Origin of the sequence: Paracoccus fontiphilus (genome assembly GCF_017356265.1) — a bacterium.
GTDB lineage: Bacteria > Pseudomonadota > Alphaproteobacteria > Rhodobacterales > Rhodobacteraceae > Paracoccus > Paracoccus fontiphilus.
The window spans coordinates 12,501-67,980 of the sequence record NZ_JAFNAW010000009.1 but is presented as its reverse complement, the minus strand read 5'-3'; the positions used below and the strand labels follow the sequence as shown (position 1 = coordinate 67,980).

The window sequence follows — 55,480 nt, the reverse complement described above, 5'->3', positions numbered from 1 at the left end:
GGGGCCGGGAAGGCAGGGGGCTTTCAGCCCCCTCGGCCGCCGGCGTGGCCTTCACCCCCGAGGGTATTTGGACAACGAAGAAGTCACAAGAGTCCCTGGCTGCGGAAGGACAGCTCGCGCGACTTGCCGATGATCAGGTGGTCGTGGATGGTGATTCCCATGCTGTCGGCCGCCTGGGCGATGCGGGCCGTCATGGCGATGTCGGCATCCGACGGCGTGGGATCGCCCGACGGATGGTTGTGGACCAGGATCAGCGCCGAGGCGTTCAGTTCCAGGGCGCGGCGGATGATCTCTCGCGGGTAGACCGGGACGTGGTCGACGGTGCCGCGGGCCTGTTCCTCATCGGCGACCAGGACGTTCTTGCGGTCGAGATAGAGGACGCGGAACTGCTCGATCTCGCGATGCGCCATGGCGGTGTGGCAGTAATCCAGAAGCGCGTCCCAGCCGGACAGGACCGGGCGGTGCATGATGCGGGCCCGCGCCATGCGCTGCGCGGCGGCCTCGACGATCTTCAGTTCGGTGACGACGGCGGGGCCCACGCCATCGACCTGTTCCAGCCGTGTCGCGGGGGCGGTCAGGACGCGGTTGAAGTCGCCGAAGGTCTCGATCAGGCGGCGGGCCAGGGGCTTGACGTCCTGGCGCGGAATGGCGCGGAACAGGACCAGTTCCAGCATCTCGTAGTCCGGCATGGCCCCCGCGCCGCCGGTCATGAAGCGGTCGCGCAGCCGGGCGCGATGATCGGCCAGATAGGACGGCGCCTTGCCCCGGGCCAGGGGCGCGGGAAGCGCCTCGTCAAGGGCGGGCTGGAACAGCGGCAGGGGCATTTCGCCAAAGGTGCGATTCGGGTCCATGGCATCAGCATGGATCCGTGCCCGTGAAGAAACGGTTAACGCGCTGCCCTAGCGGGTCATTCCGTCCCAGAAGCTTTTCACCTTGTTGAAGAAGCTGTCGGACTGCGGGCTGTTGTCGGCCTGCTCGGCCTCGAATTCCCGCAGCAGCTCGCGCTGGCGGGCGGTCAGGTTCACGGGGGTTTCGACCGACAGTTCGATCAGCATGTCGCCCGGTTCCCCGGCAGCGCCCGGGCCGTGGCGCAGGGGTGGCATCCCCTTGCCGCGCAGGCGCATCTGCCGGCCGGATTGGCTGCCTGCCGGAACCTTCACGCGGGCGCGGCCGCCGTCGATCGTCGGCACCTCGACCTCTCCGCCCAGGGCGGCGGTGGCCATGCTGACCGGCACCTGACAGGCCAGAATCTTGCCATCCCGCAGGAAGATCGCGTGGTCCTGGACCTCGATGAAGATATACAGGTCGCCCGCCGGACCCCCGCGCAATCCGGCCTCGCCTTCTCCGGCAAGGCGGATGCGGGTGCCGGTCTCGACGCCTGCCGGGATGTTCACGGACAGGGTGCGTTCGCGTTCGATGCGGCCCGCGCCGTGGCAGGCCTTGCAGGGATTCTTGACGATCTGGCCCTGGCCGCCGCAGGTGGGGCAGGTGCGTTCGACGGTGAAGAAGCCCTGTTGCGCGCGGACCTTGCCCATGCCCGCACAGGTGGGGCAGGCGGCAGGCTGGGTCGCGCCCTCGGCCCCCGTGCCCTCGCATTCGCCGCAGGCGACCGATCCGGGAACGGTAATGGATTTTTTCAGCCCCGCATAGGCTTCCTCGAGGCTGACGCGCAGGTTGTAGCGCAGATCCTGGCCACGCTGGGCGCGGGACCGGCCGCCCCCGCCGCCGCGACGGCCCATCATGTCGCCGAACAGATCCTCGAACACATCGGCGAAAGCGGTGCCGAAATCGCCCGGATGCGCGCCGCGACCATTGAACCCGCCCATGCCGCCATCGAAGGCCGCATGGCCGAAACGGTCATAGGCCGCCTTCTTCTGGTCGTCCTTGAGGCAGTCATAGGCCTCGTTGGCTTCCTTGAAATGGGCTTCCGCCTGGGGATTGTCCTTGTTGCGGTCGGGATGAAGTTCCTTCGCCTTCTGGCGATAGGCCTTCTTGATTTCCTCGGCCGAGGCCCCGCGCGTCACGCCCAGAACCTCGTAATAGCAACGCTTGGCCATGTGTCGTCCTGTCTGGTTCCCCAACGAAACGGCCGGCCCGCGTCAGGTCGCGGACCGGCCCCGAAAGGGTGCGGCCCGGATCAGCCGCGCTTCTTGTCTTCGCCGAGATCCTCGAAATCGGCATCCACGATGTCGTCGTCGACGTTGCGCGGCTGGTCGCCATCGTCGCTGCCCGCGTCAGCCGACGCCTGCTGGGACTTGTAGATGGCCTCGCCCAGCTTCATCGACGCATCCATCACGTTCTGGATGCCGCCGCGGATCTTGCCCGCATCGTCCGATTTCAGCGATTCCTCCAGCGCGCCGATGGCCAGCTCGATCGCCTCGACCGTGGACCCGTCGACCTTGTCGCCATGGTCTTCCAGCGACTTCTTGGTCGAGTGGATCAGGCTTTCGGCCTGGTTCTTGGCTTCCACCAGTTCGCGGCGCTGCTTGTCGGCGTCGGCATTGGCCTCGGCGTCTTTCACCATCCGCTCGATATCCTCGTCGGTCAGGCCGCCCGAGGCCTGGATGGTGATGTTCTGCGTCTTGCCGGTGCCCTTGTCCTTGGCGCTGACCGACACGATGCCGTTGGCGTCGATGTCGAAGGTCACCTCGATCTGCGGCAACCCGCGCGGTGCGGGCGGGATGTCCTCGAGGTTGAACTGGCCCAAGAGCTTGTTGTCGGCCGCCATCTCGCGCTCGCCCTGGAACACCCGGATCGTCACGGCGTTCTGGTTGTCCTCGGCGGTCGAGAAGATCTGCGACTTCTTGGTCGGGATCGTGGTGTTGCGGTCGATCAGGCGGGTGAACACGCCGCCCAGCGTCTCGATGCCCAGCGACAAGGGCGTCACGTCCAGCAGGACCACGTCCTTGACATCGCCCTGCAGCACGCCGGCCTGGATGGCCGCGCCCAAGGCCACGACCTCGTCGGGGTTGACGCCCTTGTGGGGTTCCTTGCCGAAGAACTCGCTGACGGCCTCGATCACCTTGGGCATCCGGGTCATGCCGCCGACCAGAACGACCTCGTCGATGTCGGACTTGGACACGCCCGCGTCCTTGATGGCGTCGGCCACCGGCTTCATGGTGCGCTTGATCAGGTCCGCGACCAGCGATTCAAGCTTGGCGCGGGTCAGCTTGATGACCAGGTGCAGCGGGGTGCCGCTGTTCTTGTCCATGCTGATGAAGGGCTGGTTGATCTCGGTCTGCGAGGACGAGGACAGTTCGATCTTGGCCTTTTCGGCGGCTTCCTTCAGGCGCTGAAGGGCCATCTTGTCCTTGGTCAGATCGACGCCGTGTTCCTTCTTGAACTCGTCCGCCAGGTAGTTGACGATCCGCATGTCGAAGTCTTCGCCGCCCAGGAACGTGTCGCCGTTCGTGGACTTCACCTCGAACAGGCCGTCGTCGATTTCCAGGATGGTGATGTCGAAGGTGCCGCCGCCGAGGTCATAGACCGCGATGGTCTTGCTGTCCTTCTTGTCCAGGCCATAGGCCAGCGCGGCCGCGGTCGGTTCGTTGATGATGCGCAGGACTTCCAGGCCCGCGATCTTGCCCGCGTCCTTGGTCGCCTGACGCTGCGCGTCGTTGAAATAGGCAGGCACCGTGATGACGGCCTGCGTCACAGTCTCGCCCAGATAGCTTTCGGCGGTTTCCTTCATCTTCTGAAGGATCATCGCGCTGACCTGCGCGGGGGAATACTTCTCGCCCTTCACCTCGACCCAGGCGTCGCCGTTGCCGCCGTCCACGATGTTGTAGGGGACGAGCTTGCGGTCCTTCTCGACGGCATCATCGCCGATGCGGCGGCCGATCAGGCGTTTCACGGCGAAGACGGTGTTGGTGGGGTTCGTGACCGCCTGGCGCTTGGCCGGCTGGCCGACAAGGCGCTCGCCATCCGTGAAGCCCACGATCGAGGGCGTGGTGCGGGCGCCTTCGCTGTTTTCGATGACCTTGGGCTGGCTGCCGTCCATGATCGCGACGCAGCTGTTCGTGGTGCCGAGGTCGATGCCGATGACTTTTGACATACTGGTTTCCTTCTTGCGGCGATTGTCTGGACTTCGGGTCCGTTGCGGCCCCCGAGGCCCGATCCCAAAAACACGTTCCAGGTCCGGCTGCCCGGACGCTTCGGGGTGTATATAGGCATGGTTTCAACCCCCGCAAGCGCCCGATGCGGGCAATTTGCAGGGGCTCAGTCGGCCGCGCCCCAGCTGAGCGATTCGTATTTGCGGGTGGTGAAGTTGATCAGCAGCCCGATCATCATGGCGGCCAGCGAAAACCACAGGGCGTACATCGGGTCGGTCTTCAAGGGCGTGTAGTTGATGAACAAAAAGCCGCGCTGCTGGTCGATGATGTGGAACAAGGGATTCCAGATGAACCAGGGCAGCAGCATGTTGGGCAGCACGTTGGCCACGAACATCTTGCCCGAGGCGAACATGTTGACGCGCTGGAAGATCGTGGTGATCAGCTTCGACGCGCGCGGCGACCAGGGCCGGATGCCCAAAAAGACCAGCCCGATGCAGCCGCCCGAGAACCAGGACAGCAGGTACATCGCCAGGCAGCCCGGCCAGAAGTCGAAATGGACCGGCGCGATCACGACATGGTACAGCCACAGGATCGCGATGCAGCTGACCGTCTGGCGATACAGCACCGCCAGGGCGGCCGCGGCGATCAGGATCGCCGGGCTCAGCGGCTCGTGCTTGATCAGGCCGTTCGAGACCGAGTGGCTGCCGGACACCGCGCCCGAGGCCTGGACATGGACCATGAACATGAAGATGCCCGACAACAGGTACAGCGTGAAGTCGCCGCGGATCGGGGAATTGCGCACCCCCAGGATCAGGTAGATGATCAGGAACGCCATCAGGAAGATCGCCGACTGCAGGATGGTCAGCAGCAGCCCCACGATGGCGTTCCGGTGGTCGTTGCGCAGGTTGTAGACGGTCTGGTGATAGATCAGGCCCAGCGTCGTTCCCGCAGCCTGAATGATGGTGCTGTTCTTTCGCTGGTTGAACAAAGCCGCGCCGCCTCCTGCCTGCCGGCCTGCGGGCGCTTGCCCAAGCCGTCCGCCGCGATCATAAGGAGGTCCGGTGCCCGTCACAATCGGCGGGGCTGCGCCGAACCGGCCGATGCGGAAGGAAACTGGATGCAATTTGAACGACTGACCATCGAAATGCGGCGCCTGGCGTTGCAGGCCGGAGCGCGCATCATGGAAATCTACGAGGCAGAGGATTTCGACGTCCGTGCCAAGTCCGACGAATCGCCCGTCACCGCTGCGGACGAGGCGGCCGATGCCCTGATCTCGGCCGGGCTGCGGGCGGCGTTTCCCGACATCCCCCTGATCACCGAGGAGCAGGCGGCCAGCCACGCCCAGGCCGCGCGGACATTCCTGATCGTCGATCCGCTGGACGGGACCAAGGAATTCGTGCAGCGGCGCGGCGATTTCACCGTCAACATCGCCTATGTGGAAAACGGCGTGCCCCTGCGCGGCGTGGTCTATGCCCCCGCCAAGGGGCGGCTGTTCTATACCACCGCCGACGGCCGCTCGGTCGAGGAGCAGGGGCCCTTCGGCGACATGCCCGGCCAGACCCACCCCATCGGCGTCAACCCGATCCCCGACAACCGCGGGCTGATGGTCGTGGCCTCGAAGTCGCACCGGGACGCGGCGACCGACGACTACATCGCCCAGTATGCCGTGCGCGACATGACCAGCGCGGGATCGTCGCTGAAGTTCTGCCTTGTCGCGACCGGAGAGGCGGATCTGTATCCGCGCCTAGGCCGCACGATGGAGTGGGACACGGCGGCGGGAGACGCGGTTCTGCGCGGCGCCGGCGGAGAGGTCGTGCGCTTCGACGACCATGCGCCCCTGGAATACGGCAAGCCGGGCTACGAGAACCCCTTCTTCATCGCCTTCGCGCCCGGTGTCCTGCTGGTGAAGGCCTGAGGCATGTCGGTCCTGATCGTCATTCCCGCCCGCCATGCCTCGACCCGCTATCCGGGCAAGCCGCTGGTGGATCTGCGCGGCGCATCGGGCCAGCCGCGCAGCCTGATCCGGCGCAGCTGGGATGCGGCCATGGCGGTCGGCGGGGTGGACCGGGTGGTGATCGCGACCGACGACGACCGCATCCGCGACCATGCGCAGGGCTTCGGGGCCGAGGTGGTGATGACCGCCACGACCTGCCGCAACGGGACCGAACGCTGCGCCGAGGCGGTCGCCAGGCTGGGCCTGCCCCCCGATATCGTGGTGAACCTGCAGGGCGACGCGCCCCTGACCCCCGCCTGGTTCGTCGAGGATCTGGTCGCCGCCCTTCGCGCCGATCCGGGGTCGGATGTGGCGACGCCTGTCCTGCGCTGCACCGGGCGGATGCGGGCCGACCTGATCGCCGACCGCCATGCGGGCCGGGTCGGCGGCACCACCGCGGTCTTCGGCCATGACCGGCAGGCGCTCTATTTCTCCAAGGAGGTCATCCCCTTCGCGGCGGATGCGTTCGGGGAGGACGATCCAAGCCCGGTCTTCCATCATGTCGGGGTCTATGCCTATCGCCCGGCGGCGCTTGCGGAATACGCATCCTGGCCCGAGGGTCGGCTGGAAAGGCTGGAGGGACTGGAGCAGCTTCGCTTCCTGGAGCGGGGCCGCCGCATCCGGTGCGTCGAGGTCGAATCGCATGGCCGCCAGTTCTGGGAATTGAACAATCCCGAGGATGTTTCCAGGCTGGAAGCCATGATGCGGGCGATGAATCTGGACTGAAGGCACACGTCCCGATTGCCGCAGGGTCAGGATTGCCGAAAATCAGCCGGGATCTTCATGATTGCATTGGCGTCAATCCGCTCAGACCGATAATATCCTGCTTGCAGGGTGCAGCTTTTGCGGCTGATTTGCGTTGTGCCGTAGGCGGCCCCGTCTACGGCAAGGATCAGAAAAGGTGTCAATGCAATGACTCGTAAGGTAACTAAGGCCATCTTTCCCGTGGCGGGTCTGGGCACGCGGTTTCTTCCCGCCACGAAAAGTATTCCGAAAGAGATCATGACCTTGGTTGACCGTCCGTTGATCCAGTACGCGATCGACGAGGCGCGTGCCGCGGGCATCACCGAATTCATCTTCGTCACCTCGCGCGGCAAGGGCGCGCTGGAGGATTATTTCGACCACGCGCACGAGCTGGAAAGCAGCCTCAAGAAGTCCGGCAAGAACGACCTTCTGGAAATCCTGCGCACCACCAACATGGAATCGGGCGCCATCGCCTATATCCGCCAGCACAAGGCGCTGGGCCTGGGCCACGCGGTCTGGTGCGCCCGCCGCCTGTTGGCCGATGACGAGCCCTTCGCGGTCGTTCTGACCGACGACGTCATCATGGGCGAGCCTCCTTGCCTGCAGCAGATGATCGAAGCCTATGGCGAGACCGGCGGCAGCATGGTCGCCACCATGGAAGTGGCGCCCGAGAAGGCGCAGGCCTATGGCGTCCTCGACGTGGCCGAGGACATGGGCGCCATCGTCAAGGCGCGCGGCATGGTCGAAAAGCCGAAGCTGGGCACCGCGCCGTCGAACCTGGCGGTGATCGGCCGCTATATCCTGGCGCCGACGGTGATGCAGAACCTGAACAAGCTGAAGGCCGGTTCGGGCGGGGAAATCCAGCTGACCGATGCCATCGCCGACGAGATCGAGGCCGGGCGCGGCGTTTACGGCCTGCGCTTCCGGGGCCAGCGGTTCGACTGCGGGTCCAAGGCGGGCTTCCTGCAGGCGACGGTGGCCTTCGGCCTGGAACGCGACGAGTTGAAGGAGGAATTCGCCGAATACCTCCACGACGTGATGTCGATGCGCCGGGCGGCCGAATAGGCTCATGTCGAAAACAGTTCTGGTGACGGGCGGCGCGGGCTATATCGGCTCGCACGCCTGCAAGGCCCTGGCTGCGGCCGGCTATGTGCCGGTCACGCTGGACAACCTGTCCACGGGCTGGCGCGATGCCGTGAAGTTCGGGCCCTTCGTGCAGGCCGACCTGCTGGACCGCGCCGCCCTGGATGCCGCCTTCGCCGAGCACAAGCCGCTTGCCGTGCTGCATTTCGCGGCGCTGAGCCAGGTGGGCGAGGCGATGGCCGAGCCGGGCAAATACTGGCGCAACAATGTCAGCGGATCGCTGAACCTGATCGAGGCCGCCATCGACGCGGGCTGCCTCGACTTCGTGTTCAGTTCGACCTGCGCGACCTATGGCGACCGCGATGGCGAGGTTCTGGACGAGGACACGCCCCAGGCGCCGCTGAACGCCTATGGCGCCTCCAAGCGCGCGATCGAGGACATGCTGACCGACTTCGGCGCATCCCACGGGCTGCGGTCGGTGATCTTCCGCTACTTCAACGTCGCGGGCGCCGACCCCGACGGCGAGGTGGGCGAGCATCACCGCCCCGAGACGCACCTGATCCCGCTGATCCTGGATGCCGTCGATGGCAAGCGCGCGGCCCTGACCGTGCATGGCAACGACTATCCGACCCCGGACGGCACCTGCATCCGCGATTATGTCCATGTCATGGACCTGGTGGACGCGCATGTGCAAGGCTTGGAATGGTTGCGGGCGGGTCGTGGCAGCCGGATCTTCTGCCTGGGCACGGGAACGGGCTTTTCGGTGCGAGAGGTCGTGGATGCCACGGGCCATGTCACCAACCGCCCGGTGCCGATGGTCGATGGTCCGCGCCGGGGCGGCGATGCCGTCAAGCTGGTCTGCGGCAGCACCCGCGCCAAGGCGGAGCTTGGCTGGCAGCCTTATCGCTCCACGATGAGGCAGATGATCGCGGATGCCTGGCGCTGGCACCAGAACGGTTCCTACCAGGCGTGAGCAAGGGCCGGCCAAGCGCCATGCGGCGGGCCTGGTCGGCCTATCGTCAGCGATGGAAGCGCCGCAAGCTGCTGTGGCGCTGCATGAAGGCCAGCCGTGCGCTGTCGCCTTTGGTGGACCGCACGGGGGCGATCCGGCCCGGCGACATTCTCTGCTTCGCGACCGTCCGCAACGAGATGCTGCGCCTGCCGCAGTTTCTGGACCATTATCGCAAGCTGGGCGTCACGGCCTTCCTGATCGTGGACAATGCCAGCACCGATGGGACCGACCGCTTCCTGCGCGACCGGGCGGACGTTTCGCTGTGGCGGGCGGCGGGGGGATACCGGGCTTCCCGCTTCGGAATGGACTGGCTGGGCGCCTTGCTGTTGCGGCATGGCCATGGGCATTGGTGCCTGACCGTCGATGCGGACGAGTTGCTGATCTATCCCCATTGGGACAGCCGCCCCTTGCCCGACCTTGTGGCGCATCTTGATGCCGCCCGCCGTCCCGCCATGGGCGCCATGATGCTGGATCTTTATCCCCAGGGACCGCTGGACCGGGCCGAGGCACCGGCCGATGCGCCCTTGACGGAACAGCTGCCCTGGTTCGATGCCGCCCCATACCGCTGCGAACTCGTCCACCCTAAGCGTAACCGCATCCTGAGGGGCGGTGTGCGGGAACGGGTGTTCTTTCCCGATGATCCACGGCGCGGGCCGACCCTGAACAAGCTGCCGCTGGTCCGCTGGGACCGGCGGTATGTTTACGTCAATTCGACCCATTCGCTGCTGCCGCCCCGGCTGAACGACGAATACGACGGCCCCGGAGACCCGCGCCTGTCGGGCATCCTGCTGCATGGCAAGTTCCTGCCCGACAGCGCCGCCCGCGCCGCCGAGGAGCTTCGGCGCGCCCAGCATTTCATCGACCCCCCGGCCTATCGCGACTATCACGCCTCGGTCGCGCGGGCGCCGGTGCTGTGGCACGAGGGCTCGGTCCGGTATCGCGACTGGGGGCAGTTGCAGGAGCTTGGCTTGATGGGCAGGGGGGATTGGTTTACGACCGCTAGTTGACGCGGACCGAACGCCTTTGCCAAATGCGTGTATGCGCAGCAATCCGGGCATCATGGCAGACGGACGATATGGGGTCGATGGGCGGGGACGGCGATGTCGGGGCTAGACGTGCATCAGGCCAGGGTTCGCCTGCGCCGACGCCTGGAGCGGCAGCGCCTGATCGCACGGGGCATCCGCCGCAGGCGCGCCCTGCGCCCGGTGGCGGACCGCACGCGGCAGATCGCCCCGGACGACATCCTGTGCCTTGTCACGCTGCGCAACGAACGTGCCCGGCTGCCCTATTTCCTGAACTACTATCGCGCCCTTGGCGTGCGCCACTTCCTGATGGTCGACAATGCCAGCACGGATGGCAGCGCCGACTGGCTGCGCGGCCAGCCTGACGTGTCCCTGTGGTGGACCGACCACAGCTACAAGGGCTCGCGCTTCGGGATGGACTGGATCAACTGGCTGCTTCTGCGCCATGGCCGGGGCCATTGGTGCCTGACGGTCGATCCCGACGAATTCCTGGTCTATCCGCACATGGACCAGCGGCCCCTGGCCGCGCTGACCGCCTGGCTTGACGACACGGGGCGCCGGTCCTTCCCGGCCATGCTGCTGGACATGTATCCCAAGGGCCCGGTCGAGGATGCGATCTGCACCGAGGGCGAGGATCCCTTCGCCGTCGCGCGCTGGTTCGATCCGGCCAACTACTCGATCCAGAAGAACGAGTATTTCGGCAACCTGTGGATTCAGGGCGGGCCGCGGACGCGGGCGTTCTTCACGGATGATCCCCTGTCCGGCCCGGCACTGAACAAGATCCCGCTGGTCAAGTGGCACCTGCGCTATGCCTATGCCAGTTCCACCCACATGCTGCTACCGCGCGGGCTGAACCTCGTCTATGACGAGGACGGCGGCGAGCAGGTGTCGGGCTGCCTGCTTCATGCCAAGTTCCTGTCCTCGTTCACCTCCAAGTCGGCCGAGGAACTGGACCGCCGCCAGCATTACGGCAACAGCCAGGAATACCGTGCGTATCACGCCGGGCTGCATCGCGGCGTGCAACTGTGGTGCAGCGAATCGCGCGAATACCGCGACTGGCGGCAACTGGAGGATCTGGGCCTGATTTCGCGCGGGAACTGGGCATGACGGCGGACGTGCGTCTTGGGGTGGTGCTGCTGTGCCACGCGGACCTGGGCCTGGCGGCCCGGCTGGCCCGGATCTGGGTCGATGACGGCGCAAGGGTGGCAATCCATGTGGACGCCAAGGTGTCGGCGGCCCCGCTTGCGCGGCTGAAGCACACGCTGAAGGACTGCGACCGCATCCTCTTTACCCGCCGCCACCGCTGTTCCTGGGGCCGCTTCAGCCTGGTCCGCGCCACCCAAGACGCGGCCGAGGAGTTGCTGCAGCGGTTCCCCGACACGACCCATGTCTATCTGGCCTCGGGTGCCTGCCTGCCCTTGCGGCCGGTATCGGACCTGATCGCCTATCTGGGCGCCGATCCCGACCGGGACCATATCGAAAGCGTCAGCACCCATGATGTCGGCTGGACCGTGGGCGGGCTGAACGAGGAACGCTTCACGCTGTTCTTCCCCTTCGACTGGAAGCGGCACCGCTGGCTGTTCGACCGCTTCGTGGACTGGCAGCGGCGCCGGGGCATCCGGCGAAAGATGCCCGGCGGCCTTGCGCCGCATCTGGGATCGCAATGGTGGTGCCTGACGGCGCGCACCCTGCGCGCGATCCTGACCGACCCGCAGCGGGCGGAATTCGACCGCTTCTTCCGCCTGACCTGGATTCCGGACGAAAGCTACTTTCAGACCCTGGTGCGGCGCCATTCGACGCGGATCGAAAGCTGGTCGCTGACCATGGCCAAGTTCGACCACATGGGCCGCCCCTATTCGCTTTATGACGACCATATCGAGATCCTGGCCGAATCGCGCTGCTTCGTGGCCCGCAAGATCTGGCCCGGCGCCTCGCGCCTTCTGGCGCATTTCCCGCCGCCGGACGACGGCCACCCGCAGGTCGACCCGCCCCAGCCGGCGCGGATTTCGCGGATCATCAACCAGACCGTCCGCCGCCGCGTGCTGGGCAGGCCGGGGCTTTACATGCAAAGCCGCTTTCCCCGGAAAGACGCGGAAAACGGCAAGACATCCGCCCCCTATGCGGTGATCCAAGGGCTAAGCGACATCTTCCCGGAATTCGAGGACTGGTTGCGCCAGCATCTGTCCTGCGATGTCCACGGCCATCTGCTGGACCCGTCGCTGGTGGAATTCGCAGGACGGCATCGCACGGGGCCGGGCGCGATTTCGTCCAATCCGCAGGTGCGCGACCGCGATCCGCACGGGTTCCTGACCTCGCTGATCCGCATCACGGAGCGGATGCAGGTGTTCCAGTTCAGCCCGCGCGACAACCAGGCGCTCAACTGGTTCATGGCGACCGATCCCCATGCGAACATGCTGGTCGTGACCGGGGCGTGGAAGCTGCCGCTGCTGCATTCCGGCATGCCCTTCGACGACGTGCGCCGCGTCTTTGCCCAGTTGCAGCGGATCGAGCTTGAGCATCTGGACGTGCTGAACTCGGTCTGGGTGCGCGCCCGGCTTGTCCAGCATGACCTGGGCGAGTTCCTGATGAACCCCAAGGGCATCCTCCAGGACTTCATGCTGCAGATCGACCCGCATTCGGCGCCCGTGACCACGCTGCCCGCCATGCGCGACCTGACCGGGCTGGACCAGATGCTGCGCCGGCTTCGCAATTCGGGCCTGCGCCCGCGCCTGACGGGCGAGGATTTGCCCCCGGTCGAACTGCTGACGAATGAAAGGGCCGCCGCCGAATGAGCCAGGGGTTTCGAAGCTTCGTGATCTTTGCCGAGATGCGCACAGGGTCCAACCTGCTGGAAGCGACGCTGAACGCCGTCAAGGGCATCACCTGCTTTGGCGAGGCCTTCAATCCTTACATGATGGGCTGGCCCGACAAGGACGAGATGCTGGGAATCACGCGCGCGGAACGCGAGGCCGATCCCTTGCCCCTGCTGGCCAGGCTGGCCGACAAGCCGGGCCACATGGCGGGGTTTCGCTATTTCCACGACCACGATCCCCGCGTCCTGGACCCGATCATCCGGGACCGGCGCTGCGCCAAGATCATCCTGACCCGCAATCCGCTGGACAGCTATGTCTCGACCCGGCTGGCCTGGGAAACGAACCAGTGGAAGCTGAACGAGTCGGAAACCCCGATCCCCGCCCGCATCGCCTATGACGGGGCCGAGTTCCGCCGGATGCTGGCCGCGGCCGAGGATTTCCGGCTGGATCTGGTCAACCGGCTGCAGGCGGCAGGGCAGGCGGCGTTCTGGGTCGGCTATGACGACCTGCGCGATGCGGAGGTGATGACCGGCCTTCTGCACTGGCTGGGCCGCCCTGATCTGGAACGGGTGGAGCCTGCCCGCGACCAGGTGCCCCAGAACCCGCAGGAACTGGCGCGCAAGGTCGCCAATTTCGACGCGATGCAGGCTGACCTGCGCGATCTGGACCCTTTCGGGCTGCACCGCCTGCCCCATTTCGAATCCCGCCGCGGCCCCGCGGTGCCCAGCTTCCTGGCCGCGGATGCGGGCCGGGGATTGCTGTCGATGCCTGTCAAGGGCGGGCCAGAGCGGGCGATCCGCGACTGGCTTGCGGCGCTGGGGCCGGTCGAGGGCGGCTTTACCCAATCGACGCTGCGCCAGTGGAAGCGCGCCCATCCCGGCCATCGCAGCTTCGCGGTCCTGCGCCATCCCCTTTTGCGCGCCTGGGACGCGTTCGACCATCTGCTGGCGCGCGGCAATCCCGAACAGCGCGACCTGCTGCGCGGCATGCACCGCGTGGCCCTGCCGCCCGAGGACGCCCTGGCCGACCTGACCGGCACCGCGCGGGTCGCGGTGTTCGCCGATTTCCTGGGCTTTTTGCGCCGGAACCTGAACGGCCAGACATCCCTGCCGACCCATCCCCTCTGGGCCAGCCAGACCGAGGTGCTGTCAGGCTTTGCCCGCTTCGCCTCGCCGGACATGCTGGTGCGAGAGGACCGGCTGGCCGAGGAACTGGATCATCTGGCCCGCATGGCGGGGATAGGGGACGCCAGGCTGGACGGGCTGGCCCCTGCCGCCGTGCCCGACATCCTCCGCGATCCCCGGCTGGCCGAGGCCGCGCAGGCTGCATACCTGCGCGACTACGTCACCTTCGGGTTCGAGCTGATGCCCTAGCCCTGAAGCAGCGCGGCCAGTTCCGCCTGCTTTTCACGCACCAGCGCCGCGTCGCCATCGGATTCGAGGTTCAGCCGCACCACGGGTTCCGTGTTCGACTTGCGCAGGTTGAAGCGCCAGTTCCCGAAATCCAGCGACACGCCGTCCAGGTCGTCGCGTGAATCCGCTTGGGATTCATACTTCTCGATCAGGCGGGCGATGGCCGCGTCGGGGTCGTCGATGTGATAGTTCGTCTCGCCCGAGGACGGATAAAGCCGCATCCGTTCTTCCAGCAGTTCGGCCAGCGTCTGTCCCTTGCGCGACAGCAGTTCGATCATCAAGAGCCAGGGGATCATGCCACTGTCGCAATAGTAGAAGTCGCGAAAATAGTGGTGCGCCGACATCTCTCCGCCATAGATGGCGCCCACGTCGCGCATCTTGCGCTTGATGAAAGCGTGGCCGGTCTTGCTGACCACCGGCTCTCCGCCCGCCTCCTGGATCATGGCGCGGGTGTTCATGATGACGCGGGGATCGTGGACGACCTTCTCGCCGGGGCTTTTCTCCAGGAAGGCCGCGCCCAGCAGGCCCACGATGTACTCGCCGGGGATGAAGCGGCCGTTCTCGTCGAAGAAGAAGCAGCGGTCGAAATCGCCGTCCCAGGCGACGCCCAGGTCCGCGTCCTCGGCCTTGACCTTCTCGACGGTGGGGGGCTGGTTCTCGTCCAGCAGCGGGTTCGGGATGCCGTTCGGGAAGCTGCTGTCCACATCGTGGTGCATCCGCACGAAGGTCAGCGGCGCGCCGCGCTTTTCCAGTTCCGCCGCGATGGCGTCGAAGGTCGGGCCCGCCGTGCCGTTGCCGGCGTTCACCACGATCTTCATCGGCTTCAGCACCGACACGTCCACGAAATCCGCCATGGCACGCGCATAGTCCGCGCGCGCGTGGCTGAAATCCGTGACGCTGCCCTTGGTCGCGGGCGCGAAGCTGCCGCCAGTCGCCAGTTCCACGATGGGCGGCAGTTCGGTCGCCGGGTCCAGCGGCGCCGATCCGCGCCCCACGATCTTCATGCCGTTGTAGTTGATCGGGTTGTGGGACGCCGTGACCTCGATGCCCCCGTCGGTGTCGTGAAAGCCGGTGTGGAAATACACCTCCTCGGTGCCCGCCAGGCCCAGGTCCAGCACGTCGGCGCCGCCATCCGTCAGCCCCTCGATCAGCGCGGCCGCCAGTTCGGGCGAGGTTTCGCGGCTGTCGCGGCCCACCACGACGCGCTTGGCCCCGCGCGCCTGGGCAAAGGCGCGGCCGATGCGATAGGCGACATCGGCGTCCAGGTTCTTGCCCAACTCGCCGCGCACGTCGTAGGCTTTGAAACAGGTGATCTCACGATGGCCAAGGTTGGATTTGTCGGTCATGGGGCGCGAATCCTTCTTGCGCTATGGATGGGTTCAAGCGCTAGCAGCTTGGCCCGGATATTCAAGGGTTTGGTCCCTTCGGACCAAGTGACGCGGCACGCGCCTTGCGCTAGATGACGGCAAACGCACAAGAGGGGCAAATGGACACGAAATCTCTGATCGCCGCCTACTACGATGCCTTCAACGCGGGCCGGACCGACGCGATGCTGGACCTGCTGCACGACGAGGTCGAGCATCACGTGAACGAAGGCCAGATCCGCCGCGGCATGGCGCTGTTCGCGCAGTTCAACGCCCACATGACGGAAAGCTACAAGGAAAACCTGACCGACATGGTGATCTTCGCCAACGAGGCGGGCGACCGCGCGGCGGCGGAATTCGTGGTCAATGGCACCTACCTGAAGACCGACGAGGGCCTGCCCGAGGCCAGGGGCCAGACCTATCGCCTGCCCGCCGGGTCGTTCTTCACCATCCGCGACGGCAAGATCGCGCGCGTGACGACCTATTACAACCTGGCCGACTGGATGCGGCAGGTCAGCCAATGACCGTCACGACGCGCGTCCTGACCGGAGAGGCCCTGGCCGCCGCGCTGGAAGACGTCGCGCGTCTGCGCATCCGCGTGTTCCGCGACTTTCCCTATCTTTACGACGGGGACGCAGATTACGAACGCGACTACCTGCGCGCCTACCAATCGCCCGGCGCGGTGGTCGTGGCGGCGATGGACGGCGATAAGGTCGTGGGCGCCGCGACCGGCGCGCCCATGGCCGACCATGCCGCCGATTTCGCGGCGGCCTTCGCCGATCGCCCCGAGCCTCTGGACCGGATCTTCTATTGCGCCGAATCCGTGCTGCTGCCGGAATACCGCGGGCAGGGCATCGGCCATGCCTTCTTCGACGCGCGCGAAGCCCATGCCCGCGACCTTGGCCTGGACTACAGCGCCTTTTGCAGCGTGATCCGTCCCGCCGATCACCCGGCGCGGCCCGCAGACTATCGCCCCCTGGACGATTTCTGGCGCAAGCGGGGCTATCAGCCGCTGCCGGGCGTCATCGCGTATTTTTCCTGGAAGGATCTGGGCGAAGCCGCCGAGACCGAGAAACCCCTGCAATTCTGGATGCGCCGCCTGTGAGGATCGCCGCTAGCGCCTATCCGATCGACTGGTTCGACAGCTTCGCCGACTACGAGGCCAAGCTGACCGCCTGGGTCGCCGATGCGGCAGGCGCCGACCTGCTGGTCTTTCCGGAATACGGCGCGATGGAGCTTGCCTCGCTGGGCGGGCACGACGTTGCAGGCGACCTGGAGGCGTCCCTGCACGAGGTCGCGCGGCACTGGCCGCAGGTCCGGGCGCTGCACGAACGGCTGGCGGCGGCGCATGGCTGCCATATCCTTGGCGCGTCCGGCCCGGTCTTCGAAGGGCCGCGCCCGGTCAACCGCGCGGTCCTGTATGGTCCTGGAGGCGTCATAGGCCACCAGGACAAGCAGATCATGACCCGCTTCGAACGCGAGGACTGGGACGTGACAGGCGCGCCGGGCCTGCGTCTTTTCGACACCGCCCTGGGGCGGATCGGCATCCTGATCTGCTATGACAGCGAATTTCCGCTGCTGGGGCGGGTGCTGGCGCAGGCTGGGGCCGAACTGCTGCTGGTGCCAAGCTGCACCGACACGGTCGCGGGCTTCAACCGGGTGCGCATCGGCGCCATGGCGCGCGCGCTGGAAGGCCAGTGCGTCGTCGTCCAGTCGCCCACGGTGGGCGCCTGCGACTGGATGCCCGCACTGGATGAAAACCGCGGGCGCGCCGCGATCTATGGCCCGCCGGACGGCTTCTGGCCGGAAACCGGCATCATCGCCGAGGGCGGCATGGACCGGCCGGGTTGGGTCATGTCCGATGTCGATCTGTCGCGGGTCGCGGAAAGCCGCCGCAACGGCGCCGTCCTGCCGTTCGCCCACTGGCCCGAAAGCCACAAGATCGGCCTCATGGCCTGACGGGCGCGCAACCCTTTCTTAACCATTTGCGTTTTATCAATGGCGACGCTTTTCATGGTGCCTGTCCGCGCCATATGTCTTGGCTATGCTGCATATCACTGACACCATCGCAATCGAGGAGTGGGAGCTGACCGAACAGTTCACCAGATCCCAGGGGCCGGGCGGCCAGAACGTCAACAAGGTCGAAACCGCGGTCGAATTGCGGTTCGAGGCCGCGCGTTCCCCGAACCTGGCCGACCCGGTCAAACGCCGCCTTGAACGGCTGGCGGGGCGGCGGTGGACGCGCGACGGCGCGGTGGTGATCCTGTCCCAGGAAACCCGCAGCCAGGCCCGCAACCGCGACATCGCCCGCGAACGGCTGGCCGACCTGATCCGGCAGGCGGCCGAACCCGTCAAGCGTCGGGTCGCGACCAAGCCCACCTGGGGCAGCCAGCAGCGGCGCCTCAAGGCCAAGAACACGAGGGGAGAGGTCAAGGCCCTGCGCGGCAGGGTGGAGGAGGGAGAGTGAAGCAGTGGCGCCAATCCCTGCGCCTGCTGATGGGATGGCGTCCCGCCGCCATGCAGGTCGGTGCGGTCTGCCGGTCCAGGACAACCGGCGAGGTGCTGCTGGTCACCAGCCGGGGCACGGGCCGCTGGGTCATTCCCAAGGGATGGCCGATGGCAGGCAAGACCCTGCCCGGCGCCGCCGCCACCGAGGCTTGGGAGGAGGCGGGCGTCCGGGGACATATCCACGAGGCCGAGATCGGCCGCTATCGCTATGACAAGGAACAGGACCAGGGATACTCGGTCCCGGTCGAGGTCCGCGTCTTCCTGATGGAGGCGGACGATCTCCAGTCCGATTTCCCCGAGGCCAAGGAGCGGAAGCGCCGCTGGTTTTCGCCCGAGGAAGCGGCGCGACGCGTGGTCGAACCGGGTTTGAAGCAGATCCTGCTTGCATTGCCTCCGACGCCCGGCTGACATGCGGGGATGACCCGACCTGATCGCGAATACCGCACGCTCGACAAGGATCTGGGGCGGATCACGGTTGCCGAATCCGCCCAGTTCTATGCCGTTCGCCCTGTGCTGCGGCTGGGCGCGGGCATCCTTCTGGCGGTGTCGCTGATCTTCCTTGCCCTGGGCCTGACCGGCCAGCAGCCCGGCCTGATCGTGACGGGGGCGGGCTTTGTCGTGGCCGGCTGGCTGGGCCTGTCCATCGGGGCGAACGACATCTCGAACTCCTTGGGGCCCGCGGTCGGGGCGGGGGCCATCGCCATCGGTCCGGGCCTCGTGCTTGTGGGACTGGCCGAGATCGCGGGCGCGACACTGGCGGGCCATGCCGTGACGCACCGGCTGGCCGAAGGGATCGTGGACACCGCCGTGCTGGAGGGCGGCGCGGGCGGGCAGATCGTCATGCTGGCCGCGCTGATCGCGGCGGCGGGCTGGATCACGGTCGCGACCGGGGCCAACCTGCCGGTGTCCACCTCTCATTCCATCGTGGGCGCCATCGCGGGGGCGGGGCTGGCGGCGGCGGGGTCGCAGGCGGTGTCCTGGGACGGGATCGCCGTCATGGCGCTCGCCTGGATTCTGACGCCTGTCGCCGCGGCCATCTTGGCCGGTGCGCTGCTTGCGCTGCTGCGCGTCCGGGTGGCCGAGGCCGAGGACCGGGGCCGAGGGGCCCGCACCTGGCTGCCGCCGATGGTGGGCGCCATGGTCGGGCTGTTCACGGCCTATATCGCGACCCTGTTTCCGGCCGTTTCGCTTGGCCTGATCCTTCCGTTGTTGCTGGGCCTGGCCGCAGGGCTTGCGACCATGCTTCTGATGCGCCGCCGTGTGGATCAGGTTCTGGCCGAATCGGGCAGCGACAAGCCGGGCATGAAGCGTATCCTGCGCCAACCGCTGCTGTTCGCCGCCGTGATGATGGCCTTTGCCCACGGCGCGGGCGACGCCGGCAACGTCGCGGCCCCGCTGCTGGTGATCCTGACGTCCGCCCAGCCGGGCGAGTTGCAGGCGCCCTTGCTGCTGCTGGCGGTCGCGGGAACGATCATCGCGCTGGGGGCTGCGCTGTTCGGGCGTCGTCTTGTCGGCATGGTGGGCGAGGGGATCACCCGACTCAACCCCGCCCGTGCATTTTGCATCACCCTGGCCACCGCCATGATCGTCCTGTTCGCCTCGGGCCTGGGCTTGCCGGTGTCGTCGACCCATGTGGCCGTGGGCGGGGTGTTCGGCGTCGGTTTCGTGCGCGAGATGCTGGACCGCCGCAGCGCCCCCATGCGCGCCGACCTTCCGGTCGAGGAACGCAGGCGCCGCCAGCTGATCCGCCGCAGCCATGTCGTCACGATCACCGCCGCCTGGATGGTGACGGTCCCGATCACCGCCCTGCTGGGCGCCTTGTGCTGCCTTGCGATGCTGTCGCTTGCGGGGATCTGAGGCCCGTCAGACCACCACGTCCAGCCGCGCCTGCTGGCCCGCGCCGAAGACCCGGCGATAGCGCGCGATCTCCTCGGCCGGGCCGGTGGCCTTGGCGGGATTGTCCGACAGCTTGACGGTGGGGCGGCCATTGGCCGAAACCGCCTTGCACACAAGGCTGAAGGGGGCCAGCCCGTCGCCCGCGACCAGGCCCCGGAAGTCGTTGGTCAGCAGCGTGCCCCAGCCGAAGCTGACCTTGACCCGGCCATGGAACTGGTGGTGCAGCTCGACGATCTTCGCCACGTCCAGGCCGTCCGAGAAGATCACCAGCTTGCGGCGCGGGTCCTCTCCCCGTTCCTGCCACCAGCGGATCGCGGTCTCGGCACCGGCGGCGGGATCGCCGCTGTCGATGCGGATGCCGGTCCAGCCCGCCAGCCAGTCGGGCGCGCCCGCCAGGAAGCCCTCGGTCCCGTAGGTGTCGGGCAGGATCATGCGCAGGTTGCCGTCATGCTCCTCGTGCCAGTCGGCCAGGACCTCGTAGGGGGCGCGGCGCAACTCGGTGTCGGTGTCGGCCAGGGCGGCATAGACCATCGGCAGTTCATGGGCATTGGTGCCGATGGCCTCGATGTCGCGGCGCTGCGCGATCAGGCAGTTCGACGTGCCGGTGAAGCGTTCGCCCAAGCCCTCGATCATGGCCTGCACGGCCCAGTCCTGCCACAGGAAGCTGTGGCGGCGGCGCGTGCCGAAATCGGCGATGCGCAGGTCGGGCATCTCGCGCAGCTTCTCGATCTTTTCCCACAGGCGCGTCATGGCGCGGGCGTAAAGCACCTGCAGTTCGAACCGCCCCAGGGTTTCCAGAACCGCGCGGGACCGCAGTTCCATCAGGATGGCCAGGGCAGGGATTTCCCACAGCATCACCTCGGGCCAGCGGCCCTCGAAGGTCAGCTCGTACTGGCCGTCGCGTTTTTCAAGCTGATAGGGCGGAAGGCGCAGGTTCTCCAGGAACTCCATGAAGTCGGGGCGGAACATCTGGCGCTTGCCGTAGAAGGTGTTGCCGCGCAGCCAGGTGGATTCTCCGCGCGTCAGGGACAGCCCGCGCACGTGGTCCAGCTGTTCGCGCAGCTCGCCCTCGTCGATCAGGTCGGCCAGGCGGATCGAGCGGGTGCGGTTGATCAACTGGAACCGGACCACCGTGTCGGGCCGGTTGCGAAAGATCGACTGGCACATCAGCAGCTTGTAGAAGTCGGTGTCGATCAGCGACCGGACGATCGGGTCGATCTTCCACTTGTGGTTGTAGACGCGGGTGGCGATATCGACCATCGGCTTACTCCAGAATGACGCCCGCTTCGCGCATCTCGGCGCGGGCGCGGTCGCGGCTGCCGTTCAGGTCGATGGCGCGGGTCGCCCCCTCGATCACGGTGGCGGAAAAGCCCAGGCGGGCAGCGTCGACCGCGCTCCAGGCGACGCAGAAATCATGGGCGAGGCCGGCGAAGGACAGGTCGGAAAGGCCGCGTTCGCGCAGGTATCCGGCAAGTCCCGTGGGCGTCGCATGGTCGTTCTCGAAAAAGGCGGAATAGCTGTCGATCTGCCGCCTGAAGCCCTTGCGGATCACCAGGTCGGCGCGGGACAGGTCCAGGCCGGGGTGGAAACCGGCGCCCGGCGTGCCGATCACGCAATGGGGGGGCCACAGCACCTGCGGGCCGTAGGGCATGTCGGTCAGGCTGAACGGCGTGGCGCCGGGATGGTTCGTGGCGAAGCTGGCATGGTCGGCGGGATGCCAGTCCTGCGTCAGGACCACCGCGTCGAAACCGGCCATCAGCCTGTTGATCGGGGCCACGATCTCGTCCCCGCCCGCCACGGCCAGGGCGCCGCCGGGACAGAAATCGGTCTGCATGTCGATGACGATCAAGGCCCGTGCCATTCCGTCCCTTTCCGGTGATTGTGACAATGCCTAGAAACTGACGGGCACGGGGTCAATGGTCCTGTCTTGAAAGGGCAGCCGATGCTGGCTATGGCCCGGCCATGCCCATCGTCGCCGCCTTGTATCATTTCACCCGCTTTCCCGACCCCGCTGCCCTGAAGGGCCCGCTGGCCAAGGTCGCCTGCGCGAACGGGGTCAAGGGCACGCTGCTGCTGGCCCCCGAGGGGATCAACGGCACCATCGCCGGATCGCGCGAGGGGATCGACGCGGTGCTGTCCCATATCCGCGCCCTGCCGGGATGCGCGGCACTGGACTGGAAGGAAAGCACGGCCGAGGCGATGCCCTTTGGCAAGATGAAGGTGCGGCTCAAGCGCGAGATCGTGACGATGGGCCAGCCCGATGTCGATCCGCGCGCTGCCGTCGGCCGTTATGTCGATCCGGCCGACTGGAACGCGCTGATCAGCGCGCCCGACGTGGCGGTGATCGACACCCGCAACGACTACGAGGTCGCCGTCGGCACCTTCGCCGGCGCCGTCGATCCCGGCACCCGCAGCTTTCGCGATTTCCCCGCCTGGTGGCAGGCCAATGCCGACCGCTTCGCGGGCAAGCGCGTGGCGATGTTCTGCACCGGCGGCATCCGCTGCGAGAAATCGACGAACTGGCTGCTGTCGCAGGGGGTCGAGGAGGTCTTCCACCTGAAGGGCGGCATTCTGAAATACCTCGAGGAGGTGCCCGAGGCCGACAGCCTGTGGCAGGGCGAATGCTTCGTCTTCGACAGTCGGGTCAGCCTGACCCACGGCCTGCAGCAGGGCCGCCACGGGCTATGCCACGCCTGCCGCCGCCCCTTGGCCCCCGAGGACCGCGCCCGCCCCGAATACGAGGAAGGCGTTAGTTGCCACCGCTGCGTCGGGGAATACGACGAAGCTGACCGGGCGCGATTCCGGGAACGGCAGCGGCAGGTCGCGCGGGGCGAGTTGTTCGCAGGCTATGATACGGATAATCCTGCACGTTTTTCTTCAAACTAGAAGAGTGTATTTCTTGATCCGGACAAAAGGCCGTGCATAGTCCGGCAAGATGTCCTTTGACGGATTGGAGAATTTTTAGATGCGCTTGATAACTGCTGCCCTTTTTTGCGTGACATGCATGACGGCACCGGTTTTCGGATCTGATTTCCAGATCGATTTTTCGTGGAACGGATTGGCAAGCTGCACGACCGGGAAGCCGAAAACGGTGCCCAATCCGGCTTTCGCGGTCAAAGGCCTTCCGCCTGGCACACAGGTGGTCGAGTTCAAGCTGACGGATCTCGACGCCCGGTCCTACAGACACGGCGGAGGAGCCGTCGGTATCAGCACCGACGGGACGGTTCCGCCGGGTGTTTTCAAGTACAAGAGCCCGTGTCCCCCGAACGGCAGCCATACTTATGTCTGGACCGCCACTGCCAAGGATCAGGCAGGACGAGAAGGGAAGGTACTGGGTACTGCTCAAGCCTCCCGGCAATATCCCGAGTGATTTCAGGAACCGGATCGGAAGGAAGCCTGCCTGTCCGACGGGGTGCGGGCTTCCTTCTGGCATCCATTGAACGCTGCAGCGACCTCTCCGTAGCGCCTCCTTTCAGCGCCCCGTCCCCAACCCGCCGGCGGAAATCGCCGCCATGTTCAGGATGTCGTTCACCGTTGAGGTGGTCGAGCAGATCTGGATGGGCTGCGGCACGCCGGTCAGGATGGGGCCGATCACCGTGGCGCCCGCCATTTCCTGCATCAGCTTCACGCTGATGGATGCCGAATGCCGCGCGGGCACCACAAGCACGTTGGCAGGCCCGGTCAGGCGGCTGAAGGGATAGCGCGCGGCCGATTCCATGTTCAGCGCGACGTCCACGGTCATCTCGCCCTCGTACTCGAAATCGACGCCGCGACGGTCCAGGACCTTGGGCGCCTCGGCCATCTTGATCGCGCGCTCGCTGACCGGATAGCCGAAGTTCGAGAATGACAGGAAGGCCACGCGAGGCTCCAGCCCCAGGCCGCGCGCCACGGCGGCGCCGCGAACCGCGATGTCGGCCAGATCCTCGGCCTCGGGCCATTCATGGACCAGCGTGTCGCCGATCAGCACGATCCGGCCCTTGTGCAGCACGGCGGTGATGCCCACCGCGCCATCCTGCGGGCGCAGGTCGAAGACGGTGCCCAGTTGCGCCAGCACCGGCGCGTTCTTGCGGGTGGCCCCCGTCACCAGTCCGTCGCCATGGCCATGCGCCAGCATCAGCGCGGCGAAGACATGGCGGTCGCGGTTGGCCAGCTTGTGCGCGTCCTCGCGGTCCACGCCCTTGCGTTGCAGCCGGGCATACAGGAACTCGTGATAGGCATCGAGGTGGCGCGAATTGGCGGCGTTGACCACCGTCAGTTCGCGCACCGCATCCGCAAGGCCCACCGCTTCCAGTTTTTCCTTCACGTCGGCCTCGCGGCCCACCACCAGCGACTGGCCCATGCCGCCGCGCTGCCAAGCGACGGCGGCGCGCAGCACGCGGGGGTCGTCGCCCTCGGCGAAGATCATGCGGGCTTGGCTTTGGCGGGCACGGGCATGGATGCCCTGCAGGATCGCGGCGGTCGGGTCCATACGGTTCTTCAGCGACTGGACATAGCCGTCCATGTCGATGATCGGGCGGCGGGCGACGCCGGTATCCATGCCCGCACGCGCCACCGCCGGCGGCACGACATGGATCAGGCGCGGGTCGAAGGGCGTCGGGATGATGTAGTCGCGCCCGAACTGCAGCTTGCGGCCATAGGCCACGGCGACCTCGTCGGGGACATCCTCGCGCGCCAAGGCCGCCAGCGCCTCGGCGCAGGCGATCTTCATCTCGTCGTTGATGGCGCGGGCGTGGATGTCCAGCGCGCCGCGGAACAGGTAGGGAAAGCCCAGGACGTTGTTCACCTGGTTCGGATAGTCGCTGCGTCCGGTGGCGACGATGGCGTCGGGGCGGACGGCATGGGCGTCCTCGGGCGTGATCTCGGGATCGGGGTTCGCCATGGCGAAGATGACCGGGTTGTCGGCCATGCTTTCCACCATCGCGGGCGTCACCGCGCCCTTGGCCGACACGCCCAGGAACACGTCGGCGCCCTTCATCGCGTCTTCCAGCGTGCGGGCATCCGTCACGACCGCATGGGCCGACTTCCACTGGTTCATTCCTTCAGTCCGGCCCTGGTAGATGACGCCCTTGGTGTCGGCCATGATGCAGTTCTCGTGCCGCGCGCCCATGGCCTTCAGCAGTTCAAGACAGGCGATCCCGGCGGCGCCCGCGCCGTTCAGGACGATCTTCACGTCCTCGATCTTCTTGCCCGACAGTTCCAGCGCGTTCAGCAGGCCCGCAGCGCAGATCACCGCCGTGCCGTGCTGGTCGTCGTGGAAGACGGGGATGTCCATCATCTCCTTCAGGCGCTGCTCGATGATGAAGCATTCGGGCGCCTTGATGTCCTCCAGGTTGATGCCGCCGAAGGTCGGACCCATCAAGCGCACGGCGTTGATGAATTCGTCCGCGTCCTCGGTGTCCAGCTCGATGTCGATGGCGTTCACGTCGGCGAAGCGCTTGAACAGCACTGCCTTGCCTTCCATCACCGGCTTCGAGGCCAGCGCGCCCAGGTTGCCCATCCCCAGGATTGCGGTTCCGTTGGAGATCACGGCGACCATGTTGCCCTTGGTGGTGTAATCGTAGGCCGTCTCGGGCCGATCGGCGATGGCTTGCACGGGAACGGCCACGCCCGGCGAATAGGCCAGCGACAGGTCGCGCTGCGTGGTCATGGGGGTGGAGGCGACAATGTCGAACTTCCCCGGACGCGGTTCCATGTGATAGGCCAGCGCCTCCTCGGGGGTGACGCGGGCGCTGCGAGAGGTCTTGTCGGTCATGGGCGATCCTCCGGGGGGTGGTGGCCCCGTTTAACGTTGCGTCACGACCGGCTCAACACGCTTTCCACGCGAAGCTTTGTCGCGCGGCGGCGCCGAATGCCCGTCAGATCGAGATGTTGACGAAGCTTTCGCGCAGGGCGGCCGACCACGCCGCGCTCATCCGGGCGAAGTCCGGGTCGCCGTCCAGGATGCGCCGCCGCGACGTCACCGCGCAGGCGTCCCGTTCGATGATCGCCAGGTCCAGCGGCATCCCGACCGACAGATTCGACCGCAGGGTCGAATCCATCGACAGCAGCACCGCCTTCTGCGCATCCGCAAGACTGGTGGCGGGCGTCACCACGCGGTCCAGGATCGGCTTGCCGTACTTGTGCTCGCCGATCTGCAGGAAGGGGGTGTCGTCCGTCGCCTCGATGAAGTTGCCCTCGGGATAGATCAGGAACATCCGCATGTCGCCGCCGCAGCGCTGGCCCGCGACGATCATCGAGGCGGATGCCTGCTGGCGCAGGTCGCGGCATTGCTCGGCGATCTCTCGACGCGTGCGCGACAGGGTGTCGCCGATGATCGTGGCGACCTGCAGCATCGTCTGGGCCTTCATGATCGAGGTCGTCTCGTCCGCCATCTCGTCATGGATGGCCTCGGTCAGGCGGGCCAGCGTGGTCTGCGTGACGGACAGCGACCCGGCGGTCATCACCACAATGGCGCGTTCGCCCAACTGTTCGAAGAAGAACATCTTCCGATAGCAGGCGATATTGTCCAGGCCCGCATTGGTGCGCGTGTCCGACAGCAGCACCAGTCCGGCATTCAGCTTCAAGCCGACGCAATAGGTCATGGCTGTGTCTTTCCCGTCATGATCGCGTTGCAATCTAAAGGCGCAGCCATCCGGTCGCAATCCGTCCTTTCGGGAACAGGGGCGCCCCACTCCCATGCCCTTTGCCTTGGTCCAAATATCCGCAGGGGTGAATTGGCCGCAGGCCAAGAGGGGGCGGCAGCCCCCTTCTTCAGCTTTGCGTCTGGCTCTGACTCTGGTTCTGGAAGCGCTCGACTTCCTCGACATTCACCGCGACATCCAGCGTCTCGATCCCCTGGCCCGCCGCGATCCCCCGGATCGGCGCCGCATCGGATGCATCCAGCCCCGATCCCAGCCGGACATAGCGTTCGTCGGGGCAGCAGCGGTTGGCAGGGTCGAAGCCCACCCAGCCCAGGCCCTGCACGTGAAGTTCGGCCCAGGCATGGGCGGCCTCGTGCGCTTCACCCTCGGCGGTGCTGTGCAGATAACCCGAGACATAGCGCGCCGGCAGGTCGCGCAACCGGGCCACCGCGATCAGCGCATGGGCATGGTCCTGGCAGACGCCCTCGCCCTGCTCCAGGGCCTCGGCCGCGGTGGTGTGGAACGCGGTCCGGCCCGGAGCATAGGCGATGGCGTCCGACACCGTGGCCGACAGCCGATGGGCCAGATCCAGCGGATCGGCGGCATCCGTGGCCAGGGCCGCCAGATCCCGCAGCCCTGCATCCGCCCTCGTGGCCGCCGTGTCGCGCAGGTAGGCAAGCGGATGGATCAACTCGCGATGCCCCCGCAGCACGCCCGCCGTGTCGCGCGTCTCGATCCGGCCAGAAATGGTGACGACCACCTCCTCGGTCGGACCGCGCACGGTCCAGCCCTCGATCCAGTCGCCCGCGCCGTCCCGGAAGCCAGGGCCGCGCGCGCCGCCGGACACGTCGATCGCCCAGTCATGCGTGCGCTGGCCCTCGAAGGCCGAGGGCGTCAGCCGCAAGCTTTGCACAAGGTTCCGGACCGGCCGGTCATAGCGATAAGCCGTCTGATGAAAGACGCGCAGCTTCATCACGATCCCCCCAGCAGGTAATCCTCGTGCACCAAGGTCGAGATCGTGCCGATCTCTCCGATGAACCAGGTCAGGAATTCATGCAGGCCTTCGTCGAAGATCATGTCGATGTCATGGGCCTGCAAGCGGCCCAGGACCTCTCGGGCCTTGTCCCGCGCGGTCGTGGGCACCGTCTCGCCATAGCGCTTGGCGATGCCCTCCAGGTTCCACACCGCCTCGTACAGCGAGGTGATCAGCGACCGGGGGCTTTCGCCGTTCAGGATCAGGAAATCCGCGACCCGTCCCGCCGTGATGTCGCCGCCATAGGCCCAGTGATAGGCCCGGTGCGCCGACAGCGCCCGCAGGATCACCTGCCATTGATAGGTGTCCAGCCCCGATCCCACGAACTCGATCCGGGGCAGCAGGACGTAATACTTGACGTCCAGCAGCCGCGCCGTCGCATCCGCGCGTTCCAGCCCATAGCCCAGGTTCATGAAATGCCAGCCGTCGTTGCGCAACTGCGTAGCGTTGATCGCGCCCCGCACGGTCGAGGTGTGGCTGGTGGTGAAATCCGTCAGCGAGGCCGTGTCCAGCTTGCCGCGCGGCGTCTTTTCCAGCTTGCGCAGATCCTGATAGGTGACGTTCAGCGCGTCCCAGACCTGGCTGGTCAGGGCGGTGCGCACGATGCGGCCCGCCTCGCGGGCCTTCTCGATGCAGGACAGGACCGAGGACGGGTTCTGGCGGTCGAAGAAGATGAACTCCTCGATGTTTTCCTGGCTGACCTCGCCGTATTTCTTGGCGAACAGGGTGGCGGTCCCCGATGCCTGCAGAAGCGAGTTCCATTCGTTCTGATAGCCCGAGGCGGTGTTGGGCAGCAGCGTGATGCGCTGGCCCACGTCCAGCAGGCGGGCGGCAGTGTCGGCGCGTTCCAGGTGGCGGCCCATCCAGAACAGGTTGGCGGCGGTGCGGCTGAGCATGGCTGAAACCCCCCTTATTCCGACAAGACCCAGGTGTCCTTGACGCCCCCGCCCTGCGACGAGTTCACGACAAGGCTGCCCTCGCGCAGCGCCACGCGGGTCAGGCCCCCCGGCACAAGCTCGATCCGGTCGCCGCACAGGCAGTAGGGGCGCAGGTCCACATGGCGCGGCGCCAGCCCTTCGGCGACAAAGGTGGGGCAGGTGGACAGGGCCAGCGTCGGTTGGGCGATGTAGTTGCCGGGATTGGCCTCGATCTTGGCGCGAAAGGCCTCGATCTCCTCCCGAGTGGATTTCGGCCCGACCAGCATCCCGTAGCCGCCCGAGCCATGGACCTCCTTCACCACCAGGTCGGGCAGGTTCTCCATGACGTATCTGTAGTCGTCGTCCTTCCACAGCGTCCAGGTCTGGACGTTCTGCAGCAAGGGCTCCTCGCCCAGATAGAAGCGGACCATCTCGGGGACGAATGTATAGATCGCCTTGTCGTCGGCCACGCCCGCGCCCGGCGCGGAACAGATCGACACCCCGCCCGAGCGATAGACATCCATCAGCCCCGGCACGCCCAGCATCGAATCGGGGCGGAAGCACAGGGGGTCCAGGAAGGGATCGTCGATCCGGCGATAGATCACGTCCACGCGCTTCGGCCCTTGGGTGGTGCGCATGAAGACGAACTCGCCATCCACGAACAGATCCGCGCCCTCGACCAATTCGACACCCATCAGGTTCGCAAGGAAGCTGTGCTCGTAATAGGCGCTGTTGAAGTGGCCCGGCGTCAGGATCACGCAGGTGGGCCGGTCCTGGCACTTGGCGGGCGCGACCGACTCCAGCGTGCGGCGCAGAAGGTCGGGATACTGGTCCACCGGCTCGATCCGGTTGCCGCGGAACAGGCCCGGGAACATCCGCATCATGATCTCGCGGTTTTCCAGCATGTAGCTGACGCCCGAGGGCGTGCGGCAGTTGTCCTCCAGCACATAGAACTGGTCCTTGGCTGTGCGCACCAGGTCGATGCCGATGATGTGGGAATAAACGCCGCGCGGAGGGACAACGCCGACCACGGCCTTCTCGTAGGCCTCGTTCTGATAGACCAGCCGGGCGGGGATGCGGCCCGCGCGGACGATCTCGGCCCGGCCATAGACATCGCGCAGGAATGCGTTGAGCGCGCGCGCCCGCTGCTTGATGCCGCGTTCCAGACGGCGCCACTCGGCCTGCTCGAAGACGCGGGGCATCATGTCGAAGGGAATCAGCCGGTCCGGGTCGCCGCCCTCGCCATAGACCGCGAAGGTGATGCCGATGCGGCGGAACAGGGCCTCGGCCTCGGCCTGCTTCATCTGCCGGAAGTCGGCCGGCATCGTCTCGACCCACTGGCTCAGGCGCGCATAGGGCTCGCGGACCCGCGACCCCTCGTACATCTCGTTGTAGTATGACATCCATCCACCCGCTGACACCGGACCCTTCACAGGCCTTCTTTCCCCTTGATGATCGGAGACGGTTTTTGCCAAGTCCACAAAGGAATGGCGCTTGCTGCGCGAAAGTTCCGCAGGGGCGGGTCAAGGCATGGGCAGACGACGACCCCCGCCCAGGCGTATGCCGAAGTTTTGGGCAGGCCGGGATTTAGGAAGGGGGCCGGCCTGAAAGGATAGCCCTGCTTACCGGATGGTAACGTTTTTCCCCTAGGGCTGTGAGGGCAAGCCCAGAGGAACGACATGCCCAAACTGATCATCAACGAAACCGAAGCCCAGATGGTCGTCATCGTCGATGAAGCGCGCATCGACGCGGCCATCGCCACCCGGTTCAAGGATCGGCTGCGGGAAATCGTGCTGCGCGGCAGGAAGCCGGTCCAGCTGGACATGCGGCGCGTCGATTTCATGGACAGTTCCGGCCTGGGGGCGATGATCGCCGTCCGCAAGGCCCTGCCCGAAGCCCTGCCGCTGGTCCTGGACGGGCTGACCCCCAATGTCGAGCGTGTGTTCCGGCTGACGCGGATGGATGGTGTCTTTGACATCCGCCCCGTCGCCACCCAGCAGGAGTAGAGTAACGATGGCCCATACCGAACGGCAGAATGCCGGACCCGATCCGCGCCCGGCGACACGGGTTCGACCGATGTTCCACCGCGTGCTCCATGCGGACCCGCAGGAGGTCCGCCGGGCGCTGACCGACCTGCGCGCCCGCTTCGCCCCGGCGATCACGGCCGACACCCTGGGGCGGCTGGAGCTGGTCCTGGCCGAGGTGATGAACAACGTGGCGGAACATTCCGCGACCCAAGGCGTCGGCTCGGGGGCGATGCATCTGTGCATCGTCATGCAGGATGGCGGCCTGTCCTGCGCGATCACCGATGACGGCGGCAAGCTGCCCGCCGATTGCCTGAAGCCGCGCAACCTGCCCGCGATCGACCCCCTCGACCTGCCCGAAGGCGGATTCGGCTGGTTCCTGATCCAGGGCCTGACCCAGTCCCTGTGCTATTACCGCGAAGACCACCGCAATTGCCTGGCCTTCACCGTGCCCTATCAGCAGCTCAGTTGAGCGGCCCCATCAGCGGATAGCGGCCGTCCTCGAAATCGCCGAACATCTCGAACACCTCGGGATGATCCAGCGGTTCGCCCGAGTGGTCGGGAACCAGGTTCTGTTCCGAGACATAGGCGACGTAATAGGTTGCCTCGGTCTCGGCATAGAGATGGTAGAAAGGCTGGTCCTTGGCCGGACGCGCATCCTCGGGGATCGAATCGTACCATTCCTGGGTATTGGCGAATTCGGGGTCCACATCGAAAATCACCCCGCGGAACGGACGGTTCCGATGACGGACCACCTGACCCAGGCCGTATTTTGCGATGCGATGATGTGCCTGCATGAATGTTCCACTGCGCTGTCGGGACAGGACTGACGGGTGTTCTAATCCCGGCGGACGATTCTGTCCACCAGATCACCAGCATTTGCACGATTTCCACGCAACGGACGCGACGCAAAGGCCACAGGCCGGGGCATCAGTCCGCGGGGGACGCGCCCGCGTCGCCGGCCAGCAGGGGCACGGTGGACATCGACATCTTGGCCGACCCCTCGCTCAGTTCGCTGGCATGGGCCAGGTAGATCAGCACCTGGTTCTTGGCATCATAGATCCGCTTGATCCGCAGCGACTTGAACAGAAGCGAGCGGCCTTCGCTGAACACGTCCTCGGACCTGCCGGGGCGCAGGGTGCTGACATCGACAGGGCCGGTGCGGGCGCACTGGATGGCGCTGTTCGACGGGTCCTCGAACCAGTTGCCCTGGCTCAGCCGGTCCAGGACCGAGCGTTCGAAATAGGCCAGGTGGCAGGTCACGCCGCCCACGACGGGATCGGCGACGGCCTCGATGACGATGTCGTTGCCGACCCAGTCGACGCCGACCTTCGCCACCTCCTCGGCCCCGGCCAAGGTGGGCAGCATCAGCAGGGCAAGGGTGGTCAGTCGCATGGCAGATTCTCCGGCTTCAACGGCACGCGCCCGTCATCGGTCAGCAGATGAACGGCGCCCTTTTCGATGACCACCGCGCAAAGCGGACGGCCATAGGCGGCCCCGCCATCGACGTTCAGGCGATTGCCGTAATGCGTGGCGGTCTGGATGGCGGTGTGGCCATGGATCACCAGCGGGCCATGATCGTGCAGGCTGTTGAGAAAGCCCTGCCGAATCCAGACCAGATCCTCCTCGACCTGGTCCTGCAGATCGACCCCGGGCCGGACGCCGGCATGAACCACGAGACCCAGCGGGTGCAGGAAATAAAGCGGCAGCGAGGCCAGAAAGGTCGCATGTTCCGCCGGCACCGCGCGCTTGGCCTCGGCCAGCATCCGCTCGGGCGGCAAGGCGGTGTCGACGCCATAGGATCGCAGCGTCTCGGGCGCGCCAAGGCCGGAATGCAGCGTCCAGTGCAGCTTCGAGCTGAGCCCCGGATCGACCCAGTCGGGCTGCAGCAGGTATTGCGGCAGGAAGCGGTCATGGTTGCCGCGCGTCACGGTCCAAGGCCGCCCCTCGGCCTGACCGGCCATCAGGTATTCGACGACACCGCGGGAATCGGGGCCCCGGTCGATCAGGTCGCCCACATGGGCGATGACCGCGTCCCGGCCGCCGTCGCGGAAGATGCGGTCATGCGCGGCCTTCAGCTTGTCCAGATGCCCGTGGACATCGCCAATGACATACAGTCGCATGGTCGCCCCCGCTGCGCCGCGCGGCGAACAAGGCCGCGCCCCCTTGCGTAAGGGGACGCGGCGGGATCGTCAAACGGCGAACTGCAAGCGGCGGGCCTGCAGGAACTTGCCGGTGTTCTGCAAGGCGGCCAGGGCGGCGTCGCTGATCGGCTCGTCCAGGTACAGGATCGCGATGGCGTCATTGCCCTGCGCCGACCGGCCCAGGGTGAAGTTCGCGATGTTGACACCCAGATCGCCCAGGGTCGTCCCCAGCGCGCCGATCACGCCCGGCACGTCCTTGTTGCGGGTATAAAGCATGTGTTCCCCGACCTCGGCATCGACATTGATGCCGCGGATCTGGATGAAGCGCGGCTTGCCGTCGCTGAACACCGTGCCGGCAATGGACCGTTCGCGCGTGTCGGTGACGACGGTCAGCTTGATGTAGCCCTCGAACACGCCCGCCTTGTCCTGCGTGGTGGTGGCCACCTGCACGCCGCGTTCCTTGGCCATGACCGGCGCCGAGACCATGTTCACGTCCGGGTTCGTGGCCTTCATCACGCCCGCGATGACCGATGCGTTCAGCGCGTTCAGGTTCATCGTCGCGGCCACGCCGTCATACAGCACGTTGATCGCCTTGACCGGCTCGTCCGTCATCTGGCCGACAAAGGCGCCCAGATGGCCGGCCAGCTTGATCCACGGCCCCATCACGGCGGCCTCCTCGGCCGTGACCGAGGGCATATTCAGCGCGTTCTGAACCGCGCCGGTCAGCAGGTAATCCGACATCTGCTCGGCCACCTGAAGGGCCACGTTCTCCTGCGCCTCGGTGGTGGATGCGCCCAGGTGCGGGGTCACGACGACGTTCGGCAAGTTGAACAGCGGGCTTTCCGTGGCCGGCTCGACCGCGAAGACGTCAAAGGCGGCGCCGGCGACGCGGCCGTCCTTCAAGGCCTCGGCAAGCGCCTCCTCATCGACCAGGCCGCCGCGGGCGCAGTTGATGATGCGCACGCCCGGCTTCAGCCTGGCGATGGCCTCGCGCGACAGGATGTTCTTCGTCTTCTCGGTCAGGGGCACGTGGAAGGTGATGAAATCCGCGCGGCCCAGCAGATCGTCCAGTTCCACCTTGGTCACGCCGATCTCCTTGGCGCGTTCGGGCGACAGGAAGGGGTCATAGGCCAAGACCTTCATGTGCAGCCCCAACGCGCGGTCGATGACGATGGACCCGATATTGCCCGCGCCGATCACGCCCAGGGTCTTGTTGAACAGCTCGACCCCCATGAAGCGGTTCTTTTCCCACTTGCCCGCATGGGTGCTGACGCTGGCCTCGGGCAGTTGCCGGGCCACGGCGAACATCATGGCGATAGCGTGCTCGGCGGTCGTCACGCTGTTGCCGAAAGGCGTGTTCATCACGATCACGCCCTTTTTCGACGCCGCCGGGATGTCCACGTTATCCACCCCGATCCCGGCGCGGCCGATCACCTTCAGGTTCGGCGCACTCTCCAGCAGCTTTTCCGTCACCTTCGTTGCGGACCGGATCGCCAGGCCGTCATACTGCCCGATCACGGCGGCCAGCTTGTCCTTGTCCTTGCCCAGGTCGGGCAGGTAGTCGACCTCGACCCCGCGGTCGCGGAAGATCTGGACGGCGGTTTCCGACAGCTTGTCGGAGACGAGAACCTTCGGCATGTCAGTTCATCCTTTCATGGTGCATCCGGGCACAGCCTCGCGGATGCCGTTTCATCTTGGTGAAAATATCCTGCAGGGGGTCCGGGGGACGCAAAGTCCCCCGGCTTTCGCTTACGCCTGCTCGGCCAGTTCCGCGCGATAGGCCCATTCGATCCAGGGCATCAGTGCCGCGACATCGCTGGTCTCGACCGTCGATCCGCACCAGATCCGCAGGCCTGCCGGCGCATCGCGATAAGCGCCCGCGTCCAGGGCCACGCCCTCTTTCTCAAGCCGCTTGGCGACAGCCTTGGCGAAGGCCGCACCGTCCGTGATGGCGGGATCGGTAAAGCGCAGGCAAACGCTGGTGTTGGATGCGGTGGCCGGATCGGCGGCCAGATCGGCGATCCAGTCCTTGTCCGCGATGAAGTCGCGCACGGCGCTCGCATTGGCATCCGCCCGGGCGATCAGCGCCTTCACACCGCCCAAAGACTGCGCCCATTTCAGCGCGACCAGGTAATCCTCGACCGCCAGCATCGAAGGCGTGTTGATCGTCTCGCCCTTGAAGATGCCTTCGATCAGCTTGCCGCCCTTGGTCATGCGGAAGATCTTGGGCAGCGGCCAGGGGGGGGTATAGGTTTCCAGCCGTTCGACCGCGCGCGGCGACAGGATCAGCATCCCGTGCGCGCCCTCGCCTCCCAGGACCTTCTGCCAGCTGAACGTGACCACATCCAGCTTGTCGAAGGGCAGGTCCATGGCGAAAGCGGCCGAGGTCGCGTCGCAGATCGTCAGGCCTGCGCGGTTGGCGGGGATCGCATCGCCGCTGGGCACGCGCACGCCGCTGGTGGTGCCGTTCCAGGTGAAGACAACGTCCTTGTCGAAGTCGACTTCGGCGAAATCGACGATCCGGCCATAGTCGGCCTTGCGGACGGTCGCATCCAGCTTCAGCTGCTTGACGGCATCCGTGACCCAGCCTTCGCCAAAGCTTTCCCAGGCCAGCATCTCGACGGGCCGTGCGCCCAGCAGCGACCACATCGCCATCTCGACCGCGCCGGTGTCGGAACCGGGGACGATGCCGATGCGGTAGTCGGCGGGAACGCCCAGGACCTCGCGCGTTAGGTCGATCGCCTCGGCCAGCTTCGCCTTGCCGACGGCGGCACGGTGCGAGCGGCCGAGCGGGGCGTCCGCCAGCAGGTCCAGATTGTAATGGGGGATCTTGGCGCAGGGGCCAGAGGAAAAGCGCGGGTTTGCCGGGCGCGCCACCGGGGTCGTCAGGTCTTTCATGACTAGCCTTCCAGCTAAAAGCCCTTCGTTGGGGAAGGGTGTCCCGCCGCCGGACATACGCGGGACCGCGCCTTTTGGCAAGACGGAATCAGCCGTAGTCGCGCGCGCCGAAGATGGCCGATCCGACGCGCACATGGGTCGCGCCCTCGGCGATGGCGGTTTCGAAATCCGCGCTCATGCCCATGGACAGGTTCGGCAGCCCGTGATCCGCAGCCAGGCGGCGCAGCAGGCGGAAATGAGGCAGGGGGTCGGCGTCCTCGGGCGGGATGCACATCAGGCCTTGGGGCGACAGGCCGAGGTCGCCGCAGGACGACAGGAAGACCGGCAGTTCGTCAGCAAGAATGCCGGCCTTCTGCGGCTCGTCCCCGGTGTTGACCTGGATGAACAACTGCGGGCTTCGGCCCTGGTCCGCGATCTGCTGGGCCAGCTTGCGGGCCAGGGTCATGCGGTCAAGGGTGTGGATGGCGTCGAACAGTTCCACCGCCGCCTTGGTCTTGTTGGACTGCAGGGGGCCGATCATGTGCAGTTCCACGCCCGGAAAGCGGGCGCGCCAGCCGGGCCATTTGCCCTGCGCTTCCTGCACGTAGTTTTCGCCGAAGACGCGGTGGCCTGCGTCCAGCACGGCGGTCACGCGGCCCTCGGGCTGCACCTTGCTGACCGCGATCAGCGTGACGCTTCCCGGGGCGCGCCCGGCCCGTTCCTCGGCCGCGCTGATGCGGCGCCTGATGTCATCCAGTCCCATGACGCGACAAGACAAAAAGAAAAGAGCGGGCGCAAGGCCCGCTCCTCAAGTTTGACGTCCGATCCGGGGATCAGAAGTCGAAGCGCACGCCCATGTCGGCGGTCACGCGCTCTTGGTAGTCGCGCTGGATCGAAGCACCCAGACGGGCGCCGCCCAGGTCGTAGTTGACGCCGATACCGAACGAGTTGTCGGTTTCTTTCGCAGCCCAGTCACCGCTGTTGTTGGCGATATAGGCTTCGATGTTGGTCAGGCCGTCGGCCAGGGTGTAGTCGCCATACAGGGCGACGGTGTTGCCCAAGTCGTCGTTTTCAGGATCGAAATCCGGGTCGCTGGAGGTCTGGCCTTCGTAGTCGCCGGCATCGCCGTTGTCGATCCAGTTCAGACCGATGCGGGCGTTTTCCATGACGGCATAGCGGGCGCCGACGAAGTACACGTCGTGGTCGTCATTGCCAGCGCCGTTCAGAGCGAAGCCGCCCGACAGTTCCAGACGCTCGTTCCAGGTGTAGTCCACCGAGAAGCTGTATTCTTCTTTGACGTCGCCGAACAGGTCCGCGTCTTCGACAGTGCCGGTCTGATCCGGGTCGATGTACGACGCGCGAACTTCGAGGTTGTCGAGAGCATACGACGCAAAGACGCCCAGGCGGTCCTCATCGGCATAGGCTTCGCTTTCGTAGGCGAAGAAGGCGCCCAGGGCGTTGCCGCCGACCGAGCGGTCGTACGAACCCAGTTCGGTGGCGTAGAGCAGGCCGGCCGAGTCCAGAGCGGTTTCGGTGTTGCCGACTTCGACGGTCAGGCCGCTGGAGGTGATATACAGCTTGCCGGCGTTCAGTTCACCGGCGTTATCGCTGTTCTGGTCCCACTGGATGCGGAAGCGGGCACCGAAGTCAACGCCTTGGTCGGTCGAGGTCGCGGCGTCGATGTTCATCCGCAAGCGCGAGATCACCTGGGTGTCGCTGCCTTCTCCGCCGAAAGCGTCGAGGCCGGTCTGCTGAGCGTCTTCGTAATAGATCACGCCGGTGCGGCCGTAACCCGAGATGGTCACGTCGGCGGCGGCGGCACCGGCGATCAGAACCAGCGCGGTGGAGGCGATAAGAGCCTTTTTCATGGTCAAGTTCCCTCTTGTCTCTCTGATGCCCAAACCGGCATTACCGCCTTGGGTATGCTGCCTTGTTTCCCCCGTCCGTTCCCATGATGCAACGGAATCGCGCTGTGGGGGCGGCTGTGGCTAAGTCTGTGATGCACAAGGGCCACACCTTCTTGTGAACGCCCGCCCGCCCGGCCGGGAACGCCCGGAGCAAGGCGCTTGTGGGGCGGGGGCGATCCGCGCTAAAGCTGGCGCCGACAAGAAAGACGCCGACAAGGACGGGGGACCGCATGAAAACCGCACAAGCCGCGCGCCTGATGATCGCAGCGACTCTTTGCGCCGGGCTTGCCGCTTGCGGCGGCGGCAATGGCGGGCGGAACAGCGGGCCCAACGACGGCTCCGACATGAGCCCCGAGGTTCGCAAGACCACCATCTGGGATGTCTTCGAGGGCTCGGAAAATCCCAACAACACGGTCGGCGTGAACAAGTACCTGTGGAACGCCAGCCTGGAGGTGCTGAACTTCCTGCCGATCCAGACCGTGGACCCCTTCACCGGTGTCATCCAGACGGGCTATGGCACGCCGCCGGGCGGTGGGCGGTCGTATCGCGCGACGATCAAGATCGCCGACCCGGCGCTGGACGCGCGCAGCCTGAAGCTGTCGCTGCAGGGACCGGGCGGCGCGGCAGTGGAGCCCGGCACCGTCCGCGCGGTGGAAGACGCGATCCTGACCCGCGCGCGCCAGTTGCGCATCCAGGACGGCCGGCTTTAGGGCGTGGCGGGGTAGAACCCCGCCCTACGGGCTGGACCCGACAGGGGGCGGCGTATAAACCGAGGCGCGACGAATGACGCCAAAGGTCCGCACGATGCCCTATGATCCCTCCAGCACCGAATCCCGCTGGCAAGCCGCCTGGGCGGATGCGGGCAGCTTCACCGCCACCCGCGACGAGCGGCCCAAGTATTACGTGCTGGAGATGTTCCCCTATCCCTCGGGTCGCATCCACATGGGCCATGTGCGAAACTACACGATGGGCGACGTGGTGGCGCGGTTCAAGCGCGCCCAAGGGTATTCCGTGCTGCACCCGATGGGCTGGGACGCCTTCGGGATGCCCGCCGAAAACGCCGCGATGGAACAGGGCGGCCACCCGCGCGACTGGACTTATGCCAACATCGCCACGATGCGCGACCAGTTGAAGCCGCTGGGCCTGTCCATCGACTGGAGCCGCGAATTCGCCACCTGCGACGACGACTACGTCCATCAGCAGCAGGCGATGTTCCTGGACATGCTGGAGGCGGGCCTCATCACCCGCAAGTCGGCGCAGGTGAACTGGGACCCGGTGGACATGACCGTGCTGGCCAACGAGCAGGTCATCGACGGCAAGGGCTGGCGGTCGGGCGCCACGGTGGAACGGCGCGAGCTGACGCAGTGGTTCTTCCGCATCTCGGATTATTCGGACGAGCTGTTGTCGGCGCTGGACGGGCTGACCGGCTGGCCGGACAAGGTGCGGCTGATGCAGTCGAACTGGATCGGCAAGTCGCGTGGCTTGCAGTTCCGCTTCGAGACGGTCGACGCGCCCGAGGATTTCGCCGCGATCGAGGTCTACACGACCCGGCCGGACACGCTGATGGGCGCCAGCTTCGTCGCGCTGTCGCCGGATCATCCGCTGGTCCGCGATCTGGCGGCGGCGGACCCGAAGGTCGCGGCCTTCATCGAGGAATGCCGCAAGATCGGCACCACCGAGGAAGCCATCGAAACCGCGCCCAAGCTGGGCTTCGACACCGGCCTGACCGTGAAGCATCCGCTGGATGACGGCTGGCACCTGCCGATCTGGATCGCGAACTTCGTGCTGATGGACTACGGGACCGGCGCGATCTTCGGCAGCCCCGCCCATGATGAACGCGACCACGAGTTCGCCACAAAATACGGCTTGCCGATCCGCGCGACCTTTGGCGAACGTGGGATGTCGCTTGAACAGGCCGATGCGAGGGTGGCCAAGGCACCTTTCGTGCCGCTGAAGTCCGAAACCGTCACCTATGTCCGCGGCTTCGCGGGCGAGGCGGACCAGACGGGCGAGGCCGCCGTGGACACCGCCATCGCCCATGCCGAGGCCAATGGCTATGGCGAGGGCGTGACCAAATTCCGCCTGCGCGACTGGGGTATTTCCCGGCAGCGCTACTGGGGCTGCCCGATCCCGGTCCTGCATTGCGAGAAATGCGGCACGGTGCCCGAGGCGAAGGGGAACCTGCCGGTCCTGCTGCCGCAGGACGTGACCTTCGACGTGCCGGGCAACCCGCTGGACCGCCACCCGACCTGGCGCAGGGCCACCTGCCCTCAATGCGGCGGGGCTGCGCTGCGCGAGACGGACACGATGGACACCTTCGTCGATTCGTCCTGGTATTACGCGCGCTTCACCTCGCCCCATGCCGCGACCCCGACCGACCGGGCCGATGCGGATTACTGGATGAACGTGGACCAGTATATCGGCGGGATCGAGCACGCGATCCTGCACCTGCTGTATTCTCGCTTCTTCGCCCGCGCCATGGTCAAGACCGGGCATCTGCCGGAAAGCGCGAAGGAGCCGTTCGATGCGTTGTTCACGCAGGGCATGGTGACGCACGAGATCTACAAGACGACCGACGACCGCGGCCGCCCGGTCTATCACCTGCCCGAGGATGTGACCGACGGCAGGCTGGCCGACGGAACGGCGGTCGAGATCATTCCCTCGGCCAAGATGTCGAAGTCCAAGAAGAACGTCGTGGACCCGGTCAACATCGTGCAGTCCTTCGGCGCCGACACCGCGCGCTGGTTCATGCTGTCCGACAGCCCGCCCGAGCGTGACGTGGAATGGACCGCTGCCGGGGCCGAGGCCGCGAACAAGTTCTTGGCCCGCGTCTGGCGTCTGGCCGACGAGGCCGGGGAAGGGGGCGAGGATCCCGACCTGACCCGCGCCGCGCACCGGGCGATCAACGACGTGACCAAGGCCATCGAGGGTTTCGCCTTCAACAAGGCCGTCGCCAAGATCTATGAACTGGCGAACGCCGTCGGCAAGTCGAAGGCGGGCGGAGAGGCTCGCCGCGCCGCGCTGCGGATCATGGCGCAACTGATGGGGCCGATGGTGCCGCATCTGGCGGAAGACGTCTGGACCATGGCGGGCGGGCAAGGCCTTTTGGTCGATGCGCCCTGGCCCAAGGCGGACCCGGCGATGCTGGAGGATGACACGGTGATCCTGCCGATCCAGATCAACGGCAAGCGCCGGGCCGAGATCAGCGTCGCCAAGGACATGCCCAAGGACCAGATCGAGGCCATGGTGCTGGCGGACGAAACCGTGCGCCGCTTCCTGGAGGGTGCCGCGCCCAAGAAGCTGATCGTGGTGCCGGGGCGGATCGTCAATGTGGTCGCCTGACCGGCGCACCGCCTTGCTGGGTCTTCTGGCGGTGGCGGGCTGCGGGCTGACGCCGGTCTACGGCCCGAACGGGGCGGGCCAGCGGCTGTTCGGCAAGGTCCGCCCGCGCGATCCCCAGACCTATCAGGATTTCGCCTTCAACCGCCGCCTGGGCGAACGGCTGGGGGGCGAGGGCACGGATTACGACCTGGATTACCGCATCACCGTGGGCGTCGTTCCCCAAGCCATCACCACGGACGAGGTCACGAACCGCTATTCGCTGAACGGCACCGTGGATTTCGCCCTGACAGACCGGGCGGGAGGGGTGCTGGTGCAGGGCCGGGTCAGCAACTTCACGTCCTATTCGACGACCGGCACGACCATTGCCACGCTGGCCGCGGAAGGCGATGCCCGGTCGCGTCTGGCCGAGATGCTGGCCGACCAGGTGGTGACGCGGCTGCTGGCGGCATCCGCGCAACTGCCCGGATGATCCTTGCATGATCCTCAAGGGCGCGGAAATCGCGCGCTATCTGGCGCGGCCCGATCCCTCGCGCCCGGCGCTGCTGATTTACGGGCAAGACGCCATGCGGGTCGCGATGAAGCGGGCCGAGGCGGTCAAGGCCCTGGTGGGCGAGAAGGCGGACGAGGAGATGCGCCTGACCCGCCTGCCCGGCGCCGGGCTGCGCAAGGACCCGGCCCAGCTTCTGGATGCGGTCAAGGAAGTGGGCTTCTTCCCCGGCCCGCGCGTCGTTCTGGTCGAGGATGCGCCGGACGCCGCCGCCGATGCGATTCGCGCGGCGCTTTCGGAATGGCGTGCGGGCGATGCGGCCATCGTGGTCACGGCAGGGGGATTGGGCAAGTCCTCGGCCCTGCGCAAGCTGTTCGATCCGCATCCGACCGCCGTCACCGCGCCCATCTATGACGACCCTCCGGGCGAGGAGGAGGTCGCGCGCTGGCTGGCCGGGGCCGGTATTCGCCAGGTGCCGCCCCCGGCGATGAAGGACATGATGGCCCTGGCTCGCGCGCTGGATCCGGGCGACCTGCGCCAGACGATCGAGAAGATCGGGCTTTACAAGCATGGCGACGACACCCCGCTGACCGGGGACGAGATCGCCCTGATGGCCCCCGCCACCATCGAGGCCGATCTGGACGAACTGATCCATATCGTTGCCGAACGGCGCGAGGCCGAATTCGGCACGATGATGCGCCGGATCGAGGGGCAAGGCGTGAACCCGGTGACGCTCTGCATCGCCGCGCTGCGCCATTTCCGGACGCTGCACGGGGCCGCCGCCGATCCTGCCGGGCCGGGCGTGGCCTTGTCGCGGATGCGCCCGCCCGTCTTCGGTCCGCGCCGCGACCGGATGGAGCGGCAGGCGCAATCCTGGGGCATGGGCCCGCTGGAAGATGCGGTGCGGCTGCTGTTGGACACCGACCTGACGCTGCGCAGCACGACGCGCGCGCCGCAGATGGCTCTGGTCGAACGCGCGCTGATCCGGCTGGCCATGACGCCGCGGGGGCGGCGGTGACGGAACAGGTCGATGCGCTGGTCATCGGCGCGGGCCCGGCCGGGCTGATGGCGGCCGAGGCGCTGATGGCGCCAGGACGCCGCGTGGTGGTGGCCGAGTCGATGCCGACTCCGGCGCGCAAGTTCCTGATGGCGGGCAAGTCGGGTTTGAACCTGACCAAGGACGAGCCGCTCGAGGCGTTCGCGCGACGGTTCATCGTCGGCACCGGGGCGCTGCCCCGGACCCCGGGGTATTTGGACAACGGAGAAGCGGCCTTTGGTCCCGCAGAGGTGATGGCCTGGGCGCGGGGCTTGGGGGTCGAGCTGTTCACCGGATCGACGGGGCGGGTGTTTCCGGTCGGCATGAAGGCCTCGCCGCTGCTGCGGGCCTGGCTGGCGCGGTTGCGGGCGGGCGGGGTCGAGATGAGGACACGCTGGCGCTGGATCGGGGCGGGGTTCCGGTTCGAGACGCCGGACGGGCTGCGGGTGGTCCGGCCGCGCGTGACCGTGCTGGCGCTGGGTGGGGCAAGCTGGCCCCGGCTGGGATCTGATGCGGCCTGGGTGCCGTGGCTGGAAGCGCAAGGTGTTCGCATCGCGCCGTTCCGTCCCGCGAACATGGGCTTTCGCGTGGACTGGTCGCCGCGGATGGCGCGGCATTTCGGGACGGCGGTCAAGGGCACGGCGCTGCAGGTGGGACATCTGGCCAGCCGGGGAGAGTGGGTGATCGGCGCCAAGGGCATCGAGGGCGGCGGAGTCTACGAGGTCTCGGCCGCGCTGCGCGACGGGACGGCGGGCCAGGTCGACCTGGCGCCGGACCTGGATCGGGGAACGCTGGCGGCGCGCTTTGCAAGGCCCAGGGGCAAGCTGTCCATGGGCAACTGGCTGCGGCGGGTTCTGGGCGACCCGGTCAAGGTCGCGCTGCTGCTGGAATGGGGCAAGCCACTGCCGGGCGATGCGGCGGGCTGGGCGGACCTCGCGAAGGCGCTGCCGTTGCGTCATGACGGCCCGGCAGGGATCGAGACCACGATCTCGTCGGCTGGCGGGGTGACATGGGAGTCGCTGAGCGAGGAACAGGAATTGCTTGCCATGCCCGACACGTTCGTCGCGGGCGAGATGCTGGACTGGGAGGCACCGACCGGCGGCTATCTTCTGAGCGCATGCCTTGGCAGCGGCTTGCACGCCGGAAAGGCAGCCGCCGCGCGGCTTGCCGCTAAGAAGCAGGGCTGACAGGCCTGCAACCCTTCGCAGGGTTGTTGGGACAGGCGCCATGACCTATCCTGAAGCCTGGGAGGAAACCGATACCAGCATGGAAAGGGTTTCCGATGGCCTACACGATCACCCATTTCGCGCCCGAGACGCGCGGCCGCATCGATGCCTTCTTCAACCGTTTCGGGCAGGGCATGAACGCCTATCTGGAAGCAAAGGCCCATTCCGCCCGGATCGAGGCTCTGGAGGCGAAGACCGATGAGGAACTGGCCCGCATGGGCCTGACCCGAGACCGGATCGTCGCCCATGTGTTCCGCGATACCTATTGGCTTTGAGCGGCCCTAGCCCTTCCAGTCGATCACCATCTGCGTCTGCGTGATGATCGCCGCGACCTTGCCGTCGCCCCGCGTGACGGTGGTCTGCCAGATCTGGGTCGTCCGGCCGACATGCAGGGGCAGGCTGACCGCGCGGGCCACGTCGCCCAGCCGGATCGGGCGCAGGAAGTTGGTCTTGCTTTCCAGCGTCGTGGTGGACCGCCCCTCGGGCAGGTTCAGGAAGGTGCCGGTGCCGCCGGCGTTGTCGGCAAGCCCCATGATCGCGCCGCCATGCAGCACGCCGTTGCGGTTTGCCAGGGCCTGGGTCACCGGCATCTCGAACTCGACCCGCTCGGGCGTGGCGCTGACCAGGCGCGCCCCGATGTGGATGGCGAATTCGGGCTGATCGTCGGCGTCGCGCTTGATGTGGTCGTCGTTCATGGGGCGTCCCTTCCGCTGCCCGGCCATATCAACCGGGCAGGCGGCCAAGGGCAAGCGTCACGCCTTGCGGCAGGACACCAGTTGCGCGCGATACATCGCCGCGCGCTGTCCGACCTGCGCCGCCACCCGCACCAGCCAGGGCTTGCCCAGGTAGGACTGGCGCGCAAAGCCCGAGCGTCCCTCGTGATAGGCCAGGTATTGTCCCGTCGCGTCCCATTTCGAGATGCCGAGCCTGCGGGTGGAATTGTGCATGTACCAGCCCATGAAATCCGTCGCGTGACGGATGTTGTCGCGCTTGGCGCGGCGGTTGCCAGTTTCCTTCTGGTATTCCTCCCATGTGCCGTCGAGCGCCTGGGAATAGCCGAAGGCACTGGATTGACGGCCGATGGGAATCACCCCCAGCGCATATTGATGGGGGGTGCGGGCATCGCCGATGAACTTCGATTCCTGGTGGATCGCCGCCATCTGCACATGGATCGGCACGCCCCACTTGCGCTCGGTCGCCTTCATGGCGCGGTAATAGGCAGGCCGTTCGGCCACGATGGCACAGGCATTGTCCAGTTGGCGCGGCGCCGAATAGTTGCCGCCGCCGCATGACGCCACCAGCCCGACGATCGCGAGTTTCAGAAGCCTGCTCATCCTGCCCTCTTGTCGTTTTCCGGCGATCTTACGGAAAATCACGCGGGGGTGAAATCACAAAGCCGGAAGATCAGACCGCCAGGACCGCCTGCACCGCCCGTTTCCAAGCGGAGTACCGCCGATCCCGCTGGTCGTCGGGCATGGCCGCTTCGAACCGGCGGTCAAGCTGCCAGGCCTCCGCATAGGCCTCGGGGGCGGGGCAGAGGCCGGCGCGATACCCGGCCAGCCAGGCCGCGCCTTGCGCCGTCGTCTCGGGGTTCCTCGGCCGGTCCACGGGCGCGCCCAGGATGTCGGCCAGGAACTGCATGGCCGGCTCGCTTGCGGTCATGCCGCCATCGACGCGCAGCACCGCGTCGCCGGCCTGCGGCCAGTCGGCGCGCATCGCCTCCCACAGGTCGCGGGTCTGGAAGCCCACGCTTTCCAGGGCGGCGCGGGCGAATTCGGCAGGGCCGGTGTTGCGGGTCAGGCCGAAGATCGTCCCCCGCGCGGTCGGAGCCCAGTAGGGTGCGCCCAGGCCGGTGAAGGCCGGGACCATGATCACCTGCTGGCTGTCATCGGCCTGCCCGGAAAGGGCCTGGGTCTCCCTGGCCTCGCGGATCAGCTTCAACCCGTCGCGCAGCCATTGCACGACCGCGCCCGCGATGAAGATGCTGCCTTCCAGCGCATAGGTCGTCTTGCCGTCCAGCCGATACGCGATGGTGGTCAGCAGCCGGTTCTGCGACCGCACCGCCTGGTCGCCCGTGTTCAGCAGCGCGAAGCAGCCGGTGCCATAGGTCGATTTCATCATGCCGGGCCGGAAGCAGGCCTGGCCCACGGTCGCCGCCTGCTGGTCGCCCGCGACGCCCAGGATCGGGATGGCGCGGCCGAACAGGTCGGGACGGGTCGTGCCGAAGTCGTCGGCGCTGTCGCGGACCTCGGGCAGCAGCTCGCGCGGCACGCCGAACAGGCGGCACATGTCGTCGGACCAGTCGTTCCTGCGGATGTCGTAAAGCAGGGTGCGGCTGGCATTGGTGGCGTCCGTGACATGCGCCTGGCCGCCGGTCAGCTTCCAGATGAGGAAGCTGTCGATGGTGCCGAAGGCCAGTTCGCCCGCGCGGGCGCGGTCGCGCGCGCCGTCGACCCGGTCCAGCAGCCAGCCGATCTTGGTCGCGCTGAAATAGGGGTCCAGCAGCAGGCCGGTGGTGTCCGTGACCTGATCCTCGACCCCGTCGGCGCGTAACCTGTCGCAGATGTCGGCGGTGCGGCGGTCCTGCCAGACGATGGCGCGATGGATGGGCTGGCCCGTGCTGCGGTCCCAGATGACTACGGTTTCGCGCTGGTTGGTGATGCCGAGGGCGTCGATGCGGGGGGCGCCGGCCTTCTCGATGGCGGCGCGGGCGGTTCCCGCGCTGGAGGTCCAGATATCGCCCGGATCGTGTTCGACCCAGCCGGATCGCGGGAAATGCTGCGGAAATTCGTGCTGCGCGGTCGCCTGCACCTGCAGGTCGTCACTGAAGACCACCGCGCGGGACGAGGTCGTCCCCTGGTCCATCGCCAGAATCGTCATACGTCGTTTCTCTCCCTCATCAGCGCGCCGATGGCGGCCAGGTCGTCGGCGCCGCGGTCCCGCAGCAATCGTTCAAGGGCATCGAAGTGGTGCAGCACCTGCCAGCCCGTCGCCGTGACCGTCGCCCCGCCCCCGCCCGCGCCGCCCCTGCTGCTGTCCACCAGCGGGCTGGCGAAGGCAGCGTTCATCTCCTCGACCAGGGACCAGGCGCGCTTGTAGCTCATCCCCATGCGGCGCCCGGCGGCCGAGATCGAGCCATGTTCCCCGATCAGCCGCAAAAGCTGCGCCTTGCCCGGGCCCAGGACCAGCGGCGCATCGTATTCCAGCCGCAGCTTGATCCGGGGGCTGTTCCTGTCCATCGCGATTCGCGTTCCTGCCTTTTCGCAAGGTTAGCCGCAGGGCGGAGCCGGGTGCAAACTGCCTCGGCGGCCGGGATCGCCGCGGACGCGCAGGGCGGGGCGACGGCCGGACCGGCAGGCCTTGGTCAAATTTTTTGACCGAGGCGCTTGATTTGCGGCCCGCTTCCCTCAAGGATGGGTCCTGTTTTCCTGGGAGGAAGAGAAACAGATGCAAGGAATGATGTTCTTTGCCGCCTTGTTGCCGGTGCTGGTGGTGTTCGTGCTGCTGGTGGTCCTGCGCAAGTCGGCCAAGTTATCGATGCTGGCGGCCTATCTGGTGACGGTGCTGCTGGCGTGGCTGGTCTGGGGCGCGCCCTTCGCCCGCATCGCCGGCGCCACCGTCAACGGGGCCGTCACGGCGATCACTTTGCTTTACATCGTCTTTGGCGCCATCCTGCTGCTTTACACGGTGCAGGAATCCGGGGCCATTCGCGCCATCCGGCGCGGCTTCACGGATATTTCCCCGGATCGCCGCATTCAGGCCATCATCATTGCCTGGATGTTCGGGTCGATGATCGAGGGGGCGTCCGGGTTCGGCACGCCCGCCGCTGTTGCCGCGCCCCTGCTGGTGGCGATCGGCTTTCCCGCCATGGCGGCGGTGATGGTGACGCTGATCATCCAGTCCACGCCCGTGTCCTTCGGCGCGGTGGGCACGCCCATGCTGGTGGGCGTCAAGACCGGCCTGTCGAACAGCGCCGAGGTGACGGCGGCCATCGGCCCGGCGACGCTGGAACAGTACGTGCCGGTCGTGGCCGTGAACGTGGCGCTGATCCACACGCTGATCGGCTTTCTGATCCCGCTGCTGATGGTCGGAATGCTGACCCGGTTCTTCGGGCGCAGCCGCAGCTTTGCCGAAGGCTTCAGGGCCTGGAAGTTCGCGCTGTTCGCGGGCGTGGCCTTTACCCTGCCTTACCTGGCCGTGGCGCGGTTCCTGGGGCCCGAGTTCCCGTCGCTGGTCGGCGGACTTCTTGGCCTGCTGATCGTGATCCCGGCGGCGCGGGCCGGGTTGTTCATGCCGTCCGACAGCTTCGACTTTCCGCCACGCGCCCAGTGGGGCAGCGACTGGCAGGGAAGCGTCGGACCCGAGGATACCGATGCGGAAATCGCGCCGCATGGCACCCGGCAGGGGCGGGAAATCTCGCTTTTCAGCGCATGGATGCCCTATGTCATCGTCGCGGCGCTTCTGGTCCTGACGCGCACGGTTGCGCCGCTGAAGGCCTGGCTGACCGGACCGTCCACGACGCTTGCCCTGACCGACCTGTTCGGGTCCGGAATCAACGCCTCGGCCCAGTTCCTGTATTCGCCGGGAACGATCATGATCATCGCCTCGCTGGTGTCGGTGGCGCTGTTCCGGATGCGCGGGTCGGATTACGGCCGGGCCTGGGCGATTTCGGGCCGGACCATGATCGCCGCCGCGCCGGCGCTGCTGCTGGCCGTGCCGATGGTGCAGGTCTTCATCAACTCCGGCTCCGAGGGGATCGCCTCGATGCCGATCACGCTGGCGCAGGGCATGGCCGCCGCCACGGGCGAGGCCTGGCCGCTGTTCGCCCCGATCGTCGGTGCGCTGGGGGCGTTCATCGCCGGGTCGAACACGGTCTCGAACATGATGTTCGCGCTGTTCCAGTTCTCGACGGCGCAGGGCATCGGCCTGGATCTGATGGGCATCACCCTTGTGGTGGCGCTGCAGGCGGTCGGGGGCGCGGCGGGCAACATGATCTGCGTCCACAATGTCGTCGCGGCCTCGGCCACGGTGGGCCTGGTGGATCGCGAGGGCGACCTGATCCGCAAGACGCTGATCACCATGGGCTACTATGTGGTGCAGGCGGGCCTGATCGGCATGGCCTTCATCCAGGGCGGCCTGTGGTGGGGCGCGGCCGTCCTGTGGGCGCTGCTGGTCATCGGGGCCATGCGCGCCAACCGCAGCCAGCGGCAGGCTGCCCGGGCAATGTGACGGAACGGGGGCGGCCTTCAAGGCCGCCCCCTTGCCTTTCCGCGCCGCCACGCCGGCGAAAAAGGAACGGGCCGCCCAGATGAGGCGGCCCGCGAGATCCACGGAGATGGTCCGGTTAGGGATGGCGGGTTATCCGGTCCCAACCAGGGTTTACGACCCTTGGGGCTGCCCTCAGGCCACGGCCCCCCTGACTGTTCCGACACCTCTCTCCAATATCACTCTAGACACTGGACCACCTCCTTTCAAAAAGTTGCCGTTGTAAGGAAAAGGGTGCCACAGATCGGGGGCGTGTCAATCAGATTGTGCGCTCGGTCCGCAACAAATTGCGGACGGCGATGCGGAAAGGCACAAGGGCCAGTATCGCCAGACCAAGTTTGATCACCCAGTCGGCAGTTGCCAAGGAAATCCACAAGGCGGTGACCGGCCCGTGACCAAGCAGCGGAACGGCCTCGTTGGCCCAGCCCGTGTTGATGTCATGGGGCAGGGCGGCGGCGAAGGCGATGCCGAAGAACAGTGCCGTGTCCAGTGCCGAGCCGACAAAGGACGACACGAAGGGCGCGACCCACCAGCGGCGGTGCCGGAAGGCGTCGAAGATCGCGATGTCGGCCAGTTGCGCGACAAAGAAGGCCACGCCCGAGCCGATGGCGATTCGCAGGGTGGTCTTGTCCAGGCCCGCCGCGATCAGCGAACAGATCACGCCGATGACGAAGCCCGCCAGAACCACGCGGCGCGCGGCCCCCGCGCCGTGGACGCGGTTCATCACGTCGGTGACCAAGAAGGCGAAGGGATAGGTGAAGGCGCCCCAGGTCAGCCAGTTGCCGACCGTGAATTGCACAAGGATGTTCGAGGCCACGACGATGATGGCCATGGCAAGGATGCCGGGCAGATGGCGGGTCATTGATCTTTTCCGTTTTACAAGGTCGCGGAACAACTCGGCCCCGCGCGGATGCGCAGGACAGCGCGCGCCTTACGCGCCGGACCGGGCGCTTGTCAATCGCGCAGCCGGTATTCGACCAGTTCGGTCCGCTGCAGCGCCAGGAAATTGTCGTCCGAGATCATGGTCAGGCGAATTCCCTGCCCGTCATGCCAGACCGCCAGCCCTTCCAGGTTGTCGTATTGCAGGGGGCGGGTGGTCAGCAGGATTTCCTCGTCCGTGGGGCCGTTCTCGGTCAGCTTCATCCGGCGCACGCGGGCCGCGAAGCCCAGGATGCCGCGGAAGTCGCGTTCCAGCAGGTAGAACCAGCCGTCCGGGCCGAAATCCGCGCCCACGGGCAGCCAGCGCGGGTCGCGCCGGATCCCGCCGTTCTGGCCCCAGCTGTTGTCGCGAAAGGTCAGGACGGGGAAGGGCTGGTCGTCTCGGCCTGACCGCTCGGGCATGGCGTGGATGGTGCCGTCGCGGATCGCCAGCGCCTCCAGCCCCGAGTTGATCCACATGCCGGGCACCTTCGGGGGCGGGCGCAGGGCGGTGGCGCGGGCGTCGGGATCGTCATAGCGGGCGACCCGGTCCAGTCCTTCGAAGCTGATCCAGAGGGTGCCGTCCTCGCCGATGGCCAGCCCCTCGCTGTCGCCGGTATAGCCGGGAGGCAGGGGAATGCCCTTGCTGTCCTTCAGATGCGCCCGCCCGGCGATGTTCACGGCACGGATCACGCCCTGCGAATCCCGCTCGATGCTGCCCCAGTACAGATGCGCGCGGTCGGTCAGGGCGTGGAAGCGGCTGCCGTCGGCATTCAGCTCGATGGCGGAAAAGCCGCCGAAGCTGTCGTCGTCGCCGGACCAGACGAAGGTGCCGACATGTTCCAGCGACGCGGCCGGCGCAGGGACGCCGGCCGCGATCAGCAAGAGCGATGAAAGGGCGGCGCCTAGCGCGCGCCGGCAACGGATCGGCATTGCGAGGGCAGCTCGCTGAGGCGGAAGGTGCGGGGATGGCGATAGTCGGGGTCCGGCGGGGTGGGCTCCACCCGGCTGGGGTTGATGCGGTTCCTGATCCATTCGGCGGCCTCGGCGCAGCCGTCGCCGGGCGGCGGCGCGGGCTGGCGGTCGCAGATCGACCCGCGCGGGCAGGACAGCCGGACATGGAAATGATAGTTGTGGGCGTTGATGGGCCTGATCTTGCGCAGCCAGGACCGGTTGCCGCGCTCCATCTGGCACATGGCGACCTTGGCGACGGGATCGACCAGGATGCGTTCCACGCGCGGGTCGCGAGCGGCGGCGCGCATGATCGCCATGTGGCCGCCGTTCCAGACATTCGTCAGCCCGACGCCGCGCCGGTCGGTGATCGATTGCGAGGACAGGTTCTCGCGCTGCTGGGGCGACAGGTTCAGCGAGGACGGCGGCAGCATCCAGATATCGGCATCCAGTCCCAACTGGTGGCTGGCGTGCCCCGAGGTCATGGGGCCGCCGCGCGGCTGGCTCATGTCGCCGATGTAAAGGCCGCGCCAGCCGGCCTGCTGCGCGGCCTGCGACAGGCCCATCAGGAAGCTGACCAGTTCGGGATGGCCCCAGTTGCGGTTGCGGGACAGGCGCATGGCCTGCCAGCTTGGCCCGCTTTCGGGCAATTGCACGAAGCCCTGCCCGCAGCCCTTGGAATAGAAGCCGATGGACACGGCCGGGCCCTGGGCTGCGTTGCGGAAGCTGCCGAAGACATCCTTGGCCAGGGGGTCGGCGGCTGCGGGCAGGGTCAGGCCGGCCACGAGGGCGGCGGCGGCCAGGATTTTGCGGATCACTGCTCTACCTCTCCTTCGGGTTTCACCCAGACTAGCAGAAGAAGCGACAGGATAAACAGCCCGATCAGCGGAGAGATGCCCAGACGCTGGTTGCCGGTCAGATCGGTGACAAGGGCGATCAGGAACGGGGCCAGGAAGGCGGTGGCCTTGCCGGACAGGGCGTATAGGCCGAAGGCCTCGGTCGCGCGGGCTGCGGTGGTGTGGCGGACCATCAGGGTGCGGCTGGCGGCCTGCAGGGCGCCGCCGGCCCCGCCGATCAGCGCCCCGCAAAGGAAGAAGACCAGATCCGGCACGAAGAACCGCCCGAAGACGGGGTTCCGGGGCGTTGCCATGCCGAACAGGGTCTGGCGATCCATGCCGATCACGACGATGCAGACGGCGGTCAGGATCGCCGTGGTGGCGATGATGACGGGCTTCGGACCCCAGAGCCGGTCGGCGCGCCCCCCTGCCCAACTGACGATGGCGGCGGCAATGGCGCTGACGACACCGAACACGCCCGCCAGAAAGACCGGCCACCCCAGCACCGTTCCCGCGTAAACGCCGCCGAACCCGTAAAGCGCGTTCAGCGCGTCGCGCGACAGCATGGAGGACGCCAGCCACATGGCAAGGCTGCGGCGATGGCGCAGGCTGCGGATCAGCGTCCACAGCCTGCCCAGGGCGGCGCCCAGGCGGAGGGGCTGGCCCGGGCCGCGCGGTTCACGGACCCACAGGAAGAAGGGGATCATGAAGACGGCATACCAGATCGCCACGAAAGGTCCCACGAAGCGCGTCCCTTCCCGGGCCGCAGGGTCCAGCCCGAACAAGGGGTCAAGCCCGATCAGCGTCCGGCCGCTTGGCGTTTCCTGGAACAGGGCCAGCATGACGGCCAGCGACAGCACGCCGCCCAGGTAGCCGAAGGCATAGCCCGACCCGGACAGGCGCCCGATCTCGTCCCTGGGGGCGAGGCCCGGCAGCAGGGCGTTGGTGAAGATCGTCGCGAACTCGACCCCGACCAGACCGATGCCGAACAGCACGACGGCCTGGACCAGGGCGGGTTGCGCGGGCATCAGCGTCCAGAGCCCGGCGGAACCCGCGACGTAAAGAAGGGAAAAGAACCAGATCCACGGCATCCGCCGCCCCGATGTGTCGGCCACGGCGCCCAGAATGGGGGCAAGCACGGCGATGACAATCCCCGCGACGGACAGCCCATAGCCCCACAAGGCCTGCGCCTGGGCGCCCGCCAGCCTCAGGTCGCCGCCGATCGCCAGGAAATGGCGCTGCGCGACCTCGGCGAAATAGACCGAGAAGACGAAGGTCAGCAGAAGCGTGTGATAGGGTTGGCTGGCCCAGTCGAAGAACCACCAGCCCCAGATCCGTTTGCGATCCATCCGTCCCTCGCCCGTTTCGCGGCCATAAGGCCCAAGCGCCGTCAGGCTGGCAAGTGGGCTTTTGCCTCGGCCGCGATCTCGGGGGGCCAGGGGCGCGTGCCCTCGGCCTCGGCCCAAGCGGCCATCCACAGGGGCAGGGCCGGGCTTTCCACGGGCGCGCCAAGCGCCGCCATGACCTCGGCCGGGGGCACGATGCCGCCCGGCCCGGTGATCGCCGCGCGGATCAGCACCTGGTTGCAGCAGCCCGACGCCGTCCACATCGACTGGTCCATGTAGATGAAGCGACCGTCCCATCCCGCCACGCGCGAGAACATCGTGAAGCGATGGAACATGCGGATGCGGCGGCGATAACGGGTCGAGCTGCCCGCCACCGTGATGCCCCAGCCGCGTTCGCGCAGGATCGGGATCAGCCCGCTGCGCTGCGCCATCGGGATGCGGCCCAGGTCGAACAGGGTCAGGGTGCGGCCGTTGTTCAACTCGATCCAGGGGTCCAGATCCCAGGGCCAGCAGACATGAGTCGAGACATGCGTTCCCGTCACGGCCAGTCGCGGGGCGTTGCGGAACTTGACCAGTTCCTTGGCGAAGCGGAACAGGGGATACATCGCGGCTCCTTCGGTTGACCGGGCAGGGGTGGCCCGCGCCCCACGCGATCGTCAACCGGGACGCTGCGGCAACTTGCTTGCGAAGCACGGCCGCCGTCCCCATAACAAGCCCGAGATGAAAAGAGGGGCATGATGGGAACGCTTTACGAGGCCTTGCAACTGATCTTGCAAGTGGTGTGGTTCGTGATGATCGTCCACATCATCATGTCCTGGCTGATCAACTTCCAGGTGCTGAACCTGCGCCAGCCGCTTGTCGCGCAGCTGTGGGACGGCCTCAACCGCCTGCTGGAGCCGATCTACCAGCCGATCCGCAACGTGCTGCCCAATACCGGCGGGCTGGATCTGGCGCCGCTGGTCCTGTTCATCGTCATCATCATCCTGCAACGCGCGCTGGCCAACAACGCGGGCTTCTTCTACGGGATGTGATGCCCACGGATCTGCTGCGACAGGTCTGGGGCTTCGACGGTTTCCGCCCCGGCCAGCAAGAGATCGTCGAGGCCGTGGCCCAGGGCCGCGACGTGCTGGCGATCATGCCCACGGGCGGCGGCAAGTCGCTGTGCTTCCAGTTGCCCGCGCTGATGCGCGAAGGCGTGACGGTGGTGATCTCGCCCTTGATCGCGCTGATGCGCGACCAGGTCCGCGCCCTGCGCGAGGCGGGGGTGGCGGCGGGCGCGCTGACCAGCGGCAACACGGACGAGGAAACCGACGCCGTGTTCGGGGCCTTGTCGCGGGGCGAGCTGAAGCTGCTCTACATGGCGCCGGAACGGCTGGCCTCGGGCGGGACGCTGCCGCTGCTGCGCCGCGCGGGTGTGACGGCGATCGCCGTCGACGAGGCGCATTGCGTCAGCCAGTGGGGCCATGACTTCCGCCCCGACTATCTGCGCATCGGGGAGCTGAAGCGGGCATTGGACGTGCCGCTGGCGGCCTTCACCGCCACGGCGGACGTGGAAACGCGGGCCGAGATCGTCACACGCCTGTTCGACGGGCGCGCGCCGGTGACGTTCCTGCGCGGCTTCGACCGCCCGAACCTGCGCCTGGCCTTCCAGCCCAAGGACAGCCCGCGCAAGCAGGTGATGAATTTCGTGGCCGCCCGGCGTGGACAATCCGGCATCATCTATTGCGCCAGCCGCGCGCGGACGGAAACCCTGGCGCAGGCGCTGACCGAGGCGGGCCATGCGGCGGTGGCCTATCATGCGGGGCTGGAGGCCGAGGTGCGGCGGCAGGTCGAGGCGCGGTTCCAGCAGGAGGACGGGCTGATCGTCGTGGCCACCATCGCCTTCGGCATGGGCATCGACAAGCCCGACATCCGCTGGGTGCTGCACGCGGATCTGCCCAAGTCCATCGAGGGCTACTACCAGGAGATCGGCCGGGCGGGCCGCGACGGCGATCCGGCGGACACGCTGACGCTGTATGGTCCCGACGACATCCGCCTGCGCCGCACCCAGATCGACGAGGGCCTGGCCGAGCCCGCCCGCAAGTCCGCCGACCATGCCCGGCTGAACGCGCTTCTGGGCCTGGCCGAGGCGACCGGCTGCCGCCGCCGCAAGCTGCTGGCCTATTTCGGCGAGGATCTGGCGCAGGACTGCGGCAATTGCGACCTGTGCCAGGCGCCGCCGAAACTGTTCGACGCCACCCAGGCGGTGCGCAAGGCGCTGTCGGCGATGGTGCGCACCGGCGAATGGTTCGGCGCCACGCATCTGATCGACATCCTGACCGGCAACACCACCGACAAGGTGCGCGAGCGCGGCCATGACAACCTGCCGACCTTTGGCGTGGGCCGCGAACACAGCCGCGCGCAATGGCAGGCGATCTTCCGGCAGATGATGGGCCGCGACCTCTGCCGCCCCGATCCCGAACGCCACGGCGCCCTGCACCTGACCGAGGCCGCCCATCCCGTGCTGCGCGGCGAGGAAAGCGTGACGCTCCGCCACGACACCACGGCATCGAAACCTGCGGTCGTTCTGCGCACCCAGGTGGCCGAGGAGGACGAGCCGCTGCTGTCGGCGTTGAAGGCCAAGCGCCGCGCCCTGGCCGAGGCCGCGCGGGT

General features: G+C 66.9%; 56 protein-coding genes (1 of these 56 running past the window's edge). 27 read left to right on the top strand and 29 right to left on the bottom strand.

Annotated features, from left to right (window positions below):
• Positions 1–83: 83 nt before the first annotated feature.
• The 4 genes from radC to J0F76_RS05380 all read right to left on the bottom strand — a co-directional run bounded on the left by radC (position 84) and on the right by J0F76_RS05380 (position 5,040).
• Positions 84–851 (bottom strand): RadC family protein, encoded by a 768-nt coding sequence (gene radC, locus J0F76_RS05395; RefSeq protein ID WP_207466538.1) that lies wholly within the window; start codon positions 849–851, stop codon positions 84–86.
• Positions 852–899: 48 nt separating this feature from the next.
• Positions 900–2,057, bottom strand: coding sequence for a molecular chaperone DnaJ (dnaJ, locus tag J0F76_RS05390; protein ID WP_207466536.1), 1,158 nt, complete (start codon positions 2,055–2,057; stop codon positions 900–902).
• 80 nt (positions 2,058–2,137) lie between these two features.
• Positions 2,138–4,054, bottom strand: a complete 1,917-nt coding sequence (gene dnaK, locus J0F76_RS05385) for a molecular chaperone DnaK (RefSeq protein WP_207466534.1) — start codon at positions 4,052–4,054, stop codon at positions 2,138–2,140.
• A 164-nt stretch (positions 4,055–4,218) separates the two neighbouring features.
• On the bottom strand, positions 4,219–5,040 hold the full coding sequence (locus J0F76_RS05380; protein WP_207466526.1) for an ABC transporter permease: 822 nt from the start codon (positions 5,038–5,040) through the stop codon (positions 4,219–4,221).
• Positions 5,041–5,169: 129 nt separating this feature from the next.
• Between J0F76_RS05380 and cysQ the strand changes: the two genes are divergently transcribed.
• Together cysQ and J0F76_RS05370 are read left to right on the top strand one after the other, a co-directional pair.
• Positions 5,170–5,967, top strand: coding sequence for a 3'(2'),5'-bisphosphate nucleotidase CysQ (gene cysQ, locus J0F76_RS05375; protein ID WP_207466524.1), 798 nt, complete (start codon positions 5,170–5,172; stop codon positions 5,965–5,967).
• A 3-nt stretch (positions 5,968–5,970) separates the two neighbouring features.
• Positions 5,971–6,771, top strand: coding sequence for a 3-deoxy-manno-octulosonate cytidylyltransferase (locus tag J0F76_RS05370; RefSeq protein ID WP_207466522.1), 801 nt, complete (start codon positions 5,971–5,973; stop codon positions 6,769–6,771).
• Positions 6,772–6,797: 26 nt separating this feature from the next.
• Here J0F76_RS05370 and J0F76_RS05365 read toward each other — a convergent pair whose 3' ends face one another.
• The gene (locus tag J0F76_RS05365) at positions 6,798–6,983 is read right to left on the bottom strand and encodes a hypothetical protein (protein WP_207466614.1); all 186 of its coding nucleotides are present in this window, start codon (positions 6,981–6,983) and stop codon (positions 6,798–6,800) included.
• Between J0F76_RS05365 and J0F76_RS05360 the strand changes: the two genes are divergently transcribed.
• The 6 genes from J0F76_RS05360 to J0F76_RS05335 all read left to right on the top strand — a co-directional run bounded on the left by J0F76_RS05360 (position 6,958) and on the right by J0F76_RS05335 (position 14,092).
• Complete coding sequence (locus J0F76_RS05360; RefSeq protein WP_207466520.1) at positions 6,958–7,854, top strand: UTP--glucose-1-phosphate uridylyltransferase; 897 nt, start codon at positions 6,958–6,960, stop codon at positions 7,852–7,854. The genes J0F76_RS05365 and J0F76_RS05360 overlap by 26 nt on opposite strands.
• Positions 7,855–7,858: 4 nt before the next feature.
• A complete protein-coding gene (galE, locus tag J0F76_RS05355) occupies positions 7,859–8,845 on the top strand; it encodes a UDP-glucose 4-epimerase GalE (protein ID WP_207466518.1) in 987 nt (328 codons plus the stop codon).
• Positions 8,842–9,891 (top strand): glycosyltransferase family 2 protein, encoded by a 1,050-nt coding sequence (locus J0F76_RS05350; protein ID WP_341351560.1) that lies wholly within the window; start codon positions 8,842–8,844, stop codon positions 9,889–9,891. Before galE ends, J0F76_RS05350 begins: the two co-directional genes overlap by 4 nt.
• 93 nt (positions 9,892–9,984) lie before the next feature.
• The gene (locus tag J0F76_RS05345) at positions 9,985–11,013 is read left to right on the top strand and encodes a glycosyltransferase family 2 protein (protein WP_207466517.1); all 1,029 of its coding nucleotides are present in this window, start codon (positions 9,985–9,987) and stop codon (positions 11,011–11,013) included.
• Positions 11,010–12,698 (top strand): DUF5927 domain-containing protein, encoded by a 1,689-nt coding sequence (locus J0F76_RS05340; RefSeq protein WP_207466515.1) that lies wholly within the window; start codon positions 11,010–11,012, stop codon positions 12,696–12,698. Before J0F76_RS05345 ends, J0F76_RS05340 begins: the two co-directional genes overlap by 4 nt.
• Positions 12,695–14,092 carry a hypothetical protein gene (locus tag J0F76_RS05335; RefSeq protein WP_207466513.1) on the top strand — a complete coding sequence of 466 codons (1,398 nt, stop codon included), beginning with the start codon at positions 12,695–12,697 and terminating at the stop codon, positions 14,090–14,092. The genes J0F76_RS05340 and J0F76_RS05335 overlap by 4 nt, the downstream gene beginning before the upstream one ends.
• Here J0F76_RS05335 and J0F76_RS05330 read toward each other — a convergent pair.
• Complete coding sequence (locus J0F76_RS05330) at positions 14,089–15,477, bottom strand: phosphohexomutase domain-containing protein (protein WP_207466511.1); 1,389 nt, start codon at positions 15,475–15,477, stop codon at positions 14,089–14,091. The two genes, J0F76_RS05335 and J0F76_RS05330, sit on opposite strands and share 4 nt — an antisense overlap.
• 140 nt (positions 15,478–15,617) lie before the next feature.
• Between J0F76_RS05330 and J0F76_RS05325 the strand changes: the two genes are divergently transcribed.
• The 6 genes from J0F76_RS05325 (at position 15,618) to J0F76_RS05300 (ending at position 19,860) form a co-directional block, all read left to right on the top strand.
• Positions 15,618–16,019 (top strand): ketosteroid isomerase-related protein, encoded by a 402-nt coding sequence (locus tag J0F76_RS05325; protein ID WP_207466510.1) that lies wholly within the window; start codon positions 15,618–15,620, stop codon positions 16,017–16,019.
• Positions 16,016–16,600 (top strand): GNAT family N-acetyltransferase, encoded by a 585-nt coding sequence (locus J0F76_RS05320; protein WP_207466508.1) that lies wholly within the window; start codon positions 16,016–16,018, stop codon positions 16,598–16,600. Before J0F76_RS05325 ends, J0F76_RS05320 begins: the two co-directional genes overlap by 4 nt.
• A complete protein-coding gene (locus J0F76_RS05315) occupies positions 16,597–17,454 on the top strand; it encodes a nitrilase-related carbon-nitrogen hydrolase (RefSeq protein WP_207466506.1) in 858 nt (285 codons plus the stop codon). The genes J0F76_RS05320 and J0F76_RS05315 overlap by 4 nt, the downstream gene beginning before the upstream one ends.
• A gap of 85 nt (positions 17,455–17,539) precedes the next feature.
• Positions 17,540–17,962, top strand: coding sequence for an alternative ribosome rescue aminoacyl-tRNA hydrolase ArfB (arfB, locus tag J0F76_RS05310; protein ID WP_207466504.1), 423 nt, complete (start codon positions 17,540–17,542; stop codon positions 17,960–17,962).
• Complete coding sequence (locus tag J0F76_RS05305; RefSeq protein ID WP_341351559.1) at positions 17,959–18,411, top strand: NUDIX hydrolase; 453 nt, start codon at positions 17,959–17,961, stop codon at positions 18,409–18,411. The genes arfB and J0F76_RS05305 overlap by 4 nt, the downstream gene beginning before the upstream one ends.
• A gap of 9 nt (positions 18,412–18,420) precedes the next feature.
• A complete protein-coding gene (locus tag J0F76_RS05300; protein ID WP_207466502.1) occupies positions 18,421–19,860 on the top strand; it encodes an inorganic phosphate transporter in 1,440 nt (479 codons plus the stop codon).
• Between the two features lie 6 nt (positions 19,861–19,866).
• Here the strand turns inward: J0F76_RS05300 and pncB are convergent, their stop codons facing one another.
• Together pncB and pncA are read right to left on the bottom strand one after the other, a co-directional pair.
• Positions 19,867–21,159, bottom strand: a complete 1,293-nt coding sequence (gene pncB, locus J0F76_RS05295; RefSeq protein WP_207466500.1) for a nicotinate phosphoribosyltransferase — start codon at positions 21,157–21,159, stop codon at positions 19,867–19,869.
• 4 nt (positions 21,160–21,163) lie between these two features.
• Positions 21,164–21,760 carry a bifunctional nicotinamidase/pyrazinamidase gene (gene pncA / locus J0F76_RS05290; protein ID WP_207466498.1) on the bottom strand — a complete coding sequence of 199 codons (597 nt, stop codon included), beginning with the start codon at positions 21,758–21,760 and terminating at the stop codon, positions 21,164–21,166.
• A 101-nt stretch (positions 21,761–21,861) separates the two neighbouring features.
• On the opposite strand from pncA, the gene trhO reads away from it, so the two are divergent.
• Positions 21,862–22,785: an oxygen-dependent tRNA uridine(34) hydroxylase TrhO gene (trhO, locus tag J0F76_RS05285; protein ID WP_207466496.1), complete on the top strand. Its 924-nt coding sequence runs from the start codon at positions 21,862–21,864 to the stop codon at positions 22,783–22,785.
• Between the two features lie 118 nt (positions 22,786–22,903).
• Positions 22,904–23,269 (top strand): hypothetical protein, encoded by a 366-nt coding sequence (locus J0F76_RS05280; RefSeq protein WP_207466494.1) that lies wholly within the window; start codon positions 22,904–22,906, stop codon positions 23,267–23,269.
• Between the two features lie 102 nt (positions 23,270–23,371).
• Here the strand turns inward: J0F76_RS05280 and J0F76_RS05275 are convergent, their stop codons facing one another.
• The 5 genes from J0F76_RS05275 to J0F76_RS05255 form a co-directional block, all read right to left on the bottom strand.
• Positions 23,372–25,651, bottom strand: a complete 2,280-nt coding sequence (locus tag J0F76_RS05275) for an NADP-dependent malic enzyme (protein WP_207466491.1) — start codon at positions 25,649–25,651, stop codon at positions 23,372–23,374.
• A 103-nt stretch (positions 25,652–25,754) separates the two neighbouring features.
• Positions 25,755–26,480, bottom strand: coding sequence for an Ntn hydrolase family protein (locus J0F76_RS05270; RefSeq protein ID WP_207466489.1), 726 nt, complete (start codon positions 26,478–26,480; stop codon positions 25,755–25,757).
• 169 nt (positions 26,481–26,649) lie between these two features.
• Positions 26,650–27,492 carry a transglutaminase family protein gene (locus J0F76_RS05265; protein WP_207466487.1) on the bottom strand — a complete coding sequence of 281 codons (843 nt, stop codon included), beginning with the start codon at positions 27,490–27,492 and terminating at the stop codon, positions 26,650–26,652.
• Entirely contained in the window at positions 27,492–28,448 is a 957-nt protein-coding gene (locus J0F76_RS05260) for an alpha-E domain-containing protein (RefSeq protein WP_207466485.1), read from the bottom strand. Before J0F76_RS05260 ends, J0F76_RS05265 begins: the two co-directional genes overlap by 1 nt.
• A gap of 14 nt (positions 28,449–28,462) precedes the next feature.
• Entirely contained in the window at positions 28,463–29,872 is a 1,410-nt protein-coding gene (locus J0F76_RS05255) for a circularly permuted type 2 ATP-grasp protein (RefSeq protein ID WP_207466483.1), read from the bottom strand.
• Between the two features lie 276 nt (positions 29,873–30,148).
• On the opposite strand from J0F76_RS05255, the gene J0F76_RS05250 reads away from it, so the two are divergent.
• Both J0F76_RS05250 and J0F76_RS05245 read left to right on the top strand, forming a co-directional pair.
• Complete coding sequence (locus tag J0F76_RS05250; protein WP_207466480.1) at positions 30,149–30,475, top strand: STAS domain-containing protein; 327 nt, start codon at positions 30,149–30,151, stop codon at positions 30,473–30,475.
• 7 nt (positions 30,476–30,482) lie between these two features.
• A complete protein-coding gene (locus tag J0F76_RS05245) occupies positions 30,483–30,965 on the top strand; it encodes an ATP-binding protein (RefSeq protein WP_207466478.1) in 483 nt (160 codons plus the stop codon).
• On the opposite strand, the gene hspQ is transcribed toward J0F76_RS05245, so the two are convergent.
• The 7 genes from hspQ to J0F76_RS05210 form a co-directional block, all read right to left on the bottom strand.
• Entirely contained in the window at positions 30,958–31,290 is a 333-nt protein-coding gene (hspQ, locus tag J0F76_RS05240) for a heat shock protein HspQ (RefSeq protein WP_207466477.1), read from the bottom strand. The two genes, J0F76_RS05245 and hspQ, sit on opposite strands and share 8 nt — an antisense overlap.
• Positions 31,291–31,423: 133 nt before the next feature.
• On the bottom strand, positions 31,424–31,888 hold the full coding sequence (locus J0F76_RS05235; protein WP_207466475.1) for a CreA family protein: 465 nt from the start codon (positions 31,886–31,888) through the stop codon (positions 31,424–31,426).
• Positions 31,879–32,616 (bottom strand): metallophosphoesterase, encoded by a 738-nt coding sequence (locus J0F76_RS05230; RefSeq protein ID WP_207466473.1) that lies wholly within the window; start codon positions 32,614–32,616, stop codon positions 31,879–31,881. The genes J0F76_RS05235 and J0F76_RS05230 overlap by 10 nt, the downstream gene beginning before the upstream one ends.
• Positions 32,617–32,685: 69 nt before the next feature.
• On the bottom strand, positions 32,686–34,275 hold the full coding sequence (gene serA / locus J0F76_RS05225) for a phosphoglycerate dehydrogenase (RefSeq protein ID WP_207466471.1): 1,590 nt from the start codon (positions 34,273–34,275) through the stop codon (positions 32,686–32,688).
• A 111-nt stretch (positions 34,276–34,386) separates the two neighbouring features.
• Complete coding sequence (locus J0F76_RS05220) at positions 34,387–35,535, bottom strand: phosphoserine transaminase (RefSeq protein ID WP_207466469.1); 1,149 nt, start codon at positions 35,533–35,535, stop codon at positions 34,387–34,389.
• A gap of 88 nt (positions 35,536–35,623) precedes the next feature.
• Positions 35,624–36,277 (bottom strand): YggS family pyridoxal phosphate-dependent enzyme, encoded by a 654-nt coding sequence (locus J0F76_RS05215; protein WP_207466467.1) that lies wholly within the window; start codon positions 36,275–36,277, stop codon positions 35,624–35,626.
• 70 nt (positions 36,278–36,347) lie between these two features.
• A complete protein-coding gene (locus tag J0F76_RS05210; protein WP_207466466.1) occupies positions 36,348–37,382 on the bottom strand; it encodes a porin in 1,035 nt (344 codons plus the stop codon).
• A 269-nt stretch (positions 37,383–37,651) separates the two neighbouring features.
• On the opposite strand from J0F76_RS05210, the gene J0F76_RS05205 reads away from it, so the two are divergent.
• The 6 genes from J0F76_RS05205 (at position 37,652) to J0F76_RS05180 (ending at position 43,787) form a co-directional block, all read left to right on the top strand.
• On the top strand, positions 37,652–38,131 hold the full coding sequence (locus J0F76_RS05205; protein ID WP_207466463.1) for a DUF3576 domain-containing protein: 480 nt from the start codon (positions 37,652–37,654) through the stop codon (positions 38,129–38,131).
• A gap of 94 nt (positions 38,132–38,225) precedes the next feature.
• The gene (gene leuS / locus J0F76_RS05200; protein WP_207466461.1) at positions 38,226–40,763 is read left to right on the top strand and encodes a leucine--tRNA ligase; all 2,538 of its coding nucleotides are present in this window, start codon (positions 38,226–38,228) and stop codon (positions 40,761–40,763) included.
• A complete protein-coding gene (gene lptE, locus J0F76_RS05195; protein WP_207466459.1) occupies positions 40,750–41,232 on the top strand; it encodes an LPS assembly lipoprotein LptE in 483 nt (160 codons plus the stop codon). The genes leuS and lptE overlap by 14 nt, the downstream gene beginning before the upstream one ends.
• A gap of 7 nt (positions 41,233–41,239) precedes the next feature.
• Positions 41,240–42,268 carry a DNA polymerase III subunit delta gene (gene holA, locus J0F76_RS05190; RefSeq protein ID WP_207466457.1) on the top strand — a complete coding sequence of 343 codons (1,029 nt, stop codon included), beginning with the start codon at positions 41,240–41,242 and terminating at the stop codon, positions 42,266–42,268.
• The gene (locus J0F76_RS05185; RefSeq protein ID WP_207466455.1) at positions 42,265–43,473 is read left to right on the top strand and encodes a TIGR03862 family flavoprotein; all 1,209 of its coding nucleotides are present in this window, start codon (positions 42,265–42,267) and stop codon (positions 43,471–43,473) included. Before holA ends, J0F76_RS05185 begins: the two co-directional genes overlap by 4 nt.
• A gap of 95 nt (positions 43,474–43,568) precedes the next feature.
• Positions 43,569–43,787: a hypothetical protein gene (locus tag J0F76_RS05180; protein ID WP_207466453.1), complete on the top strand. Its 219-nt coding sequence runs from the start codon at positions 43,569–43,571 to the stop codon at positions 43,785–43,787.
• Between the two features lie 6 nt (positions 43,788–43,793).
• Here J0F76_RS05180 and J0F76_RS05175 read toward each other — a convergent pair whose 3' ends face one another.
• The 4 genes from J0F76_RS05175 to J0F76_RS05160 all read right to left on the bottom strand — a co-directional run bounded on the left by J0F76_RS05175 (position 43,794) and on the right by J0F76_RS05160 (position 46,751).
• Positions 43,794–44,207: a PaaI family thioesterase gene (locus J0F76_RS05175; RefSeq protein ID WP_207466452.1), complete on the bottom strand. Its 414-nt coding sequence runs from the start codon at positions 44,205–44,207 to the stop codon at positions 43,794–43,796.
• A gap of 57 nt (positions 44,208–44,264) precedes the next feature.
• Complete coding sequence (locus tag J0F76_RS05170) at positions 44,265–44,846, bottom strand: transglycosylase SLT domain-containing protein (protein WP_207466450.1); 582 nt, start codon at positions 44,844–44,846, stop codon at positions 44,265–44,267.
• Positions 44,847–44,916: 70 nt separating this feature from the next.
• On the bottom strand, positions 44,917–46,392 hold the full coding sequence (glpK, locus tag J0F76_RS05165) for a glycerol kinase GlpK (RefSeq protein ID WP_207466448.1): 1,476 nt from the start codon (positions 46,390–46,392) through the stop codon (positions 44,917–44,919).
• Positions 46,389–46,751: a winged helix-turn-helix domain-containing protein gene (locus J0F76_RS05160; protein WP_207466446.1), complete on the bottom strand. Its 363-nt coding sequence runs from the start codon at positions 46,749–46,751 to the stop codon at positions 46,389–46,391. The genes glpK and J0F76_RS05160 overlap by 4 nt, the downstream gene beginning before the upstream one ends.
• A 208-nt stretch (positions 46,752–46,959) precedes the next feature.
• Here J0F76_RS05160 and J0F76_RS05155 point away from each other — a divergent pair, with 208 nt between their 5' ends.
• Positions 46,960–48,741, top strand: coding sequence for an L-lactate permease (locus tag J0F76_RS05155; protein WP_207466444.1), 1,782 nt, complete (start codon positions 46,960–46,962; stop codon positions 48,739–48,741).
• Positions 48,742–49,036: 295 nt separating this feature from the next.
• Here the strand turns inward: J0F76_RS05155 and J0F76_RS05150 are convergent, their stop codons facing one another.
• The 5 genes from J0F76_RS05150 to J0F76_RS05130 form a co-directional block, all read right to left on the bottom strand.
• Positions 49,037–49,639, bottom strand: a complete 603-nt coding sequence (locus tag J0F76_RS05150) for a queuosine precursor transporter (RefSeq protein WP_207466442.1) — start codon at positions 49,637–49,639, stop codon at positions 49,037–49,039.
• 92 nt (positions 49,640–49,731) lie between these two features.
• Positions 49,732–50,580, bottom strand: coding sequence for an esterase-like activity of phytase family protein (locus J0F76_RS05145; protein WP_242690003.1), 849 nt, complete (start codon positions 50,578–50,580; stop codon positions 49,732–49,734).
• A 20-nt stretch (positions 50,581–50,600) separates the two neighbouring features.
• Positions 50,601–51,464, bottom strand: coding sequence for a penicillin-insensitive murein endopeptidase (mepA, locus tag J0F76_RS05140; protein ID WP_207466438.1), 864 nt, complete (start codon positions 51,462–51,464; stop codon positions 50,601–50,603).
• Entirely contained in the window at positions 51,461–52,831 is a 1,371-nt protein-coding gene (locus J0F76_RS05135; protein ID WP_207466436.1) for an MFS transporter, read from the bottom strand. The genes mepA and J0F76_RS05135 overlap by 4 nt, the downstream gene beginning before the upstream one ends.
• Before the next feature lie 41 nt (positions 52,832–52,872).
• A complete protein-coding gene (locus J0F76_RS05130; protein ID WP_207466434.1) occupies positions 52,873–53,433 on the bottom strand; it encodes an acyl-CoA thioesterase in 561 nt (186 codons plus the stop codon).
• A gap of 132 nt (positions 53,434–53,565) precedes the next feature.
• Here J0F76_RS05130 and J0F76_RS05125 point away from each other — a divergent pair, with 132 nt between their 5' ends.
• Complete coding sequence (locus J0F76_RS05125) at positions 53,566–53,859, top strand: YggT family protein (RefSeq protein WP_207466602.1); 294 nt, start codon at positions 53,566–53,568, stop codon at positions 53,857–53,859.
• Positions 53,859–55,480 carry the 5' portion of a DNA helicase RecQ gene (recQ, locus tag J0F76_RS05120; RefSeq protein ID WP_207466432.1) on the top strand. Its footprint extends 409 nt past the window's final position, so only the first 1,622 of its 2,031 coding nucleotides appear in the window; its start codon is at positions 53,859–53,861; the stop codon falls past the right edge of the window. The genes J0F76_RS05125 and recQ overlap by 1 nt, the downstream gene beginning before the upstream one ends.

Bases quoted from the DNA above. Each gene is read 5' to 3' on its own strand.
- radC (WP_207466538.1), bottom strand. From the start codon at position 851: ATGGACCCGAATCGCACCTTTGGCGAAATGCCCCTGCCGCTGTTCCAG.
- dnaJ (WP_207466536.1), bottom strand. From the start codon at position 2,057: ATGGCCAAGCGTTGCTATTACGAGGTTCTGGGCGTGACGCGCGGGGCC.
- dnaK (WP_207466534.1), bottom strand. From the start codon at position 4,054: ATGTCAAAAGTCATCGGCATCGACCTCGGCACCACGAACAGCTGCGTC.
- cysQ (WP_207466524.1), top strand. From the start codon at position 5,170: ATGCAATTTGAACGACTGACCATCGAAATGCGGCGCCTGGCGTTGCAG.
- J0F76_RS05370 (WP_207466522.1), top strand. From the start codon at position 5,971: ATGTCGGTCCTGATCGTCATTCCCGCCCGCCATGCCTCGACCCGCTAT.
- J0F76_RS05360 (WP_207466520.1), top strand. From the start codon at position 6,958: ATGACTCGTAAGGTAACTAAGGCCATCTTTCCCGTGGCGGGTCTGGGC.
- J0F76_RS05365 (WP_207466614.1), bottom strand. From the start codon at position 6,983: ATGGCCTTAGTTACCTTACGAGTCATTGCATTGACACCTTTTCTGATC.
- galE (WP_207466518.1), top strand. From the start codon at position 7,859: ATGTCGAAAACAGTTCTGGTGACGGGCGGCGCGGGCTATATCGGCTCG.
- J0F76_RS05345 (WP_207466517.1), top strand. From the start codon at position 9,985: ATGTCGGGGCTAGACGTGCATCAGGCCAGGGTTCGCCTGCGCCGACGC.
- J0F76_RS05340 (WP_207466515.1), top strand. From the start codon at position 11,010: ATGACGGCGGACGTGCGTCTTGGGGTGGTGCTGCTGTGCCACGCGGAC.
- J0F76_RS05335 (WP_207466513.1), top strand. From the start codon at position 12,695: ATGAGCCAGGGGTTTCGAAGCTTCGTGATCTTTGCCGAGATGCGCACA.
- J0F76_RS05330 (WP_207466511.1), bottom strand. From the start codon at position 15,477: ATGACCGACAAATCCAACCTTGGCCATCGTGAGATCACCTGTTTCAAA.
- J0F76_RS05325 (WP_207466510.1), top strand. From the start codon at position 15,618: ATGGACACGAAATCTCTGATCGCCGCCTACTACGATGCCTTCAACGCG.
- J0F76_RS05320 (WP_207466508.1), top strand. From the start codon at position 16,016: ATGACCGTCACGACGCGCGTCCTGACCGGAGAGGCCCTGGCCGCCGCG.
- arfB (WP_207466504.1), top strand. From the start codon at position 17,540: ATGCTGCATATCACTGACACCATCGCAATCGAGGAGTGGGAGCTGACC.
- J0F76_RS05300 (WP_207466502.1), top strand. From the start codon at position 18,421: ATGACCCGACCTGATCGCGAATACCGCACGCTCGACAAGGATCTGGGG.
- pncB (WP_207466500.1), bottom strand. From the start codon at position 21,159: ATGGTCGATATCGCCACCCGCGTCTACAACCACAAGTGGAAGATCGAC.
- pncA (WP_207466498.1), bottom strand. From the start codon at position 21,760: ATGGCACGGGCCTTGATCGTCATCGACATGCAGACCGATTTCTGTCCC.
- trhO (WP_207466496.1), top strand. From the start codon at position 21,862: ATGCCCATCGTCGCCGCCTTGTATCATTTCACCCGCTTTCCCGACCCC.
- J0F76_RS05280 (WP_207466494.1), top strand. From the start codon at position 22,904: ATGACGGCACCGGTTTTCGGATCTGATTTCCAGATCGATTTTTCGTGG.
- J0F76_RS05275 (WP_207466491.1), bottom strand. From the start codon at position 25,651: ATGACCGACAAGACCTCTCGCAGCGCCCGCGTCACCCCCGAGGAGGCG.
- J0F76_RS05270 (WP_207466489.1), bottom strand. From the start codon at position 26,480: ATGACCTATTGCGTCGGCTTGAAGCTGAATGCCGGACTGGTGCTGCTG.
- J0F76_RS05265 (WP_207466487.1), bottom strand. From the start codon at position 27,492: ATGAAGCTGCGCGTCTTTCATCAGACGGCTTATCGCTATGACCGGCCG.
- J0F76_RS05260 (WP_207466485.1), bottom strand. From the start codon at position 28,448: ATGCTCAGCCGCACCGCCGCCAACCTGTTCTGGATGGGCCGCCACCTG.
- J0F76_RS05255 (WP_207466483.1), bottom strand. From the start codon at position 29,872: ATGTCATACTACAACGAGATGTACGAGGGGTCGCGGGTCCGCGAGCCC.
- J0F76_RS05250 (WP_207466480.1), top strand. From the start codon at position 30,149: ATGCCCAAACTGATCATCAACGAAACCGAAGCCCAGATGGTCGTCATC.
- J0F76_RS05245 (WP_207466478.1), top strand. From the start codon at position 30,483: ATGGCCCATACCGAACGGCAGAATGCCGGACCCGATCCGCGCCCGGCG.
- hspQ (WP_207466477.1), bottom strand. From the start codon at position 31,290: ATGCAGGCACATCATCGCATCGCAAAATACGGCCTGGGTCAGGTGGTC.
- J0F76_RS05235 (WP_207466475.1), bottom strand. From the start codon at position 31,888: ATGCGACTGACCACCCTTGCCCTGCTGATGCTGCCCACCTTGGCCGGG.
- J0F76_RS05230 (WP_207466473.1), bottom strand. From the start codon at position 32,616: ATGCGACTGTATGTCATTGGCGATGTCCACGGGCATCTGGACAAGCTG.
- serA (WP_207466471.1), bottom strand. From the start codon at position 34,275: ATGCCGAAGGTTCTCGTCTCCGACAAGCTGTCGGAAACCGCCGTCCAG.
- J0F76_RS05220 (WP_207466469.1), bottom strand. From the start codon at position 35,535: ATGAAAGACCTGACGACCCCGGTGGCGCGCCCGGCAAACCCGCGCTTT.
- J0F76_RS05215 (WP_207466467.1), bottom strand. From the start codon at position 36,277: ATGGGACTGGATGACATCAGGCGCCGCATCAGCGCGGCCGAGGAACGG.
- J0F76_RS05210 (WP_207466466.1), bottom strand. From the start codon at position 37,382: ATGAAAAAGGCTCTTATCGCCTCCACCGCGCTGGTTCTGATCGCCGGT.
- J0F76_RS05205 (WP_207466463.1), top strand. From the start codon at position 37,652: ATGAAAACCGCACAAGCCGCGCGCCTGATGATCGCAGCGACTCTTTGC.
- leuS (WP_207466461.1), top strand. From the start codon at position 38,226: ATGCCCTATGATCCCTCCAGCACCGAATCCCGCTGGCAAGCCGCCTGG.
- lptE (WP_207466459.1), top strand. From the start codon at position 40,750: ATGTGGTCGCCTGACCGGCGCACCGCCTTGCTGGGTCTTCTGGCGGTG.
- holA (WP_207466457.1), top strand. From the start codon at position 41,240: ATGATCCTCAAGGGCGCGGAAATCGCGCGCTATCTGGCGCGGCCCGAT.
- J0F76_RS05180 (WP_207466453.1), top strand. From the start codon at position 43,569: ATGGCCTACACGATCACCCATTTCGCGCCCGAGACGCGCGGCCGCATC.
- J0F76_RS05175 (WP_207466452.1), bottom strand. From the start codon at position 44,207: ATGAACGACGACCACATCAAGCGCGACGCCGACGATCAGCCCGAATTC.
- J0F76_RS05170 (WP_207466450.1), bottom strand. From the start codon at position 44,846: ATGAGCAGGCTTCTGAAACTCGCGATCGTCGGGCTGGTGGCGTCATGC.
- glpK (WP_207466448.1), bottom strand. From the start codon at position 46,392: ATGACGATTCTGGCGATGGACCAGGGGACGACCTCGTCCCGCGCGGTG.
- J0F76_RS05160 (WP_207466446.1), bottom strand. From the start codon at position 46,751: ATGGACAGGAACAGCCCCCGGATCAAGCTGCGGCTGGAATACGATGCG.
- J0F76_RS05155 (WP_207466444.1), top strand. From the start codon at position 46,960: ATGCAAGGAATGATGTTCTTTGCCGCCTTGTTGCCGGTGCTGGTGGTG.
- J0F76_RS05150 (WP_207466442.1), bottom strand. From the start codon at position 49,639: ATGACCCGCCATCTGCCCGGCATCCTTGCCATGGCCATCATCGTCGTG.
- J0F76_RS05135 (WP_207466436.1), bottom strand. From the start codon at position 52,831: ATGGATCGCAAACGGATCTGGGGCTGGTGGTTCTTCGACTGGGCCAGC.
- J0F76_RS05130 (WP_207466434.1), bottom strand. From the start codon at position 53,433: ATGTATCCCCTGTTCCGCTTCGCCAAGGAACTGGTCAAGTTCCGCAAC.
- J0F76_RS05125 (WP_207466602.1), top strand. From the start codon at position 53,566: ATGGGAACGCTTTACGAGGCCTTGCAACTGATCTTGCAAGTGGTGTGG.